Annotated in this window: 46 protein-coding genes (1 of these 46 cut by a window edge); 32 read left to right on the top strand and 14 right to left on the bottom strand. The window is 76.2% G+C overall.

Going from position 1 to position 57,671, the window contains the following annotated elements; translation table 11 throughout:
- The 3 genes from ACIF6L_RS15605 to ACIF6L_RS15595 form a co-directional block, all read left to right on the top strand.
- On the top strand, nt 1-917 hold the 3' portion of the coding sequence (locus tag ACIF6L_RS15605; RefSeq protein ID WP_396487411.1) for a glycosyl hydrolase family 8. 739 nt of this gene lie to the left of the window's left edge; the window shows 917 of its 1,656 coding nt (coding positions 740-1,656); the start codon falls outside the window, past its left edge; its stop codon occupies nt 915-917.
- Entirely contained in the window at nt 917-3,013 is a 2,097-nt protein-coding gene (locus ACIF6L_RS15600) for a PQQ-dependent sugar dehydrogenase (protein WP_396487409.1), read from the top strand. Before ACIF6L_RS15605 ends, ACIF6L_RS15600 begins: the two co-directional genes overlap by 1 nt.
- 650 nt (nt 3,014-3,663) lie before the next feature.
- The gene (locus ACIF6L_RS15595) at nt 3,664-4,233 is read left to right on the top strand and encodes a hypothetical protein (protein ID WP_396487407.1); all 570 of its coding nucleotides are present in this window, start codon (nt 3,664-3,666) and stop codon (nt 4,231-4,233) included.
- Nucleotides 4,234-4,376: 143 nt separating this feature from the next.
- On the opposite strand, the gene ACIF6L_RS15590 is transcribed toward ACIF6L_RS15595, so the two are convergent.
- Complete coding sequence (locus ACIF6L_RS15590; RefSeq protein WP_396487405.1) at nt 4,377-5,003, bottom strand: class I SAM-dependent methyltransferase; 627 nt, start codon at nt 5,001-5,003, stop codon at nt 4,377-4,379.
- 469 nt (nt 5,004-5,472) lie between these two features.
- Between ACIF6L_RS15590 and ACIF6L_RS15585 the strand changes: the two genes are divergently transcribed.
- The 4 genes from ACIF6L_RS15585 (at nt 5,473) to ACIF6L_RS15570 (ending at nt 12,062) form a co-directional block, all read left to right on the top strand.
- Nucleotides 5,473-6,702, top strand: a complete 1,230-nt coding sequence (locus ACIF6L_RS15585; RefSeq protein WP_396487403.1) for an AAA family ATPase — start codon at nt 5,473-5,475, stop codon at nt 6,700-6,702.
- Nucleotides 6,699-7,211 (top strand): hypothetical protein, encoded by a 513-nt coding sequence (locus ACIF6L_RS15580; RefSeq protein WP_396487401.1) that lies wholly within the window; start codon nt 6,699-6,701, stop codon nt 7,209-7,211. The genes ACIF6L_RS15585 and ACIF6L_RS15580 overlap by 4 nt, the downstream gene beginning before the upstream one ends.
- Before the next feature lie 214 nt (nt 7,212-7,425).
- Nucleotides 7,426-9,102, top strand: coding sequence for a hypothetical protein (locus ACIF6L_RS15575; RefSeq protein WP_396487399.1), 1,677 nt, complete (start codon nt 7,426-7,428; stop codon nt 9,100-9,102).
- Nucleotides 9,099-12,062, top strand: coding sequence for a bpX6 domain-containing protein (locus tag ACIF6L_RS15570; RefSeq protein WP_396487397.1), 2,964 nt, complete (start codon nt 9,099-9,101; stop codon nt 12,060-12,062). The genes ACIF6L_RS15575 and ACIF6L_RS15570 overlap by 4 nt, the downstream gene beginning before the upstream one ends.
- 209 nt (nt 12,063-12,271) lie before the next feature.
- Here ACIF6L_RS15570 and ACIF6L_RS15565 read toward each other — a convergent pair whose 3' ends face one another.
- A complete protein-coding gene (locus ACIF6L_RS15565) occupies nt 12,272-13,183 on the bottom strand; it encodes a hypothetical protein (protein ID WP_396487396.1) in 912 nt (303 codons plus the stop codon).
- Nucleotides 13,180-13,608, bottom strand: coding sequence for a hypothetical protein (locus ACIF6L_RS15560; RefSeq protein WP_396487395.1), 429 nt, complete (start codon nt 13,606-13,608; stop codon nt 13,180-13,182). The genes ACIF6L_RS15565 and ACIF6L_RS15560 overlap by 4 nt, the downstream gene beginning before the upstream one ends.
- 169 nt (nt 13,609-13,777) lie before the next feature.
- On the opposite strand from ACIF6L_RS15560, the gene ACIF6L_RS15555 reads away from it, so the two are divergent.
- From ACIF6L_RS15555 to pgm, 10 genes are all read left to right on the top strand, one after another.
- On the top strand, nt 13,778-17,320 hold the full coding sequence (locus ACIF6L_RS15555; protein WP_396487393.1) for a CHAT domain-containing protein: 3,543 nt from the start codon (nt 13,778-13,780) through the stop codon (nt 17,318-17,320).
- A gap of 58 nt (nt 17,321-17,378) precedes the next feature.
- Nucleotides 17,379-18,599, top strand: a complete 1,221-nt coding sequence (locus tag ACIF6L_RS15550; protein ID WP_396487391.1) for a tetratricopeptide repeat protein — start codon at nt 17,379-17,381, stop codon at nt 18,597-18,599.
- Between the two features lie 192 nt (nt 18,600-18,791).
- Nucleotides 18,792-19,850, top strand: coding sequence for a phosphatidylinositol-specific phospholipase C domain-containing protein (locus tag ACIF6L_RS15545; RefSeq protein WP_396487390.1), 1,059 nt, complete (start codon nt 18,792-18,794; stop codon nt 19,848-19,850).
- 86 nt (nt 19,851-19,936) lie between these two features.
- Nucleotides 19,937-20,356 carry a GNAT family N-acetyltransferase gene (locus tag ACIF6L_RS15540; RefSeq protein WP_359834781.1) on the top strand — a complete coding sequence of 140 codons (420 nt, stop codon included), beginning with the start codon at nt 19,937-19,939 and terminating at the stop codon, nt 20,354-20,356.
- A 141-nt stretch (nt 20,357-20,497) separates the two neighbouring features.
- The gene (locus ACIF6L_RS15535) at nt 20,498-21,568 is read left to right on the top strand and encodes a DUF4129 domain-containing protein (protein WP_396487387.1); all 1,071 of its coding nucleotides are present in this window, start codon (nt 20,498-20,500) and stop codon (nt 21,566-21,568) included.
- Complete coding sequence (locus ACIF6L_RS15530) at nt 21,565-22,182, top strand: hypothetical protein (RefSeq protein ID WP_396487385.1); 618 nt, start codon at nt 21,565-21,567, stop codon at nt 22,180-22,182. The genes ACIF6L_RS15535 and ACIF6L_RS15530 overlap by 4 nt, the downstream gene beginning before the upstream one ends.
- A 97-nt stretch (nt 22,183-22,279) precedes the next feature.
- On the top strand, nt 22,280-23,377 hold the full coding sequence (locus ACIF6L_RS15525) for an AAA family ATPase (protein ID WP_396487384.1): 1,098 nt from the start codon (nt 22,280-22,282) through the stop codon (nt 23,375-23,377).
- Nucleotides 23,374-24,960, top strand: a complete 1,587-nt coding sequence (locus tag ACIF6L_RS15520) for a DUF58 domain-containing protein (RefSeq protein WP_396487382.1) — start codon at nt 23,374-23,376, stop codon at nt 24,958-24,960. The genes ACIF6L_RS15525 and ACIF6L_RS15520 overlap by 4 nt, the downstream gene beginning before the upstream one ends.
- On the top strand, nt 24,957-25,634 hold the full coding sequence (locus tag ACIF6L_RS15515) for a hypothetical protein (RefSeq protein WP_396487380.1): 678 nt from the start codon (nt 24,957-24,959) through the stop codon (nt 25,632-25,634). The genes ACIF6L_RS15520 and ACIF6L_RS15515 overlap by 4 nt, the downstream gene beginning before the upstream one ends.
- A 408-nt stretch (nt 25,635-26,042) precedes the next feature.
- Nucleotides 26,043-27,692 carry a phosphoglucomutase (alpha-D-glucose-1,6-bisphosphate-dependent) gene (gene pgm, locus ACIF6L_RS15510; protein ID WP_396487378.1) on the top strand — a complete coding sequence of 550 codons (1,650 nt, stop codon included), beginning with the start codon at nt 26,043-26,045 and terminating at the stop codon, nt 27,690-27,692.
- Nucleotides 27,693-27,783: 91 nt separating this feature from the next.
- On the opposite strand, the gene ACIF6L_RS15505 is transcribed toward pgm, so the two are convergent.
- Nucleotides 27,784-28,629 carry a hypothetical protein gene (locus ACIF6L_RS15505; RefSeq protein ID WP_396487376.1) on the bottom strand — a complete coding sequence of 282 codons (846 nt, stop codon included), beginning with the start codon at nt 28,627-28,629 and terminating at the stop codon, nt 27,784-27,786.
- 341 nt (nt 28,630-28,970) lie between these two features.
- On the opposite strand from ACIF6L_RS15505, the gene ACIF6L_RS15500 reads away from it, so the two are divergent.
- Nucleotides 28,971-30,623, top strand: a complete 1,653-nt coding sequence (locus tag ACIF6L_RS15500; RefSeq protein WP_396487374.1) for a phospholipase — start codon at nt 28,971-28,973, stop codon at nt 30,621-30,623.
- Between the two features lie 85 nt (nt 30,624-30,708).
- Here the strand turns inward: ACIF6L_RS15500 and ACIF6L_RS15495 are convergent, their stop codons facing one another.
- Entirely contained in the window at nt 30,709-31,005 is a 297-nt protein-coding gene (locus ACIF6L_RS15495; protein ID WP_359804767.1) for a hypothetical protein, read from the bottom strand.
- 178 nt (nt 31,006-31,183) lie between these two features.
- Nucleotides 31,184-32,086, bottom strand: coding sequence for a LysR substrate-binding domain-containing protein (locus ACIF6L_RS15490; protein WP_396487372.1), 903 nt, complete (start codon nt 32,084-32,086; stop codon nt 31,184-31,186).
- A gap of 115 nt (nt 32,087-32,201) precedes the next feature.
- Between ACIF6L_RS15490 and ACIF6L_RS15485 the strand changes: the two genes are divergently transcribed.
- From ACIF6L_RS15485 to ACIF6L_RS15465, 5 genes are all read left to right on the top strand, one after another.
- Nucleotides 32,202-33,128 carry a pseudouridine-5'-phosphate glycosidase gene (locus tag ACIF6L_RS15485; protein WP_396487370.1) on the top strand — a complete coding sequence of 309 codons (927 nt, stop codon included), beginning with the start codon at nt 32,202-32,204 and terminating at the stop codon, nt 33,126-33,128.
- A 5-nt stretch (nt 33,129-33,133) separates the two neighbouring features.
- Nucleotides 33,134-34,021 carry a PfkB family carbohydrate kinase gene (locus ACIF6L_RS15480; RefSeq protein ID WP_359839509.1) on the top strand — a complete coding sequence of 296 codons (888 nt, stop codon included), beginning with the start codon at nt 33,134-33,136 and terminating at the stop codon, nt 34,019-34,021.
- Nucleotides 34,022-34,068: 47 nt separating this feature from the next.
- Nucleotides 34,069-34,371 (top strand): hypothetical protein, encoded by a 303-nt coding sequence (locus ACIF6L_RS15475; RefSeq protein WP_329491442.1) that lies wholly within the window; start codon nt 34,069-34,071, stop codon nt 34,369-34,371.
- A 150-nt stretch (nt 34,372-34,521) separates the two neighbouring features.
- Nucleotides 34,522-34,758: a hypothetical protein gene (locus ACIF6L_RS15470; protein ID WP_396487369.1), complete on the top strand. Its 237-nt coding sequence runs from the start codon at nt 34,522-34,524 to the stop codon at nt 34,756-34,758.
- A 155-nt stretch (nt 34,759-34,913) separates the two neighbouring features.
- Nucleotides 34,914-37,334, top strand: a complete 2,421-nt coding sequence (locus ACIF6L_RS15465) for a PKD domain-containing protein (protein WP_396487367.1) — start codon at nt 34,914-34,916, stop codon at nt 37,332-37,334.
- Nucleotides 37,335-37,412: 78 nt separating this feature from the next.
- Here the strand turns inward: ACIF6L_RS15465 and ACIF6L_RS15460 are convergent, their stop codons facing one another.
- Complete coding sequence (locus tag ACIF6L_RS15460; RefSeq protein WP_396487365.1) at nt 37,413-38,339, bottom strand: aldo/keto reductase; 927 nt, start codon at nt 38,337-38,339, stop codon at nt 37,413-37,415.
- 1 nt (nt 38,340) lies between these two features.
- Complete coding sequence (locus tag ACIF6L_RS15455) at nt 38,341-39,288, bottom strand: NAD-dependent epimerase/dehydratase family protein (protein ID WP_396487363.1); 948 nt, start codon at nt 39,286-39,288, stop codon at nt 38,341-38,343.
- A gap of 87 nt (nt 39,289-39,375) precedes the next feature.
- On the opposite strand from ACIF6L_RS15455, the gene ACIF6L_RS15450 reads away from it, so the two are divergent.
- Nucleotides 39,376-40,296 carry a LysR family transcriptional regulator gene (locus ACIF6L_RS15450; protein ID WP_396487361.1) on the top strand — a complete coding sequence of 307 codons (921 nt, stop codon included), beginning with the start codon at nt 39,376-39,378 and terminating at the stop codon, nt 40,294-40,296.
- 226 nt (nt 40,297-40,522) lie between these two features.
- A complete protein-coding gene (locus tag ACIF6L_RS15445; protein ID WP_329491448.1) occupies nt 40,523-40,915 on the top strand; it encodes a ribonuclease in 393 nt (130 codons plus the stop codon).
- Between the two features lie 389 nt (nt 40,916-41,304).
- Here the strand turns inward: ACIF6L_RS15445 and ACIF6L_RS15440 are convergent, their stop codons facing one another.
- The 3 genes from ACIF6L_RS15440 to ACIF6L_RS15430 are packed head-to-tail and all read right to left on the bottom strand — an operon-like array spanning nt 41,305 to nt 46,011.
- Nucleotides 41,305-43,374 (bottom strand): prolyl oligopeptidase family protein, encoded by a 2,070-nt coding sequence (locus tag ACIF6L_RS15440; RefSeq protein ID WP_396487359.1) that lies wholly within the window; start codon nt 43,372-43,374, stop codon nt 41,305-41,307.
- The gene (locus ACIF6L_RS15435) at nt 43,367-44,809 is read right to left on the bottom strand and encodes an MFS transporter (protein WP_396487357.1); all 1,443 of its coding nucleotides are present in this window, start codon (nt 44,807-44,809) and stop codon (nt 43,367-43,369) included. Before ACIF6L_RS15435 ends, ACIF6L_RS15440 begins: the two co-directional genes overlap by 8 nt.
- Nucleotides 44,810-44,826: 17 nt before the next feature.
- On the bottom strand, nt 44,827-46,011 hold the full coding sequence (locus ACIF6L_RS15430) for a radical SAM protein (protein ID WP_352290694.1): 1,185 nt from the start codon (nt 46,009-46,011) through the stop codon (nt 44,827-44,829).
- A 274-nt stretch (nt 46,012-46,285) separates the two neighbouring features.
- Here ACIF6L_RS15430 and ACIF6L_RS15425 point away from each other — a divergent pair, with 274 nt between their 5' ends.
- The 4 genes from ACIF6L_RS15425 to ACIF6L_RS15410 are packed head-to-tail and all read left to right on the top strand — an operon-like array spanning nt 46,286 to nt 51,267.
- Complete coding sequence (locus tag ACIF6L_RS15425; protein WP_359839513.1) at nt 46,286-46,474, top strand: hypothetical protein; 189 nt, start codon at nt 46,286-46,288, stop codon at nt 46,472-46,474.
- Nucleotides 46,475-46,490: 16 nt separating this feature from the next.
- Nucleotides 46,491-49,655, top strand: a complete 3,165-nt coding sequence (locus ACIF6L_RS15420; protein ID WP_396487354.1) for an adenylate/guanylate cyclase domain-containing protein — start codon at nt 46,491-46,493, stop codon at nt 49,653-49,655.
- Nucleotides 49,652-50,599 carry a S8 family peptidase gene (locus tag ACIF6L_RS15415; protein WP_396487352.1) on the top strand — a complete coding sequence of 316 codons (948 nt, stop codon included), beginning with the start codon at nt 49,652-49,654 and terminating at the stop codon, nt 50,597-50,599. The genes ACIF6L_RS15420 and ACIF6L_RS15415 overlap by 4 nt, the downstream gene beginning before the upstream one ends.
- A gap of 5 nt (nt 50,600-50,604) precedes the next feature.
- Complete coding sequence (locus ACIF6L_RS15410) at nt 50,605-51,267, top strand: GAF domain-containing protein (protein WP_380390319.1); 663 nt, start codon at nt 50,605-50,607, stop codon at nt 51,265-51,267.
- Between the two features lie 100 nt (nt 51,268-51,367).
- On the opposite strand, the gene ACIF6L_RS15405 is transcribed toward ACIF6L_RS15410, so the two are convergent.
- Complete coding sequence (locus ACIF6L_RS15405) at nt 51,368-53,185, bottom strand: BTAD domain-containing putative transcriptional regulator (RefSeq protein ID WP_396487350.1); 1,818 nt, start codon at nt 53,183-53,185, stop codon at nt 51,368-51,370.
- 275 nt (nt 53,186-53,460) lie between these two features.
- Here ACIF6L_RS15405 and ACIF6L_RS15400 point away from each other — a divergent pair, with 275 nt between their 5' ends.
- Nucleotides 53,461-53,652 (top strand): hypothetical protein, encoded by a 192-nt coding sequence (locus tag ACIF6L_RS15400; RefSeq protein ID WP_329491456.1) that lies wholly within the window; start codon nt 53,461-53,463, stop codon nt 53,650-53,652.
- Between the two features lie 140 nt (nt 53,653-53,792).
- Nucleotides 53,793-54,752: a JmjC domain-containing protein gene (locus ACIF6L_RS15395; RefSeq protein WP_396487348.1), complete on the top strand. Its 960-nt coding sequence runs from the start codon at nt 53,793-53,795 to the stop codon at nt 54,750-54,752.
- Nucleotides 54,753-54,893: 141 nt separating this feature from the next.
- On the opposite strand, the gene ACIF6L_RS15390 is transcribed toward ACIF6L_RS15395, so the two are convergent.
- Both ACIF6L_RS15390 and ACIF6L_RS15385 read right to left on the bottom strand, forming a co-directional pair.
- Nucleotides 54,894-55,448 carry a TetR/AcrR family transcriptional regulator gene (locus ACIF6L_RS15390; RefSeq protein WP_396487346.1) on the bottom strand — a complete coding sequence of 185 codons (555 nt, stop codon included), beginning with the start codon at nt 55,446-55,448 and terminating at the stop codon, nt 54,894-54,896.
- On the bottom strand, nt 55,445-55,807 hold the full coding sequence (locus ACIF6L_RS15385) for a DUF1304 domain-containing protein (protein WP_359839525.1): 363 nt from the start codon (nt 55,805-55,807) through the stop codon (nt 55,445-55,447). Before ACIF6L_RS15385 ends, ACIF6L_RS15390 begins: the two co-directional genes overlap by 4 nt.
- Before the next feature lie 220 nt (nt 55,808-56,027).
- Here ACIF6L_RS15385 and ACIF6L_RS15380 point away from each other — a divergent pair, with 220 nt between their 5' ends.
- Entirely contained in the window at nt 56,028-57,566 is a 1,539-nt protein-coding gene (locus ACIF6L_RS15380; RefSeq protein WP_396487344.1) for a glycoside hydrolase family 64 protein, read from the top strand.
- Nucleotides 57,567-57,671 lie beyond the last annotated feature (105 nt).

The raw sequence follows: 57,671 nt of genomic DNA, 5'->3' as shown, positions 1-57,671 counted from the left end.
CCGGTGCGGACGCCAACGCGCGGACGGTCTTCGACGGCATGGTGAAGTTCGTGCTCGCCCACCCGTCGGTGAACAACGCCAACCTCCTCGCCGCCGAGCAGGACTCCTCCTGCCGCAGCGTCAACGGCTCCGACTCGGCGACCGACGGGGACCTGGACGTCGCGTACGGGCTGCTGCTCGCCGACCGGCAGTGGGGCAGCGGCGGGACGTACGACTACAAGGGCCTGGCCGTCAAGCACATCAACGCGATCAAGGCCAGTGAGGTCAACCCCACGACCCACCTGACGCGGCTCGGCGACTGGTCCACCTCGGGCGACTCCACCTACTACATCACCCGCTCCTCGGACTGGATGATCGACCACTTCCGCGCCTTCCGGGCCGCGACCGGCGACACCACCTGGGACACCGTCCGCACCGCCCACCAGAACCTGATCACCAAGCAGCAGAGCGGCTACGCCCCGAACACCGGGCTGCTCGCCGACTTCGTGGTCAACACCAACGGCACCGCCAAGCCCGCCGCCGGCGAGGTGCTGGAGAGCCCCAACGACGGGGACTACAGCTGGAACGCCTGCCGCGACCCGTGGCGGATCGGCGCGGACGCCGTCACCAGCGGGGACGCCGCCTCGCTCGCCTCGGCGCGAAAGATCAACACCTGGATCAAGGGCAAGACGGGCGGCGACCCGGCGAACATCGCCACCGGCTACAAGCTGAACGGCACGGTCTTCGAGAACGGCCGTGACATGGCCTTCACCGCGCCGTTCGTGGTCACCGCGATGACCGACCCGGGCTCGCAGGCCTGGCTGGACGCGCTCTGGGCCAAGCTGGCCGGCACCGCGATCGACCCGGCCCTCTACTACGGCGGCAGCGTGCAGCTGCAGTCGATGATCGTCGCCTCCGGAAACTACTGGGTGCCGTGATGACCGACACCGGACACCCGCGCACGACAGCCGCGGCGCACCGGCGGACGGCGCTCGCCCGGGCCGGCGGAGCGGCGCTCGCCGCGGCCGCCCTGGTCCTCGGGGCCGTGGCGGCGCCGCCCGCGGCGACCGCCGCCACGGCGGCGAGCACCGACTACCAGGCCGAGGACGCCGTGCTCGCGCAGGCGAAGACGGCCACCAACCACACCGGGTACACCGGGACCGGCTTCGTCGACTACACCAACACCACCGGCTCCGCCGTCGAGTTCACGGTGAGCGCCACCGCGGCCGGGACCGCTTCGCTGGCCTTCCGGTACGCCAACGCCGGTACGGCGAACCGCCCGATGGACATCGCGGTCAACGGGAAGGTCGTCGCCGCCGGTGTGGCCTTCCCGCCCACCGCCGACTGGGACACCTGGGCGGAGAAGACCGTCGGCGTCGCCCTCGCCGCCGGCGCCAACCGGATCCGGGCCACCGCCACCACCGCCGACGGCGGCCCCAACCTCGACCGCCTCCGGGTGGGCGCGGCGGCCGACACCACCCCGCCGAGCCGTCCCGGTGCGCCGAGCTGCTCCGCCGTCGGGCCGAACGCTCTGACGCTGGGCTGGGGAGCCGCCGGCGACGACGTCGGCGTCGCCGCCTACGACATCTACGAGCACGGCAACAAACTCGCCGAGGCCCCGGGCACCGCGACCTCCCGGCAGCTCACCGGGCTGGCGCCGGCCACCACCTACAACCTCACCGTGATCGCCCGGGACGCCTCCGGCAACGCCTCGCCGGCCAGCGTCGCCGTAGACTGCACCACCACGGCGGGCACCGACCCGGCGCCCGGCCGGCCGGGCACCCCGACCGTCTCGGCCGTCACCCCCACCGGCGCCACTCTGACCTGGGGCGCCGCGACGGACGACAAGGGCGTGGTCGGGTACGAGATCCGCAGCGGCTCCGCCGTCGTGAAGAGCGTCACCGGCACCCCGCCGGCCACCTCGGCGGCGGTCACCGGGCTCGCCTGCGACGCGCCGTTCACGCTCTCGGTGGTCGCCCGGGACACCGCGGGCAACTACTCGGCGCCGTCCGACCCCGTCTCCTTCACCACCGGCGCCTGCCCGGCCGACGGCGGCGTCCCGGGCTCCCCGAGCGCCCTCTCCACGGGGTGGACGATTCCCTGGGGCATCGCCTGGCTGCCGGACGGCACCACCTCGCTGGTCACCGAGCGGGACAGCTTCAAGGTCTTCCGGCTCACCACGGGCGGCGCCAAGACGGCGGTCGGCACCGTGCCCAACGCCGTCACCACCGACGGGGAGGGCGGCCTGCTCGGCATCGCCGTCGACCCCGACTGGGCGGGCAACCACTACGTGTACCTCATGCACACCGCCGCCGAGGGCAACCGGATCGTGCGGATGACGTACAACGGCTCCACGTTGAGCGGCTACAAGGTGCTGCTCCAGGGCATCAAGAAGAACCGCTACCACAACGGCGGCCGGCTGGCCTTCGGCCCCGACGGGTACCTGTACGCGTCGACCGGTGACGCCCAGACGTCCTCGCTGGCCCAGGACAAGAACTCGCTCAACGGGAAGATCCTGCGGCTGACCACCGATGGCAAGCCGGCCCCCGGCAACCCGTTCGGCAACTACGTCTACAGCTACGGCCACCGCAACCCGCAGGGCCTGGCGTTCGACCGCGACGGACGGCTCTGGGAGGCGGAGTTCGGCGACTCGAAGCGGGACGAGCTCAACCTGGTCAAGCCCGGGGCCAACTACGGGTGGCCCACCTGCGAGGGCACCTGCGGGGTGGCCGGGATGACCGACCCCAAGGCGAGCTGGCCGGTCAACGAGGCCTCGCCGAGCGGGATCGCGATCGTGCGCAACGTGGTCTACATGGCGGCGCTGCGCGGTGAGCGGATGTGGCGCATCCCGATCGACGGGAACACCGAGAACGTCGGGACGCCGACCGCGTACTACGTCGGCGCCTACGGCCGGCTGCGGACGGTGTCCAAGGTACCCGGGGCCGACCGGATCTGGCTCACCACCACCAACGCCGACAACAACGGCGGGGCGGCCGACGGGGCCGACAAGGTCTTCACGATCTCGATCGGCTAGCGGCGCGGGGCGTCCGCAACGCGACGGCCCGGGCCGGAGACTCCTTCGGGCCCGGGCCGTCACGACGGGGCGGTCACGGCCTCCGCCCGCCGCCGACCAGCGGGCCGACCGCGACCGCCACCCTGATGGTCGTCCCGTATACGTCCATCGCGGTGCCCCGCTCGCGGCCGGGCGGGAACTCCTGGGGCGACCAGGGCCAGCGACACCGCGAACATCTTCGCGCCGTCGCCAGGGAGACGTGAGGGTCCACCACTTGCGCTGCATGGCTGCCGGTCTCCTTCGCCCTGCCCTCGTACTCCCGCCCGTGGGAGAGACGACGACAGGCCCTTCGCCCGCCGACCGGGTTCGGTCGGGACGGCACCGACCGTACGCACCGCAGGGGTTCGAAGCCGGGCAAGCGTGGCCGGGCGGGTGGGATACCGGACCTGTCCGGCGGAGACGGCGGCGCGCGGGCCGGACGGCGTGGAGGCCGGTCGACCGTGGGTGATCGGCGCTGGGCGGCCCGGTTGCTCTCCGTGGTCGCAAGGTCTCGATCTGCCAACGAAGTGTGCGGGATGTGCTTGTGGCGTGTGGTCGCCCTGATTGAATCCCGAACATCTTTTCATCGGATCGGAGCGTCTCCCCTCATGCCCTCACGCACGTCCGCACGAATGTCGTCCCGCACGACCGCACGCACGCGCGGCGGCCGTCGCGGTCTGGCCGCCGTGGCCGGACTCGTCCTCACCGTCGGTCTCGCGCTGACCGGGTGCGACCCGACGCCGGCCGACGGCGCCACGACCGCCGCCTCCCCGCCCGCCGTCACGGCCCCGGCCGCACCCGTCGCCACCGTCCCGCCGGCCACCCCCGCACCGGTGGTCACCGCGCCCGAGCCCGCGCCGGTGGTGACCCCGTCGGCGGTGACCACGCCGGTGCCGCCCGCGGAGCCCGCACCCGCGCCGACCACGGCCAGGCCCCAGTCGGCCGCGCCCAAGACGCAGCCGCCCGTCACCAAGGCCGCGCCGGAGCCCAAGGCGACCACCGCGAAGCCGCCGACGGACCCGGAGCCGACCGCGCAGCCCAAGGCGGCCGCCGGCGACTGCGAGATCCGCTCCAATGCCGGCAACTGCTACAAGGCGGGCCAGTTCTGCCGCGACGCCGACCTGGGCAAGAGCACCCACGAGGCCGGCGGCCGGGTGATCTACTGCCGCATGGTCAGCGGCAAGCCGCACTGGCAGGCCTGATCCGCCGGTCCGCACCGATGAGGCCCCCGCCCCGCCGGCTCCCTCATCGGTGCGGCGGTGCCTCGAACCCCGCGCGACCGACCTCCGCCGAACCGCTGCCGACGCCCCGCGTCAACGCCGCCGGCCGCGGTCCGACCGGACCGTCAACCCTGCGGGCGCCGTGCGCGGAACAGGACGTGGCCACTGTCGCCTTCGGGGACGAACTCCTCGTGTGACACCTCCAAGCCGGCACGCAGCAGCCAGGACCGGTTCGTCGCCGCGTCCGCGTGACTCCACCACATCGCGGCTCCGCCGCCGAGCCAGTTCTCGTCGGTCCCGGTCCAGGACTGATGCCCGGTGGTGGCCAGAAGCCAGCCGCCCGGCCGCAGCCACGAGGCGATCCGCTCCAGCAGAGCGGGCTGTTCCTCGACCGGTAGGTGGATCAGCGCGTAGAGGCAGATGACGGCGTCGAAGGTCTCCGAGGGGAACGCCAGGGTCATGGCGTCCGCTCGGATGAACTCGGCCCCCGGTACCAGCTCCCGAGCCCGCTGGACCTGGACACCGCTGATGTCGACACCCGTGACGTGGTGCCCTGCCGCGGCGAGCGACCGGGCCACGGGAACTCCGGTCCCGCACCCCACATCCAGTACCGCGCCCGCATCCGGAAGCCGACCGAGCAGATCCTCGATCCATGATCCGTACTTCGTCTCGCTGCCGAACGCGCGCTCGTACTGAACGGAGAGCAAGTCGTACCCGCGCCGGACCAAGTCCTTCGGATCTTCAGGGTTCACAAGGGTGCACGGTAACGGCCCCCGGCACGCGGAGCGACACCATTTCGGCTGCCTCCGGGCTGGAGCCGGAGGCCACCGCAGGCCCCGCAGAGACCAACCCCGAGGAGCACGACACGGGAGGAATATCGGCTCTCCGCCAACCTCGACCTCCCACCACCCGACGCCTTGAAGTGCCGAGGTCAGTGACGTCCTCCGGACACGCACTGGGGTAGTTCACTGACCCAATGAGTGCCCACCTCGTCGGGCGGTCGGGGCCTTACTCCCGGAAGAAGGCGACCGAGCGGATTCGCAGCCTGTCCGACACCTGTCCGACATGGGCCTGCCGTGAGGCTCGAGAGTGAAGGAGCGGCCGGCCCGCATCACTCCGACAGCGGTGAGCAGCGAACCCGGGGGGGTCTGGATGCCGCGGGCGGGTAGCCCGGAAACCGGTTGGTGGGCGTCGCGGAGCCGCCCGTAGACTCCGGTGCTCGTGACCGAGACCAGCGCCACCGCAACCGCCCATGCCGCCGACGCCGCCGACGCCGCCGACGCCGAGCTGATCGGGCACGCCGTGGCCGCCGCCGGGCAGGGCATGATCGACCGCGAGACCGTGGCCGAAGTGGTGGTCCTGTGCGCGGTGGCCGGCGAGCACCTGCTGGTCGTCGGCGCGCCGGGCACGGCCAAGTCCGAGGCGGTCCGCCGGATCGCGGGCCAGCTCGGCGGCCGCTACTTCGAGTACCTGCTCGGCCGGTTCACCGAGCCCAACGAGCTGTTCGGCCCGGTCGACCTGCGTCGACTGCGCGAGGGCCGGATCGAGTTCGAGACCGCCGGGATGCTTCCCGAGGCCGAGATCGCCTTCCTCGACGAGGTGTTCCTCGGCTCCACCGCCGTCCTCAACACCCTGCTCGGCCTGCTCAACGAGCGGGTCTTCCGGCGCGGCGGCACCGTGCTGCACAGCCCGCTGCGGGTCTGCGTGGGCGCGGCCAACCACCTGCCGGACGACCCGGCGCTCGCCGCCTTCGCGGACCGCTTCCTGGCCCGGGTCTTCGTCGAGCCGGTGGCGGACGCGCGGCTGGAGGAACTGCTGGAGACCGGCCGCCGGCCGGCGGCGTCCCCACTCCACCCGCGCGACCTCGCCGGTTCGGGCGATCCGATGGGCCCGACCGGCCTCGCGGCCGCGGCCGCGGCCGACCGGCTCGGCGCGCTCGACCGGCTGGCCGCCGCCGCCCGGGCCTGCGACCTCGACGAGGTCACCCCGCTGGTCGCCGCCGCGCTGCGCCGGCTGCGTGCCGCGGGCGTGCCGATCAGCGACCGGCGGGCGGTCCGGTCGCAGAAGCTCGTCGCCGCGGCCGCCGTGCTCGACGGCCGGACGGCGGCCTCGGCCCGCGACCTGTGGGTGCTGCCGCTGGTCGCCCCCACCGCCGACGCCCAGGCGCAGGCCCGCGACACCCTCGCCGACCTGGTCGAGAAGGCCGCCAACCGCAGCCTGGCGCACGCCGCCGAGGAGCTGTCGCGCAGCTCTGCGGCCCGGGCCGAGCGGCTCGTCCGCACCGGTACGCAGCTGCTGGCCGCGCACCGCACCCTCCCCGAGGGGCGGGACTCCCGGCTGCGGCTGGAGGCCGCGCTGCGGGAGATCGACGCCGGGTTCGACCCGGCCGACCTGTCCGGGGCCCTGGCCGGGATACGTGCCGAGCTGGTCGCGGCGGTCGCGCCCGCATGACCGGTACCGTCACCGCCCCGCCGTCCGGTTCGCTGCCCGGCTCGCCGTCCGTCCCGCCGTCCGTCGCGCTGCGCTGGGAGCGCCGCGAGCCGCCGTTGCCCGCCGCCGCCGTACTCGCCCTGGGCGATGCCGTGGCCGCCCTGGCCGTGGCCGCGCGCGAACGGCTCGCCGGCGGTGCCCGGCTCGGCGTGGTCGCCGGCGACGGCGCGCTGCTGGTGCTCGGCGCCGAGGCCGACCTGCCCTGGGCGGACGGCGCCCGCTACCTGGGCCTCGACGCCGGTGTCCTAATACCCACCACCGCGCGCCCCCGGCCCGCCGCGGCGCTCTGGCGCCGGGCCGTCGGTGCCGAGGGCGACCGGCTCTGCGTCCTGCTCCCCGGGCACGCCCTGGTCGCCGACCCGCCGCCCCCGACCACCGACCCCGCCGCACTGGACCCCTACACGGGCTCCACCGAGGACGCGTCCACCCCGGCGGCGCCGGATCCGGCCGCCGGGGGTGGCCCGCGATGACCGCCCGACCCACGGCCGTCCCGCCGGGCCACCCCGGGCCGGCCGCGAGAACCCGCCGTCCGGCCGCGCGAACCCGCCGTCGGCGTCCGGTCGCCGCCGCGCCAGGGTGCGGCTGCCTGTTCCCCGGTGTCGGGGCCGTGCCCGCTCCCGCGCCCACTCCCGCCGTCCGTCGCGCCCTGAGCGCCCCGGGCCCGTCCTGCGGGAGTGTCCTGCGATGACCGCCCGACTCCCCGCCGCGTTGGCCCCCTGGGCCGCCGGTCTGTCCGCGCTGACGCCGGAACTCGCCGTCGCGCTGGGCCCGTTGCTCCGCCGCCTGGATGCCCTGATCGGCGAGCGTGAGCCCGCCGTCGACGACCGCGGCACCCCGGACGGGCACGGCGGCCTCGCCCGGTCCGGTCGGCCCGACCAACTGCTGCCCTCCGAGTGGCTGCTGGCCGACGAAGCCCCCGACGAGTTCCTGCGCCGCCTGGCCGAGGGTGAACTCCTGCACCTGGCACCCGAGTTCCGTGCCCCGACGGTACGCGGCCGGATCGTCGCGCTGGCCGACACCGGCCCCGCCCAGGCGGGCGCCGGGCGGCTCGTCCAGCTCGCCGCCCTGCTGGTCCTGCACCGCCGGGCAGCCGCGCGCGGCACCGAACTGGTCGTCGGCATCCTGGGTGACCCGCCCGGCCAGTGGCTCACCGGGGACCTCCCGGAGCTGCTGCCGCGCTGGCTCGCCGCCCGCCGGCACACCGACCCGACGCCCGAGGACGTCCGGCGGGCCCGGCAGGGGCTGGACGACGCCGACCGGTCCTGGCTGCTCACCTCGCCCCGGCTGGCCGACCGGCTCGCCTCCCCGCAGCACGTGCTGGCGAGCGAGCCGAGCGGCTGGAGCGCCGACGGCGCCGTCCGCGTCACCGTGCGCCTCGCGCGGACGTCCGTCGAGCTGCCGCTGCCCCCGGCGCCGATCGCCGTCCGAGCGCTGCGCGGCGCCGAGTTCCGCCGGGCCGCGCCGGCGGTGGTCGCCGTTCCGGTCGGGGCGACCGGGCGGGCGCAGCCGGTCTTCACCACCGACGCCCGCACACTCCTGCTGAGGGGCCGGAACACCGCCACCCTGCTCGCGGCCAACCTGCCCGGTGCCGGGCCGGAGCACGACGGCGCGATCCGGACCCGCCGCCACCACCTGCACGGGCCGGTGGTCGCGGCGGGCCGCATCGGCCGGCGTCTGATCGCCCTCCACCTCAGGGGGGAGCGGCTCCTCCCGTACGTCAGTGGCCGCCCGCTCGGGGCGAGCGGCGAGTTCACCGTCGAGCTGGCCGCCCTCGGGCTCGACCGGGCCGTCCTGGAACCCGTGTGCACCGGCCCGCTCCGGCCGGTGCTGCGCGACGGCGACGACCTGCTCTGCCCGCTGGGCGGCCGGTGGTGGCGGATCGAGCGAGGCGGGGGCGCCCGGGACGACGGGCCGTTGGCCCCCGGCGCGGAGGAGCGCGGCTTCCAGCGGGTCCGCGAGCGGCGGCTGTTCCCGCACCCGCTGCTGCCCGAGGCGGAGCGGGCCCGGCACGTCGTGCACGGCGGCACCACCCAGGCCTGGTCCGAGGACGGCAGGAACTGGGTGGTGCAGCCCCGGCAGGGCGGCCGGGTACGGCTCTCGTTCCGGGAGCGGGCCGAGGTGGTCGGCCTGGTCCACCAGGGCGCGGTGCCGGCGCTGATCACCTGCACCCTCGACGGCCGGCAGGTGCGCAGCATCCGGCCGGACGGCACCCGCACGCTCGGCCGCTTCTCCGGCGGCGTCAGTCCGGCCGCCGTCCACCCGACCCTGCCCCTGCTCGCCGCCGAACCGCGCCCGGGCCGGATCGTCATCGGCGACGCCAACACCGGCCGCGTCCTCTACCACCTCGGGAGCGACCAGTGAGCGCCACCGCCGCCGCGTTCCGCGCCACCGTGGCCGCGGCCGGCTTCGTCCTGGACGTCCCGCTGATCGGCGCGGCCGAGGCCGCCGAGCGCGTCCTGGCCCACTGGGCGGACGGCGCCGAGCTGCGCGCGCTCCCGGACGGCCGCTGGCTGCTCGTCCTCGCCGAGCCGGTCGAGGCCCGGGCGGACCGCGCACCCGGACTGCCCGTGCGGCGCCTGCCCGGCGGCGGGCTGGCCGCCGTCGGCGCCGAGGGCGCCCCGGTGCCGACGGGCCGGCTCGTCCTCCCCGTGGCGGGGGCGGTGACGACGCTCCCGATCGCCGAACTGCCGCCGCTGGACCCCTCGGACTGGCTCGACCCGGCCGGACTCACCCTCCACCGGCTCGCGCCGGTCGGTGCGGTGGCCGAGCCCGCGCCCGTCGTCGAGGACCTGCCCCGGCCCGCCCGGCCCGACCTGCGGGCGGCGGCCGGCGTCGGGGCCCGCTCCGAGCGCGCCCGCCGTCTGACCGAGGCGGCTCCGCCCGGCGGCGGTCGGCGGGTCCGCCTCCCGGGCCTGTCCCGGGCCGCCCGGTGGTTCGGCCGGCTTCGGCTGCCCCGCTGGGGGGACGGGTCCGGCCCGGTGGCGTTCATGGCGGCGGCCGTCCTCATCGTCGTCGTCGCCGTGTTCCTGGTCGTCCGGTTCGCCCAGCTGATCGTGGACCGCGGCTTCCACCCCGGCGGGGTCCTGCTCGCGGTGGCCGTCACCGCCCTCCTCGTCCGGGGCAGTTGGGCCACCCGGGGCACGTCCGCCGGAACCGCCGGAACTGGCGGTTCCGCCGCGCGCCCGGCGGGCGGGCGGCCGGTCCGCGCCCGGCGGCCGCTGCTGCGGGGGCTGCTCGCCCGGCTCGTCGTGCGCAGCCCCGCCGGCCGGCTGGTCCACGGCCGCCACGCCCGCTACCTGCGGGAGCTGACCCGCGCCTTCGAGCAGCGCCGCTGGGACGACGCGCTGCGCGACGCGCTCCGGCTCGCCGGCGAATCCCGCCCGACCGAGCAGGGGTGGCTCTCGCTCGGCCTGCCCCGGCGCTTCGCGGGCGCGCTGCGGCCGACCCCGGTCACCGGCGGCCCGGCGGGCGTCTCGCCGATGTCCGGGCCGACCGTGCAGCAGCACCTGGCCGGTCTCTACCGGCAGGCCGCCACCGCGCTGGAGCGGGAGGGGCGGATCGACGAGGCGGCGTTCGTGCTCGCCGACCTGCTGGACGCCCCGGCCGAGGCCGTCGCCCTGCTGGACCGGCACGGCCGGACCGCTCAGGCCGCCGAACTCGCCGAGGGCCGTGGGCTGGCCGCCGATCTGGTGGTGCGGCTCTGGTGGCGGGCGGGTGAGCGCGCGCGGGCGGTCCGGACGGCGCACCGGCGGGCCGCCTTCGCCGACGCCGTCGAGCGGCTGAGCGCCGACGACCCGGGGGCCGGGCGTGAGCTGCGGGCCGCCTGGGTCGAGCACTGCCGCGCGGGCGGCGACCGACTGGACGCGGTCGAAGCCGCCTGGCCGGACGAGGAGTTGCGCCCCTCGGTGGCCGCCGACCTGCGGGACGCGGTCGCGCTCGGCGGCCCGGCGCGCGGCCGGGCACTCGCCCACCTGCTGGCCCTCGGCGCGGGGGAGGCGACCCGGGCGCTCGCGCTGGCCGTCCTGGAGGACGCCGGCGACGACACCGGCACCACCGATGACGCCGGCGCCACCGACGCCGGCCGCGGCCGGGCGACCGGCCGGTCCGCGCTGGCCGGTGCGCTGGCCGGGCTGCCGGGCGCGGACCCGGCGAACGACCGCGAACTCGCCACGGCGGCGCTCCGCGCCGTGGTCCGCGACGGCGGATTCGGCGGGGCCGGCGGCTCCGGCGCCCCGCTCGACCAGCGCACCGAGACCGCCCTGTTCGAGCAGCTGGCGAAGCGTGCCGACCCGCTGGTCGCGGCGGATCTGCCGCGACCGGGCCGGCGCGCCCGTCCCACGGCCGACGGCGGGCACGAGTGGGCCTTCGTGGACCGGCCCGGGACGCTCCCGGTCCTGGACGCGGCGCGGCTGGAGTCGGGCCTGCTGCTGGTGGCCTGCGGCCAGGCGGGGGTGCGACTGCTCGGGCCCGACGGCCGGGTGAAGGCCCGCTGGGACGTCCCGGCGGACGAACTCGTCCTGGCCGACCACGGCGGCACCGCCCTGCTGGTGGCCCGGTACGGGCAGGTCCGCGAGATCTCCCGGCTGGACCTCGGCACCCGCGCCGTCCGGTACTGGGGCACGCTGCGGGTGCGCGGGCTCGTGCCGTCCTTCGACGGCCGACAGCTGCTGACCCGGGACGAGGAGGGCATCGCCGTCCTCGACACCCTGGCCGCGCGCCCGACCGTGGTGTGGCGGGAGCTCGGTGGCGAGCAGCGGCCCGTCGGCCCGCTGGTGCGCACGCCCACGTCCTGCGCGTCCGTCGTCGCCTCCCGGCTGCCCGGGGGTGGCGTGCTGACGGAGCTGTGGCGCTGGGACCAGCCCGGCTGGGAGCTGCGCTCGCGCACCGCGCTGGACGCCGACCTCCTCGGCGAGGGCACGGCGCTGCTGGCGACCGGCCGGCTGCTGACCGGCCAACCCGATCCGGCCCGGGGCGGCACCACACTGCGCTGGTCGACCGACCGGGAGCCGGTGGAACGACTCGTCGACGGCGTGGCGCCGGCCGGGCCGGTCGTCGACGGCGAGCACTGGGCCCTGACGCTCGCCCCGGCCGCTGACGGCACCGTCCGCGTCCACACCGGCACCGCGAGCGAGGCGGAGCCGCCGCGGACCCTGCTGCTCCCGAACGCGACGGCGGCGGGGCAGCCGGGTGCCGGTCTGCCGGCGGTGGGCCTGCGCCACCACGGCGGGGCACTGACGTTCTGGCACCGCTCCGGCCGGGTGCTCGCCACCACCGCCGACGGCTCGGCCGTCCTCGCCAACCTGCGGGTCACCACCGGGTGACCGCTGCTCGGCCGCCGAGCGGCGCGCGGTGGACCCCCACCGGGCGGGGCGGGCCGCTGGGCCGTCCGCGGGGGGCGCCGCCACGGGGCTCGTCGCCCCGGCGGGGACGGCCTCCCGGCCGCCGACACCGGCGCCGGTGGAGCGCCGGTGGAGCGCCGCCGGAGCCCGGTGCCGGCTGCCGGGCGGCGGTGCGGGGCCTCGGCGGGCGGTCAGTCCACCTTGGCCAGGGCCCGGGAGAGCCGTTCGCCCGCCGCGCGGTCGAAGCCGTCGGGGCAGTCGATGCCCTGGGACTGTGCCAGTTCGCGGACGTGCAGGTCGGCGAGTGCCTCGGTGAGGTCGGCGAACGCCACCGCGGCGTCCCGCCCCCGGCGCAGGCCGAGGCCGACGGCGGCCGCGCCCGCCGGTGCGGCCGGCCACCACCAGAGGCCCAGCAGCAGGTACCCGATGCCCCAGGCGCAGAGCCGGGCGGCGGCGCCCAGCTGGAGGCGGGCGGTGTGCAGCTCCGCGCGGGTGCCGTCGGCGGCGAGCAGCCACAGATGGGGCCAGGCGGCCGCGAGGTCCAGGCGGTAGGCGCGCCAGAGGCGTTGGCCGGGGGCGGCCAGCCGGTCCCCGGTGCGGAACGGATGGCGCGGGCGGGCCGCCGCGACGCGGTTGCGTTCGGCGTAGCGGAGCTCCGCGGCGTCGGCCAGGTCGTCGGCGTCGGCCGCGCCGGCGATCCGGGCGCGGCCCGCCGCCAGCAGGGCCGACCGGTAGGCCTCGTCCGCCGTGCGCCAGCGGCGCAGCCGCCGGTCGGCGAGGCGACGCAGCAGCGGGCCGCGCGCCTCGGCGCACCAGAGCAGTTCCACCCCGGTGCCCAGCGCCTGGGCGGCCGCCCCGATCGCGGCCGCGCCGACCAGGACGGCCAGGGCGACGACGGCGATCACGGCGGCGCTGTGCGAGCCGGGCGCGGCGGCCAGGTCGTCGAGTCGTGAGCGGAGCCGGCCGAGGTCGCCCCAGTGGCGCTGGCCGAGGACGCCGGCGGTGGTCAGGGCGGCGAGGTAGAGCAGGCCGGGGAGGGCGAGCAGCGCGACCCAGCGTTCGGCGATTCGGCCGCCCAGCGCGCCGAGGAAGGCGCTGGTCACCGGAGTCCGACCGCCCGCAGCGGCTGTCCGAACACCCGGCACTGCGACGCCTGCGCGGCGTCCGGCACCTCCACCCGGCCGCAGTGGCCGTGCGGGCAGGCCAGGACGTGCAGCGGCGGGTGGCCCGGGCCGGAGACCGGCAGGGCGCGGTAGGCGGGGCCGGGGACGGGGGTCGTGCGGAAGGAGCCGAGCCCGGCGCTGTGCCCGGCCATCAGCAGCAGCTCCTCCAACTCGTCGAACACGTCGTCGAGTTCCGCCGCCGGCCGGCCGGCCCGCAGCTCAGCGGTGAGGTGTTCCACCAGGCGGTGCCCCGCCGGGCCGAGGTCGAGCGAGTCGGGTGCGGAGGTCAGCCGCCGGCAGAACTCCCCCAACCGCGCGTGCCCGGCCGTCGGACCGTCCGGCTCGCGGCTCGCCGTCTCGACCACCCGGCCCCCTTCATGGCGTCGTCCGCGGATCGTGGATCGTCGTCGCGGATCGTGGATCAGTATAACGACGGCCTCCTGACGGTACGTTCGCTAGGATATGGAGCGATTCCACCCGCCGAGGCGGGGAGTTGGAGCAGACCGGCCGATCGGCGCGACGGAGCGCCCGGGGGTGATCGTCTCGCAGGCGCGGCTTTCGGTGACGGGAGGCGGGGCGGATCCGGCCGCCGAACTCCTGCTGCACCACCTCAGAACGGGCGACCGGGCGGCGCTGGACCGGGCGGTCCGGACGACCCGGAAGTACCTGCGCACGGCGCCGCCGGGCGACCCGGGCCGGCCCGTCCGGGCGGGCAACCTCCTGGTGGCGCTCCTGGTGCGCTGGCAACTGCTCGGCGACCGGCGGGACCTGGACGCCCTGATCGAGCTCGGGGTCGAACGCGCGGCGGCCGAGCCGCCCGCGGCCCAGGACGTCCGGCTGCTCGCCCTCGGGTACCGGACCAGGTTCGACCTCGACCACCGGCCGGCGGATCTGGACGGCGCGGTGGCGATGTTCGCCCGCGCGGCCGGACTGCCGCAGCAGCCGCCCACCGTGGGGGAGGCGCTGGCCGGCCTCGGCGCGGCACTGTCCGAGCGCTACCGGGCCGCCGGCCGCGAGCAGGACCTGACCCGGGCCGAGAGTGCCTACCGGCGGGCGCTGGACGGCCTGCCGTCCGACCCCGACGACCTCGTCGCCCTGCTGCTCGGTCTCGCCGAGGTGCTGCACTCCGGCTACGAACTCACCGGCGACACCGAGGCGCTGGAGGAGGCGCTGGGGCTGTGGCGCGAGGTGCCGGCCGTGGTCCCGGCGGGCCACGAAGCCCGGCTGCCGGCGCTGCACAACCTGGCCCAGGGCCTGCGGACCTGGTACGCCCTCACCGGCGACCCGGGCGACCGCGAGGAGATGCTCCGGGTGAACCGGGCCTCGCTGGCCGCGACGCCGGCCGGGCAGCCGGGCCACGGCGGCTGCCTGGCCGGGCTCGGGGTGGCCCTGCGGCTGGCCGCCGAGGCCACCGGCGACTTGGCGGTGCTGCGGGAGTCCGTCGACCTGCTGCGCCGCGCCGCGGCCGTGCCGGAGCGCGACGCCACCCGGCGCCCGCACCGGCTGAACAGCCTCGGCAACGCGCTGCACCGGCTGGCGCAGTGGACCGGTGACGTGGAACTCCTCGACGAGGCCGTCGAGGTGCTGCGCGAGGCGCTGGCCGGGGAGCGGCCCGGCACGAAGACCTTCGGCGAGATCCTCGCCAACCTCGCCGTCACCCTGCGGGAGCGCGGGTTCCAGACCGACGACCCGCAGGCCTTCCGGGAGGCGGCCGAGCTGGCCCGCCGGGCCGTCGACGAGGGACCGGTCCGGCCCGCCGACCGGGTCGACCGGCTGGCCAACCTCGGTGTGGTGCTGCAGAGCCGGCACGGTGCGACCGGCGAGCCGGCGGTGGCCGACGAGGCGATCGCGACGGCCCGCGAGGCCCTCGCGCTGACCCGGTCCGGCAGCCCGGCCCTGGGCGACCGGCTGAACCACCTCGCCAACGCGCTGCGGGCCCGGTTCGACGCGACCGGCGACCTGGCGGACCTGGACGAGGCCGTCGCCCTGCTGGAACGCGCCGTCGAGGAGAGCCCGTACGGCGACCCCCGGCTCGCCCTGGTGCTCTCCAATCTCGGCAACGCCCGGCTCGACCAGTACCGCACGACCGGGGACGGGGCGGCGCTGGAAGCGGCGGTGAGCGACCTCGGCCGGGCCGTCTGGGCCGATGCCGAGGGCACCGCGGCGCACGGCGGCTACCTGCGGTACTACGCCGACACCCTGCTGATCCTCCACCACCGGGACGGCGACCCGGGCGTGCTGCGGGCCGCCGAGGACGCCTACCGGCGGGCCGCGCGGACCGAGGCGATGCCGGCCCACGGCCGGGTCCTGGCCGCCTGGGAGTGGGGCGCCGCGGCGGCGACCGGCGAACGGTGGGAGGAGGCCCTGCACGGCTACGAACTGGCCGTACGGCTGCTGCCGTTCGCCGCCTCGGGCCGGCTGGCCCGCGGTGACCAGGAGCGCAGCCTCTCCCGGGTGCACGGGCTGGCCGCCGAGGCCGCCGCCTGCGCCGTTCAGGCCGGGGACCTCGTCCTCGCCGTCCAGCTGCTGGAACAGGGCCGGGGCGTCCTGCTGGGCCGCACCATCGCCACCCGCGACGGCCTGGGCCGGCTGCGCCGCGCCCATCCCGCGGCCGCCGAGCGGTTCCGCGAGCTGATCGAGCGGATCGACGCCGCCGACGCCGACGCCCTCGACGCCCTGGACGCCCCCGACGCCCTGGACGCCCCCGACGCACGGGACGCCGCCGACCCGGCCGACGGGGCGCCGGGGCTGCCCGGCACCACCGGCAGCCACCTGCGGCACACCCTGGCGGCGCGGTTCGAGCAGCTGGTGACGGAGATCCGCGCCCTGCCGGGCTTCGCGGACTTCTTCTCCCCGCCCTCCCCGGACCTCCTGGCGGCGGTCTCCCGGCGCGGGCCGGTGGTGCTCGCCTACTGCAGCGGGTACCGCAGCGACGCACTGGTCCTGTGGTCGGGTCAGGTCCTGCTGGTCCCACTGCCCGGGGCCACTCCGGAGGCGGTGGACGAGCAGGTCCGCCGGCTGGAGGCGGCGCTGGCGGCGGCGGCCGACCCGGCGACCGACCGGGCGGCCCAGGTGGCGATCGGCGGGGTGCTCCGCTGGACCTGGGACCACGTCACCGGACCGGTGCTCGACCGGCTCGGCTTGTCCGGGGCGGCGGCGGACGGCCGGTGGCCCCGGGTCTGGTGGTCGCCGGGCGGCGCGCTCTCCGCCCTGCCGCTGCACGCGGCGGGCCACCACGGGGACGCGACGGGCCACGACGGCGGAGCGGGCCGGCCCGAGGCGGCGCCCGGCGGGAGGCCCCGCACCGTGCTCGACCGGGTGGTCTCCTCCTACACCCCGACCGTCCGCGCGCTCGCGTACGCCCGCACCCGGGAGACCGGACCGGAACCGAGCGGACCGGAACCGGCCGGACCGGGCCCGGCCGGACCGTCGGCGGGCGGGTCCGCGCCCGGCGGCCCCCCGGCCGCCGACGGCCTGCTCGCGGTGGCGCTGCCCGAGACCCCGGGTGCCCGCCCGCTCACCGGCGCCCGGCGCGAGGTCGAGCTGCTCCGCGGGCTGCTGCCCACCGAGCTGCTGATCGGCGAGGAGGCCACCCTGGCACGCGTCCTCGAAGCGCTGCCCCGCCACTCCCACGTGCACTTCGCCTGCCACGGCGTCAGCGAGCCGCGGGACCCGTCCAACGCCCGCCTCCTCGTCCACGACCACCGGACGGCGGCGCTGACGGTCCGCCGGATCGCCCGGCTGGACCTGCCCGCGGCCCGGCTCGCCGTCCTCTCGGCCTGCGAGACGGCCCGGGGCGCCGCGGACCTGGCCGACGAGGCGATCCACATCACCTCCGCCTTCCAGCTCGCCGGGTACGCCCATGCCGTCGGCACCCTCTGGCCGGTGCACGACCTGCTGGCGCTGCGGATGACCAGGCTGCTCTACCAGGGCCTGCGGGCCGGCCGGCCCGCCGGGGCGCCGGGGCTGGACACCGACCGTACGGCCGAGGCGCTCCACCACGCCGTCCGGCAGTGCCGGACGGCGTTCGCCACCAGTCCCGGCCTCTGGGCCGCCCATGTGCACGCCGGCGCCTGACCGGCCGGACCGCGACGACGAGACGACGAGACGACGAGACGACGAAGGAGGACCACCGATGAGCGGATGGTGGCGCAGGCGGGCCGAGCGTGCCGCGCGGGCCGACGGCACGGGCGGCCCCGCGCCGTCGGGACCGCCCGGCGAGGGCGCCGAGGACGGGCCGGCCGCCGCCGACGGGCTCCGGGAGCCGCGCTGGCAGCCGCCCGGGGCCACCATCACCGTCACCGAGGTGACGGAGGGCCGGCCGGAGCAGGAGATCGCCCGGGTCCGCGTCCAGCCGGTGGAGGTGGCCGAGTGGCGGGCGAACGCGGCCATCGAGAAGCTGGGCGCCGACCACCCCGAGACCCTGATCCTCCTGCGGGAGTACGCCCGGGTCCTGGCGCACACCCCGGGCGGCGACGACCGCGCGGTCGAGCTCTACGAGTACGTCGCGGGCACCCAGCGCGCGGTGCTCGGCGCCCGCCACGAGGAGACCCTGCGGACCGACGCGGAGCTGGCGGACCTGCTGCACCACCTCGGCCGGGTCCAGCAGGCCGAGTCGCTCTGGCAGGCGAACTTCCGCGCCAGGGCAAAGACACTCGGCCGGGACCACCCGGACACCCTGCACAGCGCCGACGGGCTGGCCGCCGCCCTGGAGTCCCTGCGCCGCTCCGCGGAGGCCGAACCGCTGCTGCGCGACACGCTGGACCGCCGGACCAGGCTGCTGGGCGCGGACCACCCCGAGGTGCTGTCCGCCGTCAACCGGCACGCGGCCGCCCTGATCAACAGCGGCCGCCACCGGGCGGCCGAGCGGTCCCTGCGGGCCCTGGTACCCCGGATCGAACAGCGCTACGGGCGTGACCACGAGCGCACCGTGGCGGCCCGCAGCAACCTCGCCGCCGCCCTGGTGCGGCTGGGCCGCCATGCCGAGGCGGAGCCGCAGCTGCGGGCGGTGGCGGCCTCCTGGGAGTCGCTCGCCGGGCCGAACGCCGACGACACCCTCTCCGCCCGCAACAACCTGGCCGCCGTTCTGCACGGCATGGCGCGCTACCAGGAGGCCGTCCCCCTCCTGCGGGACATCCTGGCCCGGCGGATCGCCCTGCACGGGGACGGTCACCCCGTCACGGTGAGCTCCCGGGAGAACCTGGCCAACGTCCTGATCGACGCCGGCCTCCTCGCCGAGGCGGCCGGCCTGCTGACGCGCTGCGCCGCCGACTACAGCCGGATCCACGGCCCGGGCCACCCCCGTGTGCAGGTCGTCCGGGAGCAGCTGGACTGGTTGCGCGAGAACCTGCGCTGACCGCTGACCGCTGACCGCTGACCGCTTCGCGCTGACCGCCGGTCACCGGTCACCGTCGGCGGCGCCGCGGGATCGTCCCGCCCCCGTCATGGTGTTGTTGTGTCCCCTTCACATGAGGGATGCTCAGCCACGGCATCCTTCCGAACGGCGGAAGCGACCGCCGACCGCGTTCTGACAAGGGGACAAGTCATCGTGACCGCACGCCGCGCCCTCGCCGGCACCATCGCCACCGGTCTGCTCGCCGCGGCCGCCGCCCTCCTCCCGGTGCAGTCGGCCGCCGCGAGCGGCCCCGGTGAGCTCCCGTTCGGCTCGGCCACCACCGTCGGGCTGCACAACACCTACGACCCGGCCGCGTTCGGCTACCTCGCCCAGGGCCTGGACACCGGCACCGGCATGATCGAGCTGGACGCCTGGACGGACACCGTGACCCAGGAGTGGAAGGTCAGCCACTCCAACCCGCTCGGCAACGCCAACAACTGCGTCAGCGCGAGCACGCCCGCCCAGCTCTACACCGGCGGTGCCAACAAGAACCTGGAGACCTGCCTGGACGACGTCCGGGTCTGGCTCGGCGCCCACCCCGGCGCCGGCCCGCTGGTGGTCAAGCTGGAGCTCAAGGCCGGGTTCGCCGCCAACCGCGGCATGGGCCCCGCCCAGCTCGACTCCCTGATCGCCGGTCACCTGGGCTCCGCCGTGCTGCGCCCGGCCGACCTGCTCGCCAGGCCGGGCGGCGGCTCGTACGCCACGGCGGACGACGCGGTCCGGGCCGGCAACTGGCCGACCAGGGCCTCGCTCGCCGGGCGGGTGCTGGTGTACGTGATCCCCGGATCGCTGGAGGAGGGCAACCCCTTCGACACCCTGCACACCGACGTCGAGTACGGGCGTCACCTGCGCGACCTGGCCGCGGCCGGGCGGATCGGCGACGCCCAGGTGTTCCCGGCCGTGCACGGCGCCGCGGCCGGCGATCCCCGCGCCAAGTACCCGGAGACGGCGATCCGCCCCTGGTTCGTGGTCTTCGACGGTGACGCCGCCGCCTACCTGGGCGGCATCGACACCGCCTGGTACGACAGCCGGCACTACCTGCTGACGATGACCGACGCGCAGAACGTCGCACCCGCGATCAGCGCCACCGACCCCACCGCCGACCAGGCCCGCGGCCGTACCGAGCAGCTCGCCCGGGCGCACGCGAGCATCGTCTCCAGCGACTGGCGCAAGCTCCCCGCCGTGCAGTCGCTCGCCCTGACGCGGGGCTGACGGCCCGTCCCGCCACCGCCGTCCCGCCCGCCGTCCCGACCCGCGCGTTCCGCCGGGAGGGGCGGCAGTGGCTTATCGTGTAATGCATGACTAGCGCGAGTGACCATTACGAGCTGCGCGCCGGTGTGCCGGACGTGGACACCTTCCGACGGCTGCGGACCGGCGCGGGGATGAGCGACCGGCCCGCCGCGGCGGTGGCGGCCGGGCTTCCCCACACCTGGCACGGGGTGACGGTGCACCTGGACGGCCGGGTGGTCGGGATGGGCCGGATCGTGGGCGACGGCGGGTCCGTCTTCCAGATCGCCGACGTCTGCGTCCTGCCCGAGCACCAGGGCCGCGGCCTCGGCGGGCGGATCATGGCCCTGCTGACCGCCGAACTGGAGAGCCGGGCCCCGGCGGGCGCCTACGTCTCGCTGATCGCCGACGGTGACGCCCACCGGCTCTACGCCCGGTACGGCTTCCGGGAGACCGCCCCGCACTCGGTGGGCATGCACCGCCTGGTCTGAGCCCGTTCCCGGGGTCGGCGGCCGCCCGGGTGCGGAGGCCTCGGTGGCCCGCGACGCGGGGTGACAATACGACAGTTGGTGTGCGACGCTGCATCCTCGCGCGGAGCCGACCGCGCTGCGGGGGAACCGGGGGACGGCCGCGTGGACGACGAACTGCACCCGAGCGGGCCCCGCCACGACGGGCGAAGCGGCCCGGACGACCGCGCGGGCGACACCGAGCGCGCGGGCGGGTCGGCCGGCCGGACCGTGGGCGTCCTGGTCGCCGTCGTGGGCCTGCTCCTCGCGGCCTCGGCCCTGCGGCCGGACGGCGGTCTGCTCGGTGCGCCCGCCGCCACGGTGCCGGTGGAGGCCCTCGGACTCGTCCTGCTGCTCGCGCTCGGCTGGCTGTTCGTCATCGGCCGCTTCGCGCTGCGCTTCCGCGCGGAGGTCCGCCACCTCGACGGGCCGACGCCGTGGGCGGAGCGCCTGCGGGAGGCCACCGCGGTCCTGCTGCCCGGGGCCGCCGCCGCGGTGCCGGTGCTGCTGTTCGTCTTCCACGGGCGGGCGGTCAAGGACTCGGTCGATCCGCCGTCGCTGCCGCCGGTGCCGGCCTTCACCCCGCCCCCGGCGTCGCCGCCGCCGGTCTGGCCCGACCCGGTGTCCGGCAAGAGCTGGCTCTCGACGGTGATCCCCGTGGTGTTCGGCGCGCTCGCCGTCGCCCTGGTGGTCGTCGTGGTGGTGGTCGCCGTCCTGCTGCTGCGGCGGCTGCGGATCGCCCGGCGGCCGCCGCCGGCGCGACTGCCCGCCGCGCCGGCCCGAGGTGAGGACGCCCTGGCCGCCGCGGTCGACACCGCCCGGCGCGCCCTCACCGGCGCCGACGCGCGGGCGGCGGTGATCGCCTGCTACGCCGCGATGGAGGCCTCGCTGGCGGCCTCCGGACTGTCCCGCCGGGCTCCCGAGAGCCCGACCGAACTGCTGGAGCGTGCGGTGACCGACGACCGCGTCGACCCCGTCCACGCGCGGGCGCTCACCGCGCTGTTCCGGGAGGCCCGGTACTCCACCCACCCGATGGACGAGACCCATGTGCGCCGGGCGCGGTCGGCCCTCGACGCGCTCGCCGAGCGACTGGCGGACCGGGCCGGGTCACCGCCGGAGCCCGCGACGGCGGGGGCAGCCGGGGCAGCCGGGTCGGCCGGGGCAGCCGGGTCGGCCGGTACCGGAGGCCACCGATGAGCGCCCGCCGGCACGGGCGACAGGCCGACCCTGCCGTCTCCTCCGCCGCCCCCGCCCCCGCAGCCGTGGACCCGAAGGGCCGGGCCGGTGGCGAGCTCGCCGCACCCGGCTCGGTCCGGCACAGCCTGATCGAGCTGACGGTGGCCGCCGTACTGGCCGAGGTCCTGTTCGCGCTGGTCGGCGGCGCGCCCGCGGCCGCCGCCGGAGCCGTCCTGCTGACCGCCACCGGACTGGTCGCCGGCCGGTACGTGGCCGGTGCGGGCTTCCTCGACATCGGCCTGCGCGACCGGCAGCGCGTGATGGACTCCCGGGAGCCGGGCCTCGGCGACTGGCGCTGGACCGTCCGTCAGGGCCTCGACCCGAACGGCGACGCCCGGCCGTTGCGCGGCCGGCTCCGGCGGCTCTTCGCGGCGCGCCTGTCCGAGACCCACGGCGTCTCGCTCGACACCGACCGCGCCCAGGCCGCCGAACTGATCGGTCCCCGGCTGTGGCCGTGGATCGACCCGGACGCCGCGGACCCGGACGCGGCCCTCCCGGGCCCCGTCCTGCTCGCCCTCGTCGACCGGCTCGAATCCCTCCAGCCGCCCGGCCCCAGGCCGTCGAAGTCCGGGTAGCCGGCGCCGTCCCCGAGGGACGCCCAGCACCCGCCGTTTCCCCGCACCCCCGCCGGACCCGGTAGTTGGCCGGCCGACGCCGCCCTTCAGGAGAGCCATGACCGCCGTTCCCCAGGCCCCCGTCCCGGACACCGAGCACGCCCCGGTGGCCGAGCAGTCCCCGGGGCGTCCGGCCGAGGCCCAGGTGCTGACGCCGCAGGAGGCCGGCCGCCGCGCCCGCGCGGTGGTCGAGGAGATCGAACGCGCCGTGGTCGGCAAGCCCGAGGCCCTCCGGCTGGTGATGCTGGGGGTGCTGGCCGGCGGCCACGTGCTGATCGAGGACCTGCCCGGGCTCGGCAAGACCCTGCTGGCCCGCTCGTTCGCCACCACCCTCGGCCTGGACTTCCGCCGGATCCAGTTCACCCCCGACCTGCTGCCCTCGGACGTCACCGGCGCGCCGTTCTACGACCGGCGCAGCGGCGAGATGGTCTTCCGCCCCGGGCCGCTCTTCACCCAGCTCCTGCTGGCCGACGAGATCAACCGCACCCCGCCGAAGACCCAGGCCGCGCTGCTGGAGGCGATGGCCGAGGGCCAGGTCTCCGTCGACGGCGCCACCCGCCGGCTGCCGCAGCCGTTCGTGGTGATCGCCACCGCCAACCCGATCGAGTACGAGGGCACCTACTCGCTGCCGGAGGCGCAGCTCGACCGCTTCCTGCTCCGGGTGCGGATGGGCTACCTCACCACCGGTCTGGAGGCCTCGATGCTCCGGGCCCGGCTGGACCGGGCGGTGCCCGAGCCGGTCCTGGAGACGGTCAGTAGTCCGGCCGAACTCCTCGCCATGCGGGCGGCGTTGGAGCGGGTCGAGGTCGACGACGACCTGGTCGACTATGTGATCGCGCTGGTCCACGCCACCCGCAACGACCCGCAGATCCAGGTCGGCGCCTCGCCCCGGGGCGGTCTCGCGCTGGTCCAGCTGGCCCGGGCCCGCGCGATGCTGGAGGGCCGCGACTACCTGACCCCGGAGGACGTCAAGGCGCTCGCCGTTCCGGCCCTGGCCCACCGCATCACCCTGACCCCGGAGTTGTGGGTGCGCCAGGTCGAGGCGGACGACGTGCTGGCGCGCCTGGTCGCCGCCGTCCCGGCGCCGCAGACCCTGCCGCGCGCGGCCGGCGGGCCGGGGAGCGGCCCGGTGGACGCCCCGGACGCCGCCCGGTGAACCCCGAGCCCTCCGCCGCCGACCGGCCCGGGCAGCAGGCCCGCCGGCTCGCCGCCCAGAGCGCGGGACCCGGCGGGCGCCCGGTACGGCGGCTCGCCGGCCCGGCCGCCGGCCCCGGTGCGCGCCCCGCCCGCGGCCGCCCGGCCCGGACCGTCCGGACCGGAGGGCCGACCGGTACGCGGTCCGGCCTGAGCGCCGGCCCGCGCACCGACCCGCGCACCGGCCCGGGCACCGCCCGGCGGACGGCCACCCGGGGCCCGGAGCAGGCCGCCGCGCGCCTGGTCGCCCGCAGCGCCCGGGCCACCGCGGCCGGCCTGCCGAGCACCCCGCCCTCCCCGCACTGGCGCCCCGGCGAGCGGACCCTGCGCCTGCTCACCGTCGCCACCGTCGCGGCCGTCGCCGCGCTGGCCACCGGCCACGCCTGGCTGCTCGCGCTGGCCGCGGGCCCGGCCGTCCTGCTCGCACTGGCAGCCCCGGGCACCGGCCGGCCGTCCCGGCTGGCCGCCGAGAACAGCGTCGAACCGAGCCGCTGCCTGGAGGGCGAGCCGATCACCGTACGGATCACCGTCCGCCACGACGGACGGATCGGCCGGCTCGACCCGGCCGTCGCCCTCGGCCCCGGCGTCGCCCTGACGGCGGTGACCGTCGGCGCCACCGAGGTCGACCTGGTGCTCCGGGCCGAACGCTGGGGCCGCTGGACCCTGGGCAGCGTCGACATCGACGTCTACGACGCCGGCGGTCTGGCCCGCCGGACGGTGCGCACCGACCTCGGCACGGTGGACGTCTTCCCGGTACCGAGCGCGGCCCGACTCACCCCGATCCCGGTACGGCTGCCCGAACGCCTCGGCGAGCACACCACCGCGCACGAGGGCACCGGCGTCGAGGTCGTCGGCGTGCGCCCGCACGTGCCCGGTGAGCGCCAGCGGCGCATCCACTGGCCGTCGACCACCCGCCGCGACGCCGTCCAGATCAACCAGTTCGCGGCGGAGCGGGCCGCCGACGCGGTCGTCCTGCTGGACACGCTGGCCGACTTCCTGGACGCGGCCACCGGCCGGTCCAGCCTCGACGAGACGCTGCGCGCGGCCGGCGGCCTGACCCGCGCCTACCTGCGCCGGCACGACCGGGTCGGCCTGATCGCGGTCGGCGGGAAGCTGCGCTGGCTCGCCGCGGGCAGCGGGGACCGGCACTTCTACCGGATGGTGGAGAGCGTGCTGGAGGTCCGCCAGGACCGGGGCCACCGCGGGCCCCTGGTGCCCCGGCTCCCGGCGGCGGCGCTGCCCGGCCACGCGCTGGTGTACGCCTTCACCTCGCTCGCCGACCAGCGCATCCTGGACGTGCTCGGCCAGGTCCGCGACCGCGGCAACCCGCTGGTCGTGGTGGAGGTCCCGGCCGGCGAACCGGCGGTGGAGCCCGGTGACGAGATCGGCGCGGTGGCCCTGCGGCTCTGGCACGCCGAACGCGAGGCGATGCGCTCGGCGCTGCGCGCCCGCGGCATCCCGGTGGCCCGCTACACCCCGGGCGAGGCGCTCGACCTGGCGCTCGCGCCACTGCTGCGCCGCCGGATCGGGGGAGGAGCCCGATGACCACCGTCGACGACACCCCGGCCGCTGCCCCGACCGCCGCCCCGACAACCGCCTCGGTCGCTGATTCGGTCGCTGCCGAGCCTGGGATCGCGCCCGCCGCCCGGTGGGTCGGGTGGGCCGAGCGGGCCGCACTGCGCTGCACGGGCGTCGCGCTGGCGCTCACCGCCGCCGGGGTCGGCGGCACCGTCGACGGCGCGGTGGACCGGTTCGGCCCGGTCGCCGCGGTCGTCGCCGCGGTCTTCGCCCTCTGGGCCGCCCCGCCGCTGGACGAGCCGCCGCGCCGCCCGCACAGCTGGCCCGGTCGGCTCGCCGCGTCGCGCAGCACCGTGCTGGCGGCCGGGAGCGTGCTGCTGGCCGCGCTGGGCGAGCCCCCGTTCGGCGGGATCGCGGCGGTGGCCGCGCTCCTGATCGGCTACCTGCTGCTGGTCGACGTCCTCGGCCCGCAGCGCGACCGCGTCCGGCCCGTGCACGCACTGGCCGCCCTCGCCGCGTCCGGCCTGGTCCTGTCCGTCGCCCTCGCGTCGACCGGCGCGGGGGAGTGGTCGCGCCCGATCGCCCTGGCCGGCCTGGCGGCCGCGGCCTGGGGCGTCACCCAGGCGCTCCGACCCCGGCCCGGCCCCCGACCCCGGCCCGGCCCCCGGGCACGGCCGGCGGAGCCGCACCCCGGCGACTGAGCGCCCGCGGGCCCGCGCCGGGTCGCCGGTCGCCCGGTGCCGGGGTGTTCCGCCGTCGCCGTGCGCGCCCCGGGACCGAGCCGGGTGGCCGTGTGCGGCGCTCCGGGCACCGGCCCGGGCCGGGCTGCGCCCCCCCCGCCTCGCCGGGCGCCGCTCGTGCGGGGTGCTCCGGTGCCCGGGGTCGCCGGTCGCCCGGTGCCGGGGTGTTCCGCCGTCGCCGTGCGCCCCCCGGTCGTGCGCCCCCCGCCCCGCCCCGCCGGGCGCCGCTCGTGCCGGATGGTCCGGTGCCCCGGGGGTCGCCCCGTGTGGGCCGAAGGTCGCGCGCTGGCTACGATCGGTGAGCACGGGGCAGAAGGATGCGCCGGGCCGCGCGGCCGGCGCACGGCGAGGAACACTGTGGGAGAGACGATGGCACACGCACGGGCCGGGCAGCAGGCGCAGCCGGACGACCTGGTGGACGTGGCACGGTTGGTGACGGCGTACTACACGCTGCACCCGGACCCGGAGGAGCCGGGCCAGCGGGTGGCGTTCGGCACCTCGGGGCACCGCGGCTCCTCGCTGGACGCCGCGTTCAACGAGGACCACATCGCCGCCACCACGCAGGCGATCTGCGAGTACCGGGTGGCCCAGGGGACCACCGGCCCGCTGTTCCTCGGCGCGGACACCCACGCCCTGTCCGAGCCGGCCCGGGCGACCGCCGTCGAGGTGCTGGCGGCCAACGGCGTCACCGTCCTGCTGGACAGCGCCGACGGCTACACCCCCACCCCGGCCGTCTCGCACGCGATCCTGGCCCACAACCGGCGCCACCCGCACGCACTGGCCGACGGCATCGTGGTGACGCCCTCCCACAACCCGCCGCGCGACGGCGGGTTCAAGTACAACCCGCCGAGCGGCGGTCCGGCCGGTTCGGAGGCCACCGGCTGGATCCAGGACCGCGCCAACGCCCTGATCCGGGACGGCCTGCGGGGCGTCAAGCGGGTGCCCTACGCCCGTGCCCTGGCCGCCGCGACCACCGGCCGCCACGACTACCTCACCGCCTACACCGAGGACCTGGTCTCGGTGCTGGACCTCGACGCGGTGCGGGCGGCGGGCCTGCGGATCGGCGCCGACCCGCTGGGCGGGGCGTCGGTCGCCTACTGGGGCCGGATCGCCGAGACGCACCGGCTGGACCTGACCGTCGTCAACCCGGTCACCGACCCGACCTGGCGGTTCATGACGCTGGACTGGGACGGCAAGATCCGGATGGACTGCTCCTCGCCGGCCGCGATGGCCTCGCTGATCGAGCGCCGGGACCGGTTCGCGATCGCCACCGGCAACGACGCGGACGCCGACCGCCACGGCATCGTGACGCCGGACGGCGGCCTGATGAACCCGAACCACTACCTGGCCGTCGCCGTCGACTACCTGTACCGCCACCGCGCCGACTGGCCGGTGGACGCGGCGGTGGGCAAGACGCTGGTGTCCTCCTCGATGCTGGACCGGGTCGCCGCCGACCTCAAGCGGGACCTCGTCGAGGTGCCGGTCGGCTTCAAGTGGTTCGTCGACGGGCTGCTGGAGGGCTCGATCGCGTTCGGCGGCGAGGAGTCGGCCGGGGCGTCGTTCCTGCGCCGCGACGGCGGGGTGTGGACCACCGACAAGGACGGCATCCTGCTGGCCCTGCTGGCCTCGGAGATCACCGCGGTGACCGGCCGCACGCCCAGCGAGTACTACCGCGACCTCACCGACCGTTTCGGCGCCCCCGCCTACGCCCGGGTGGACGCCCCGGCCGACCGCGAGCAGAAGGCGCTGCTGGCCCGGCTGTCGCCGGAGCAGGTCCGCGCCGGCGACCTGGCGGGCGAGGCGGTCACCGCCGTCCTCACCGAGGCGCCCGGCAACGGCGCCGCGATCGGCGGGATCAAGGTCTGCACCGAGAACGCCTGGTTCGCGGCCCGCCCCTCGGGCACCGAGGACGTCTACAAGATCTACGCCGAGTCCTTCCACGGCGCCGACCACCTCGCCCGGGTCCAGGCCGAGGCGCGCGAACTGGTCAACGAGGTCCTCGCGGGCCCGGCGGCCTGACCTCCCGCTCCGCACCTGCCGTTCCGCACCTGCCGCTTCGCGGCGCCGGGCCCCGGCCCGGCGCCGCGGGGAGCCGGCGGCCGTCCGGGGCTCAGGTCCCGGCGGTGGCGGGTTGCTCGGCGTCACCGAAGCGCGCCAGGGTCAGCGCGCCCAGGACCGCGGCGGCGAACCCGGCGACGGCGAGCGGCGTCGCGTCGTGACGGGTGTGGTCGCCGAGCAGCAGCACCCCGACGATCGCGGGGCCCAGGGTCTCGCCGAGCACCATCGCCGCCGTCGCGGCGGTGACCGACCCGCTCTGCATGGCCCAGGTGAGCGCGGTGAAGCCGCCCAGCCCGGCGACGGCGATCGCGTACGCCGAGGGTTCGCCGAACAGCTCCGGCAGCCGTGCCCCCGGCAGGACCCGGACCGCGACGCCCACCACCCCGAACTGCAGGCCGGCCACCAGGCCGAGCAGCGGGGCGCGCCGCGCCCCGGCCAGGTGGACCACCGCCCACCCCACGGCCGTCAGGGCGACCGAGACGAGCAGCACGCCCAGGCGCAGCGGCTGGTCGCCGGACCCGCGGCCGTCGTGTCCGGCGGTGAGCGCGAGGACGCAGAGCCCGGCACAGACCGAGGCCACCCCGATCCACTCGCTGCGCCGCAGCCGGATCCGCAGCACCCGGGACGCCCCCACGGCGGTGACGGCGAGGGCGGAGGCCAGGGCGGCCTCGACCTCGTAGAGCGGCAGCCGCTCCAGCGCGACCAGCTCGGCGGCGAACCCGAGCATGTCCATTCCGACACCCACCAGGAACGGCCACTGGCGGAACGCCCCGGCGAGCGCGGCGGCCTCGCCCGCGTGGTGGCCCACCGCGGCGCGGCGCGCGCCCACCGCCTGGAGGACGGTGGCCGAGCCGGTGAGGAGGGCGGCCAGGAGCGCCGCCAGCAGGCCGAGGAGCATGGGCCGACGCTACGGATCCGGGGCCGGGCGGGCGCCCGGCTCGCCGGTCGCGGGGTCCGGATCGCCGCCGCCGTCACCCGCCCGGACGTGCCCCGGTGTGACCGGGACGGACGGTCGGCCCGCCGCGTCCCGCGAGCGCGTCCCGCCGCGTGACACCGCTGATCGACGTACCGTCACACCGGCGCCTGACGATGTGTCGGCCGATCGGCGGGGGTCGACCGGCGGGTCTGTTTCCGGCCCGGTGACTGGTTGTCATGCGCAGATTCGACAGCAAGTTACTTTTCGGTAATCTCAGGGTGTCCCGCGGGTGAACCACCCGCCGCTCCCTGAAGGAACCTCACGTGCGCCTCCCCTGGTCCCGCCGGTCCGGCCGCCTCGTCCGCTCGGCCCTGGCCGTCGCCGCAGCCACCACCCTGTTCGCCGCCGTCCCGCCCCCGTCGGCCCTCGCGGCCCCCGCCGAGGGTGCCACCGCCGACGGGGGGACGGCCCACCTCGACGCCGTCGAGCGCGCGCTGCGCGAGGTGTCGCCCGGTCTGGAGGGCTCGGTCTGGGAGCGCACCGAGGGCAACGCGCTGGCCGGCGCCCCCGACGATCCGGCCGGCTGGCTGCTCCAGACGCCCGGCTGCTGGGGTGACGCCGGCTGCGCCGACCGCCGGGGCACCCGTGCGCTGCTGGCCAGGATGCAGGCGGACGTCGCCTCGGCCACCCGGACGGTCGACGTCTCCACCCTCGCGCCGTTCCCCAACGGCGGCTTCCAGGACGCGCTGGTGGCGGGGCTCAAGGCCTCGGTCGCGGCCGGCCACCGCCCCCAGGTGCGGATCCTGGTGGGCGCGGCACCGCTCTACAACGCCAACGTCCTCCCCTCCCGCTACCGCGACGAGCTGCTGGCCAGGCTCGGCCCCGCGGCCGGCTCGGTGACGCTGAACGTCGCCTCGATGACCACCTCCCGCACGGCGTTCTCCTGGAACCACTCCAAGCTGCTGGTGGTCGACGGCCGGAGCGTGATCGCCGGTGGCATCAACGGGTGGAAGGACGACTACCTGGACACCGCGCACCCCGTCTCGGACGTCGACCTCGCCCTGACCGGCCCGGCCGCCACCTCGGCCGCGCGCTACCTGGACACCCTGTGGGCGTGGACCTGCGGCCGCACCGGCCTGTTCGACAACGCGTGGTTCGCCTCCTCCGACGGCGGTGCCTGCCGGCCCTCGATGGAGCGGGACACCAACCCCGCCGCGCCCGCCACCGGCAGCGTTCCGGTGATCGCCGTCGGCGGCCTGGGTGTCGGCGTCAAGGCCGCGGACCCCGCCTCGGCCTACCGGCCCGCCCCGGTCGCCGGGGTCTCCGAGACCCAGTGCGGTCCGCTGGCCCTGCACGACAACACCAACGCCGACCGCGACTACGAGACGGTCAATCCCGAGGAGAACGCCCTGCGCGCGCTCGTCGGCAGTGCGAGCAGCCACATCGAGATCTCCCAGCAGGACATGAACGGCACCTGCCCGCCGCTGCCGCGCTACGACGCCCGGCTCTACGACCTGCTGGCCGCCAAGCTGGTGGCCGGGGTCAAGGTGCGGATCGTGGTCAGCGACCCGGCGAACCGGGGCACGGTCGGCAGCGGGGGCTACTCGCAGATCAAGTCGCTCTCCGAGGTCTCCGACGTGCTGCGGGCCCGGCTGACCCGGCTGACCGGCGACCCGGCGAAGGCGGGCGCCGCGCTCTGCGGCAACCTCCAGCTCGCGTCCTTCCGCGCCGCGCCGACCGCCACCTGGGCGGACGGGCACCCGTACGCGCTGCACCACAAGCTGGTCGCGGTCGACGGCTCGGCCTTCTACATCGGGTCGAAGAACCTCTACCCGGCCTGGCTGCAGGACTTCGGCTACGTGGTCGAGGACAAGGGTGCGGCGGCCCAGCTGGACCGCGACCTGCTGGCGCCGGAGTGGACGTACTCGCAGGCCGCCGCGACCGTCGACTGGACGACCGGGCTCTGCCGGGCTTGATCCTCGGGCCCCGGGACCACATCTGACGGTCGGTTCGCGCCCGCCCGCCCCCGCCCCGCCGGCGGGTGGCCCCGGCCCCGGGCGGTCAGCCGGCGTCCCGGTGCCCGGGCGCGCCCTCGGTCCACCGGTCCTGGACGGGCTCCCGACCGCGGCAGGGGAGGTGCCGGTTCAACGCGTCGCCGCAGTTGGCGGCCACCGCGCGGCGCAGCAGGGCGGTCAGCCGGGCGGTGACCGGGCGGACCAGCCCGAGCAAGAGGGCGATGGCCCGGCGGTCGAGGCGTTCGACGGCCGCGGCCAGGGCTCGGCCGCCGTGCACCAGAGCGGTACAGGTCAGGGCGGTGCGGTGGGCGGCATGGTGCGAGAGTCTGCGGAACCGGTTCACGTGGATGCAACATTCCGGCCACCCGGCCGGTTCTGGCCGGTTTCCCCTCCCTGGTGGCGAACGATTCGGCACGCGCCTCCCCCCGTACCCGGCCCGCCGTGGCGCACGCGGTGGCGCGTGCGCTGGCGCGACGGTGGCGCGAGCGGCGGCCGGCGGCTCGCATCCGCCGTCCTGGAGCTCAGCCGCCCTGGAGCGTGCCCGCCTCCTGGCGGATCAGCTCGCGCAGCGCCGCCAGCCGGGGCCGGCCGTCGTCGAGCCGCCACTGCATCTCCAGCGGCAGGGTGGCCCGGCCGGCGAGCGGGACGGTGACCACCTCCTCGGTGAGGTGACCGGTCATCGAGCGGGGGACGAGCGAGAACGCCCGGTTCTGGGAGAGCAGGTAGAGCCGTGAGCCGACGATGCGCGGCGGGCTCACCAGGACCGGCGGCTCCACGCCGTGCTCGGAGCAGAGTCCGAGGACGTGGTCGTAGTAGCGCGGGTGCTGCTCGCGGGGCCAGAGCAGCAGCGGGAGGTCCCGCAGCTCGGACAGCCGGACGGCGTCGCGCCCGGCCAGCGGGTGGTCGCGGCCCAGCGCGACCCGGACGGGCTCGTCGGCGAGGGTCTCCCGCCGGTAGCCGGGCATCTCGTCGAGGAAGCGGCCCAGGCCGATGTCGGCCAGCTCGGCGGCCAGCGTCGAGGAGACGCGGCCGGTGTCGACGGCGAGCTCCGCGGTGTCCAGCGCGGGCAGTTCGCGCTCGGCCCGGCTGACCACGGCGGGCAGCAGCCGGTTCATCACGCTGGGGGAGGCGACGATCCGGGCGGTGCCCGTCCGCGCCTCCTCGTGCAGCCGGACCCGGGCGAGCAGGGCGGCGGCCTGGCCGAGGAGCCGGGCGCTCTCGTCGGCCATCACCTCGCCCGCCGGGGTGAGGGCGACGGCCCGGCGGCTGCGGTCGAAGAGCTCGACGCCGACCGCCCGCTCCAGCCGGGCGACCTCCTGACTGACCGTCGGCTGCGAGATGTGCAGGCGCTCGGCGGCGCGGCCGAAGTGCAGACCGTCGGCGACCGCGAGGAAGACTTCGAGCTGACGCAAGGTGAATCCCATAGTCGAAACCCTATGGGAAGGCCCGGTACTCCTTCTGGATCCCGATGCGAACCGTCCCTAGGCTGACCGGAACTGCCACAGCGTGGTGGCATCCCAGAGAGAGTTCGTGCCTCCCATGAGCGGACTGCCCATCCGGATCTCCGACGACGTCGCCCGGGCCGTCGCCGACGGCGCGCCCGTCGTCGCCCTGGAGTCGACCATCTTCACGCACGGCCTTCCGCGGCCCCGCAACCTGGAGGTCGCGCTGGAGGCGGAGGAGCGGTTGCGAGCCGCCGGGGTCGTCCCGGCGACGATCGGCGTCTTCGCCGGGGTGCCCACCGTGGGACTCGGCCCGGACCAGATCAAGGAACTGTCCGAGTCGGACGACCTGGACAAGGCGAGCCTGCGCGACCTGCCGGTGGTCGCCGCGCTGGGCCGGCACGGCGGGACGACCGTCGCGGCCACCGCCTTCCTCGCCCACCGGGCGGGGATCCGGGTCTTCTCCACCGGCGGCCTGGGCGGCGTGCACTTCGGCGCGGCCGAGAGCTTCGACGAGTCCGCCGACCTCACCACGCTGGCCGCCACGCCCGTCACCGTGATCAGCGCGGGCGTGAAGTCGATCCTGGACATCCGGGCCACCCTGGAGCGCTTCGAGACGCTCAACATCCCCGTCATCGGCTACCGGACGCGCCGGTACCCCGGCTTCTACGTCACCGACTCCGGGCACGAGATCGCCTACCGGGTGGACTCCCCGGAGGAGGCCGCGCGGATCATCGCGGCCCGGGACGGGCTGGAGCTGCCCCAGGCCGTGCTGATCGCCAACCCGGTGGACCCGGCCGAGCAGTTGCCGCCCCAGGAGCTCGACGCGCTGCTGACCAGGGCCTGGGCCGAGGCCGAGCGCCGGGGCATCACCGGCAACGCCTCGACGCCGTTCCTGCTCGACTTCATCCAGCGCGACACGCAGGGCCGCAGCCTGGACGTCAACGTCGCGGTCTACCGGGGCAACGTCCTCCTCGGCGGCCGGATCGCCGCCGCGCTGGCGGCGCTGCGGGGCGGGGAGTAGCGCCGGTGATCGAGGTACTCGGGGTACTCGGCGACCTCGTCGAGGACGTCGTCGTCTGGGTCGACGGGCCGCTGCGGCACGGCACCGACTCCACGGCCAGGGTCTTCCGGCGGCGCGGCGGCAGCGCGGCGAACGTCGCGGGATTCGCCGCCGGGCAGTGGCCCGCACGGTTCCTCGGCTGCGTCGGCGACGACCCGGCGGGGGACGCTCTGGTCGCCGAACTGACGGGCCACGGCGTCGACGTACGGGTCGTCAGGCGGGGGCAGACGGGCAGCATCGTCGTCCTCGTCGACGACGCCGGGGAGCGGACGATGCTCCCCGACCGGGGCGCGGCCACCCTGCTGGACACCGTGCCGGACGAGTGGCTCGCCGGTCTGACCCACCTGCACGTGCCCGCCTACTCCTTCGACGGGGAGCCGGTCGGGAGCGCGGCGGCCGACGCCCTGCGGCGGGTGCGCCGGGCGGGCGGCACCACCTCGCTCGACGCCTCCTCGACCGGCATGCTCGCCGGCTTCGGCCGAGAGCGCTTCCTCGCCCTGGCCGCCGGGTTGACGCCCACCCTGCTGTTCGCCAACCAGGAGGAGGCCGCCTTCCTCGGGCTTCTGGTGGAGGGCCGGCCCGGCCCGGAGCGGGCCCGGCTGGCGGGCACCACGGTGGTCACCAAGGCCGGCGCGGCGGCGACCACCGTGGACGCGCCCGGGCGGGCCCCCTTCGCGGTGCCCGTCCCGCCGGTCGGCGAGGTCCGCGACCTCACCGGCGCCGGCGACGCGTTCGCCGCGGGCTTCCTGGCCGGCTTCCTGGCCGAGGTCGGCCTGCGCGAGGCCACCGCGCGCGGCCACCGCTGCGCCGCCAGGGTGCTGGCCTCGCCCGGGGCGTCCTTCGGCCCCCGCTGACCCGCCCGCCGCCGGTCGGCGGGGGCGGCCCGGATACCATTCCCCCCGTGTCGGTCAACATAGAACTCGCCCTCTTCGTCGACGGCCTCACCGGCCGGGAGCAGGCGTGGGAGGTGGTGCACGCCCTCGCCGCCGTGCTGCGGGACGAGCGGATCGACGACGAGGTGCGGATCGGCGTGGGCGAGCTGGACGGGGAGTTCATCGTCTCGGGCGAGAGCGAGTACCCGCTGGTCATCACCCGCTTCTACGCCTGGCGGCCGGCGTTCGAGCGCGCCGTCACCGAGGCCGTCGGGAAGGTCGCGCCGCACGCCCGCCCGGCCGTCGAGTGGGGCTACCCGGACGAGCGCTGAGCGGACGGGCACGGGCTGACACGCCCACGGACGGCGCAGAGTCCGGCGCCGCGCACGGCCGGTCCGATAGGGATGGCTCGTCCATCGCCGATCCGCGATGGCTCGTCCCCCGCCGATCCGAAAGGCCGACCCATGCTCCCGCTCAGCCCGATGCCGAAGCCGCTCCGCCACGCCGTCCGCGCGGCCGGTGCCGTCCTGCTGCTCGCCGCTCCGCTGCTGGCCGCCCACCCGGCGGCCGCCGAAGGCCCGAAGACGCCCCAGGAGGCCGCCGTCTGCCGCGGCGTGGTGGGCACCCTGGTCGGCGGATCCCTGCTGTTCGGCCCGGGCGGCGTCAACGCGGTCTGCGCCGTCCAGCCCGAGAAGAGCCCGGCCGCCGACCTTTCCTGACCCCGGCCCGGGGCCCGCCGCCGCAGCTCCGATACCGGGGTGCGGAGCTGCGGCGCCGTCGTGGATACTGATCGCCGCGCAGGAGGGACGCCCTGGGTCTCTCGGCGTCCTCTGGACCGGCGCACCACCAGAACGTCACCCCAGGGGGATCAACTTTGTCGTTCCACCGTCGCGTTGGCATAGCCATCGCCGTCGCCTGCTCGGCCGGCGCGGGAACCGCGCTGCCTTCGGTCGCGCAGGCCGAGACCGCCGTGCTCTACGTGGACAACAGCACCACCGCGCACTGCTCGGACGCCGGGGCCGGCACCCAGGCCCAGCCGTACTGCGGGATCCAGGCCGCCGCGGACGCGGCCCAGCCGGGGCAGACCGTCCAGATCGCCCCGAACCGCACCTACCAGGGCATGATCACGGTCAGGCGCTCGGGCCTGCCCGGCAAGCCGATCGTCTTCAAGGCCGACATTCCCTACAAGGTTCCGGCGACGGGCGTCGAGGTCGGTCAGCAGGACGGGCCGGACGCCCCCGGCTACGGCTTCCTGATCTCGGGCGTGCACGACGTCACCGTGACGGGCCTGCAGATCATGGCCCCGCAGGAGGGCGTGCTCGTCAAGGACTCCGAGCGGATCGTCCTGGACCGCACCATCGTGGGCGGGGGCAGCGGCGGCGCGGCCCAGCCGGGTCCGGCCGTCCGGATCACCGGCCACAGCGCCGGCGTCACGGTGAGCCGCAGCCAGATCGCCTCGGCCGGCCCGATCGGCGTGGCGGTCGAGGCCGGGGTGACGGGCACCGTCCTCACCACCAACCGGGTGACCGAGACCGAGGGCCGGGGCGTGCTGGTCACCGACGCCCCCGGCACCGTCGTGGTCGGCAACACCTTCGGGCGGAACTGCCTGAGCGACATCGAGTTCGCGGGCAACTCCTCCGGCGCGACCGTCGAGAACAACGTGCTGGCGAAGCGTCCGGCGGACTGGTGCGGCGGAGTACCGGTCTCCTCGGTCGCGCTGACGGTGTCGGCGGGCTCGACCCAGGGCACCAAGGTCGACTACAACAGCGTCCAGCCCGCGCCGGGCGCCGCCGCCTACGCGTGGGGCGGCACCTCCTACGCGACGCCGGAGGCCTTCCGCGCCACCGGCCAGGGCGCCCACGACAACGGGGCCGATCCGGCCTTCTCCCCGTGGGCCACGGACTACCGGCCGGTCGCGGTCGAGGGCCTGACGGACGCCGCCGACGCCTCGGCTCCCGGCACCCTGGACACCGACCTCTACGGAGACCCGCGCGCCGACCACCCGAAGATCGCCAACACCGGTACCGGCAACGGCTACCAGGACCGCGGCGCCGTGGAGCTGCAGGACACCATGTCCGTCATGGTGTCGGCGCTGCCCTACTCGACCACCGGGCACCCGCTGAACGCCCGGGCCACGGTCTGGTACACCCCCGGCTGGGCACCGGTCGGCGCCACCCTGGACTTCGGTGACGGCACCGCGCCGGTCCCGGTGACCTCGGGCAACATCACCATCGACCACGACTACCCGGCCGGCGGCAGCTACACCCTGACGCTCACCGCGACCAGCGAGACCGGCCTGGTCCGCACCTCCACCGGGACGGTGAAGCTGGCCCCGGTGGGCGAGCTCCGCCCGTCCTTCGGGGTGTACCAGCCCGATCGCACCGTCGCCCAGGTCACCGTCACGGACCGGACCGTCAGCCCCTGGCCGGTGGCCCGCTACGTCATCGACTTCGGTGACGGCACGGCCCCGGCCGTCAGCGAGGGACCGACCCCGCCGAGCGGTGTCACCCACGAGTACGGCGTGGCCGGCTCGTACACCGTCACCGAGACCGTCGTCGACGACCACGGCCGGACCGCGAGCACCGGGACCCAGCAGAACGTCGCCGGTCCGCAGGCCGGCGTGCCGTTCGCCGGCTACTTCGGCGGCCCCACCAGCCACGTCGGGCTCTTCGACAAGGGCCGTTGGGCGCTCTCCTACCAGAAGGCCTCCGGCCAGGCGAACCTGGTCTGGAGCCTCGGGGACCCGGGTGACCTTCCGGTGGTCGGCGCCTGGGACAACACCTGCCGGTGCCAGTCCGGCATCTACCGTCCGAGCACCGGCACCTTCGCCCTGCAGCACTCCGACAAGTCCGTCTCCACGGTCCAGTTCGGGGAGCCGGGCGACCTCCCGGTCGTCGGTGCCTGGGACCGCGACAACCACGACCAGCTGGCCATCTTCCGTCCGAGCACCAGCACCCTCGCGGTGCGGCACGACAACGGCAGCGTCTCCACCATGGGCTTCGGCGACCAGGGCGACCTTCCGGTGGTGGGTGACTGGGACGGCGTGCACCACGCCCAGTTCGGCGTCTTCCGCCCCGGGCGGAACGAGGGCGACCCGAACCTGTTCATCCTGCGGCACGACGACGGCAGCGTCTCCACCGCCGCCTACGGCGTCAAGGGTGACCTTCCGGTGGTCGGCGACTGGCTGGGCCGGGGCCGGACGACCTTCGGGATCTTCCGTCCGAGCAGCCACGTCTTCGCCCTGAGCAACGCCTACGGCGGGCAGGGCGACTCGGTGTTCACGATCTACGGCTGATCCGGGCAGTGCCGGCGGAGGGCCGGGGCGCGCAGCGACTGCGTGCCCCGGCTCTCCGCCGTTTCGACGGCCGGAGCCTCACCCGGTGGGCCCGGGCTGCGCCGGGCCGAACGGTGCGGCGAGTGAGCTGAGTTCGGAGAGCTCGGTGAGTTCGGCCGGGGTGAGGGTGAGGTCGGCGGCCGCGGCGGAGTCGCGGATGCTGGCGGACCGGCGGGCGCCCGGGATCGGGACGACGGCGGGGGACAGTGCGAGCAGCCAGGCCAGGCCGATCCGCTGGGGCGAGACGCCCCGCTCGGCGGCGATCCGGTGGAACGCGCCGGACGTGACGGCGACGTCGTCGGGGCCGTCGAGGACACTGCGCGACAGCCCGCCGAGCGGACTCCACGGCAGGAAGGCCAGCCCCAGGCGCTCGCAGAGCCGCAGCTCCGGCTCGGCGGAGCGGACGGCGGGGGAGAAGCGGTTCTGCACCGAGACCAGGTTGGCGCCCAGGATGTCCCGCGCGACCAGGATCTGCCCCTCGTCGACGTTGGAGATCCCCGCGGCCCGGATCTTCCCGGCATCCAGCAGCTCGCGCAGGGCGCCCACCGACTCGGCCCACGGCACCCGGGGGTCGGGCTTGTGCAGCTGGTAGAGGTCTATCGCCGCCACGCCCAGGCGCCGCAGCGAGCCCTCGCAGGCCTGCCGCAGCCGGTCCGGGCGGCCGTCGACCGTCCAGGAGCCGTCACCGGGCCGGCCGCGCCCGCCCTTGGTGGCGACCAGCACGGCGGCGCGGTCGGCGGCGGTCCGGCTCGCCAGCGCGCGGGCCACCAGCCGTTCGTTGTGGCCGAGTTCGCCGGCGTGCCAGTGGTAGGAGTCGGCGGTGTCGATCAGGGTGACCCCGGCGTCGAGCGCGCTGTGCAGGGTGGCCAGGGCGGAGGCCTCGTCCGGGCGGCCCTCGACGGAGAGCGGCATCGCGCCCAGCCCGATCGCGCCGACGGCCGCGGCGCCGATGGTGCGCTGTCGCACGTCACACCTCCCGCGGGGAGAGGGCGGCGGCCTCCGCCACGGCGCCCGGCAGCCAGTCGGCCAGCGGGGAGAACCGCAGGCCGAGCGCGACGGCGCGCCGGTCGTCCATCGGGTACCAGCGGTCGAAGGAGAACGGCGAGGCGTCCTCGCCGGCCGTCACCCGGTAGCGGGCGGTGGTCCCCAGCCGGTCGGCGATCAGCTCGCAGAGCCGGACCACGTCGAGCGCGTCCGGCGAGCACGCGTTCACCGGACCGGCGTCGCCGGAGGCCGCCGACCGCACCAGCGCGGCGGCGATCTCCTCGTGGTGGACGAAGGACGTGGGCCGCGGCCTCGCGTGCACCGCGACCGGCCGCCCGGCCGCGATCAGCTCCGTGTAGTGCGCCAGCCGGCCGGTGAAGTCCCGCGCCCCGCCGCCCAGGACGTGGGCGCTGCGCACGCTCGCCCAGGAGAACGGCGGATCCTGCGCGAGCACCGCCTCGGCCTGCCGCTTCCCCTCGGCGTACCCGGTCGCCTCGTCGGTGCGCCGGGCGAGCGCCGCCGGATCGTGCCACGGCAGCTCCGGCGGGACGGCCCGGAGCGGGTCGACGGCGGACTCGGGCACCGGAACACCCTCGGTGGTGCGCACCAGCGGCGAGGTGGCCGGGTCGTACACCTCCATCGTCGAGGTCATCACGTACCGGCCGGTGCGGCCGGCGAACACCCGGCGGGCGACGGCCGCCTGGACGGGGGTGTAGAGCACCTGGTCGATCACCGCGTCGAAGTCGCGGCCGCCGAGCGCGGCGGCCAGCCCGGTCTCGTCGGACCGGTCGGCGCGGACGTGCTCGACCCCGGGCGGCGGCGGGGTCGAGCCGCGGTTGACGAGGGTGACGCGGGTACCGGAGTCCCGCAGCAGGGTGACCAGGTGCAGGCCGAAGTACCGGCTTCCGCCGATGACGCAGACGTTTCGCATGCCCCCACTCTGCTGCCGTACCGTCATCAGCGGAACTACCGACCTGCTGAACGAGTCATCAGCAGAACTGTCGACCGAGGGAGCGCGATGATCGACGTACGGAGGCTCGGCGTGCTGCGGGCGGTCGCCGAGCACGGGAGCTTCAACCGGGCGGCCACCGCCCTGCGGCTCACGCCGTCCGCGGTGTCCCAGCAGGTCGCCGCGCTGGAGCGGGGCCTGGGCACGGCGGTCGTGGAGCGTTCCACCCGGGGTGTGCGGCTCACCGAGGCCGGACAGCTGCTGGTGGAGGCGGCCACCGCGGTCGCCGCCGAACTGCGCCACGCGCAGGAGCAGATCGGCCGGCTGGGCGCGGCCCGGCCCCGGCTCACCCTCGCCACCTTCACCAGCGGCGGGCGGCACCTCCTGCCGGCGGCGCTGACCCGGTTCACCGCCGACCACCCGGAGGTCGAACTGCGCATCCTGGAACGGGAGCCCGAGGACAGCCTGCCGATGGTGCGCGAGGGGGTGGCCGACCTCGCGCTCGCCTACCACTTCGACGGCCCCCTGCCGGTGCTCCCCGGAGACCGCTCCGGCCTCGACTGGACCCCGCTGATGGACGATCCGCTCTCGGTGGTGCTGCCCGACGGGCACCGGCTGGTCGGTCGCGAGGCCCTGGACCTCGCCGAACTCGCCGAGGAACGCTGGGTGCTGGGCTGCCTGAAGACCGAGACCTTCCTGCGCCGGTACGCGGCCGTGGCCGGCTTCGAACTGCGCGTGGCGGGTTCCACGACCGACTACTTCTTCGCCCGCACCCTGGTCGCGGCCGGGGTCGGCGTCTCGCTGGTCCCGTCCGTCGCGCTCGACCCGGTACTGCCCGGCACCCGGGTGGTGCCGGTGGTGGCGCCCCGCCCCGCCCGGCACTTCGGGATCGCCGTCGCCCGGGGCCGGCGCCCGTCGCCGTACGCCGAGTCGCTGGCCGCGCTGCTCCGGGAGGGGGCCGCAGCGGGCGGGCGCGGGGCCCGGGGCTGACCGACCGGATGGGGCTGACGGGGCTGGCCGGGGCCGACCGGGCCGACCGGGCCGTTCGGAGCTGTCCGGACGGCCCGGTCGCCCGTTCGGCGCGCGGGCGTTCGTGCGCCGGGTTTCCGGCCGCCCGAGTACGGTTCAAGTCGCCCGTCCGTCCGGCGACTTACCCGCAGGTGAAGAGTTGGATCAGGCCTTCCGGCGCCGCTCCGTGCCTGGTCACACTGTTGTCATGACCCGCACTCTACGCGCGTGGAAGACGCGCGCCGCCGCCGTCACCGTCGTCGCCCTGCTGACCCTCGCCCCCGCCGTGACCGCCACCGAGGCCCACGCCACCGTGAGCGGCTCGGTGTGCCTCTCCGCGCTGCCGGCCGAGGCCGACCACACCCTCGACCTCATCGCGAGCAACGGCCCGTTCCCGTACTCCCAGGACGGCGTCGTCTTCCAGAACCGCGAGCGCGTCCTGCCGAGCAGGTCCACCGGCTATTACCACGAGTACACCGTGGTGACCCCCGGCTCGCCCACCCGCGGCGCCCGCCGCATCGTCACCGGCCAGGCGTACCGGGAGGACTACTACACCGGCGACCACTACGCGACCTTCCGGCTGATCAAGTTCACCTGCTGACCTGCTGACCTGCTGACCTGCTGATCTGCTGACCTGCTCACCCTGCTGACCGGCCCCTGACCCCGCTCCGCCCGCCCTGCCCGGCCCCCGACGGACCCGTCGGGGGCCGGCCGGGTAGCTGCGCCCGGCCACCCGCCGCGCTCCGGCACACGCCGGCCGCCGGCCCGGTTGTCGGCGATGATCCGCCGGAACACCGCCCCGAGGGCGGGCTCGTCGAACTCCTCGCCCTCGCGGACGGCGACCGTACGCGCGGTCGTGTCGTCGTGGCCGCCGGTGGTGGTCCCGCGCGGATCGGTCCCGTAGCCGGCCGTGGCGAAGCTCCTGCTGCCGCGGACGGGCCCGTCGTCGCGGGAGCGACGCCCGGGGTGAGCCCCGCTGCGGCCCCCGGGTCAGAAGCCCGCCGGAAGGCCGAGGCGGTCGGCGAAGAAGGCGAGGAGGTCGGCGAAGAGCGCGGTGCGGCGGGAGGCGGCGCGGGCGCCGTGGCCCGCGCCGCGTTCCAGACGGAACAGGACCGGCTGCCCGCTGCCGGTCGCGGCCTGGAGGGCGGCCGTCATCTTGCGAGCGTGCAGCGGGTCCACCCGGCTGTCGCCGTCGAAGACGGCGAACAGGACGGCGGGGTAGCGGGTGTCGGCGCGGACGTGGTGGTACGGGGAGTAGGAGAGCAGCCGGGCGAGCTGCTCCGGATCGGCGGCCGTGCCGTACTCGCCCGTCCAGCTCGGCCCGAGGCCGGAGAGTTCGTAGCGCGCCATGTCGAGCAGGGGGGCCATGCAGACCACCGCCCCGAAGCTCGCGGGCCGCTGGGTCAGGGCGGCGCCCACCAGCAGGCCGCCGTTGGAGGCGCCCCAGATGCCGAGCTGTCCGGGGGTGGTCCAGCCGGTTGTCACCAGGTGGTCGGCGGCGGCGTGGAAGTCGTCGAAGGTGTTCTGCTTCCGGTCGAGCATCCCGTCGCGGTGCCACTGCTCGCCCTCCTCGCCCCCGCCGCGCACGTTGGCGACGGCGTAGACCCCGCCGGCCCGGACCCAGGCGAGGGCCTCCGGCGCGTACCCGGGCGTCAGCGACTGTCCGAAGCCGCCGTAGCCGGTGAGGATCGCCGGCCGGGGGCGGTCCGGGCCGCCGCGCCGGGCGAGCAGGAACATCCGGACGGTGGTGCCGTCCCGGGAGGTGAAGGCGAGTCGGCGGGTTTCGAGGCCGTCGGCCGGGTTGACGGCGGGCTCGGCCACGGCGGCCCCGGGGACGGGCCAGGGCGTCACCGCACCGGTGCGGGTGTCGTAGCAGAGCACGGCCGGGGGAGTGGCGAAGTCGGTGTGGACGAACCAGGCCCGGTGGGCGTCGGTGGCGGCGACCCGGACCTTGCCGACGGTGCCCAGCGGGGGGACGGGCACCGGGCCGAGCGGCCGGCCGTCGGCCAGGTCGTGCAGGGTGACCTCGCCGACGGCGTGCCGGGTGCGGACCACCAGGGCGAGCGGGCGGTCCGGATCGGGACCGTCGAGGATCGCGAAGTCCTCCAGGACGGCCTGCGGGTCCTCCGGGATCAGTTCGGTCCAGGTGTCCGGCGTGGGGGCGCCCGGGGTGGTGACCACGACCCGGCCCCGGGGCGCGTGCAGGTCGGTGGTGAGCCAGCAGCGGCCGTCCGGCGCGGTGCCGGGGCGCAGGTGCGGCTGGGACCGCGCGTCGAGGCCCTCCTGGAGCGGGCGCAGCCGGGGCCGGTCCGGCCGGTCCTCGGTCAGGTCGGCGATCCAGAGGTCCCGGCGGGGCACCGCGCCGGCGGCGGCGCCGACGACCAGCCAGCGGCCGTCCGCACTGATCCGCACGGTGTAGTGCTGGGTCTTCGCCCGGCCGGTGCCGAAGACCACCGCGTCCTGTTCGGGGTCGGCGCCGATCAGGTGCAGCTGGACCCGGCGGTGGTACTGGCCCTCGCCCGGGTGGAGCGCGGGGTGCAGCCGGCGGACGTAGTAGAAGCCGTCGGCGTCGGGCAGCCAGGCGACGGTGCTGCGGCGGACCCGGTCGATCGGGCCGTCCAGGACGCGGCCGGTGTCGACGTCCAGGACGAAGAGGGCGGCGTTCTCGGTGCCGCCGGACGCCACCTGGTAGGCGAGCCGGCGGCCCTCCCAGGACGGCTCCCACTCCTCCAGGGTGGTGCCGCCGGTCGGGTCGAGCAACGCCGGATCCACCAGGACCCGGACGGCGCCGGAGGGTTCGACGACGACCAGCTCGGGGTGTTCGGCGCCGGGGAGCGAGCGGATGAGGAACAGCCGCGCGCCGGCCGGGCGGGGGGCGGAGCGGGCACCGAGGCGTTCGGACAGCTCGGTGAGCCGGGCCTCGGCACTCGCGCGCGCCCGCCAGCCGTCGGCGGCGGCGCGGTAGCGGGCGTCCTGCTTCTCCGTCCATTCCTGGACGGCCGGGTCGTCGGCGTCCTCCAGCCAGCGGTACGGGTCGGGCGGCGGCGGGCCGTCAGTCATCCGAGCTCCTCCCGGGGTCGGTGCCGGCCGGGGCGGCGGTGGGTCCGGTGCCGGGCGCGGGGGCGCGGCCGGGGACGGGCGGGGCGGCGTGCGCGACGACGGCGGGTTCCGCCGGCTGCTCCGGGTCCGCCTCCGGGGCCGGAGCCGTCCGGGTGCCCGGGGCCGGTCCGGCCTGCGCGTCCAGGTCCGGGGTGGCCGGTGGCCCGGCCGCCGGCTGCGCGTCCCCGTCGGCCGCCGGCCCGGCGGCGAGCCGTTGGGTGGTCCGCAGCGGAATCCAGCCGCCCGCGGTGACCGCCGCCGTCAGCACCGCCATCACCGCCCAGGTGCCCGCCCCGCCGAGGCCCTGCAGCAGCGCGCCGGCCGCGACCGGGCCCAGCGCGGCCAGCCCGCTGAGCAGCAGGCCGGTGGCGGCGCTGACCCGGCCGATCAGGTGCCGGGGGGTCTGCCCGAACAGGGCGTGCCCGACCACCACGCCGGCGGCCGGCGAGAGCATCATCAGCAGCGTCAGCAGGGCGGCGACCACCCCGGGCGCGAAGGTCAGCGTGAACACCGCCAGCACCGCCGTCCAGCCCACCCCGATGCCGAGCAGGATGGTCGGCACGCTCAGCCGCTTGACGAACCACGGCGCCAGCAGGGAGCCGACGATCCCGCCGACGCCCGCGCAGGACAGCACGGGCCCGATCACCCAGCCGGAGGCCCCGTTCGCCCGCAGCTCCAGGATGACGATCACATCGATGGCGGCCGCGACCAGGTTGATGACGGCCGCGTAGACCAGGATGACGAACAGCTCGCGCCGGCGGACCAGCCAGCGGATGCCCGCCGTCAGCCCGCGGTCCTCGGCCCGTGGCTCCGCGGCCGTCGGGCGGACGGTGATCCGCCAGATCAGGGCGGCCGACACGGCGTAGGAGAGCGCGTCCACGGCGAACGGCAGCATCCGGTCGGCTGCGTAGAGGACGCCGCCCAGCGCCGGACCGGCCAGGCTGACGGCGGCTTGGAGGGCCTGGCCCATGCCCAGCGCGTCGGCGAGGTCCTCCTTGGCGACGACGTCCCGGGTGAGCACGGTGTTGGCGGGCCCGAACATCGCGGTGGCGACGCCCTCCACCGCGGCCACCAGCAGCAGTTGGGCGTAGGACGGGGAGCCCCAGAGGGCGACCAGCGGGATGGTGGCCACCGCCACCAGACGCACCAGGTCGGTCGTCAGCATGACCCGGCGCCGGTTCCACCGGTCCACCAGACCGCCCGCCGGGAGGCGGAAGCCGAGCCTGGTCACCAGGGCGACGGTGGCGACCGCCCCGGCCTGCGCCGCGTTGCCGCCCAGGCTCAGCACCAGCAGCGGGTAGGCGATCGTCGACATCGCCGAGCCCAGGTTCGACGTGAGGTCGGCGAGGAAGGACCGCCGGAAGTCGCGGTTGGTGCGCAGCACGCCAGCCAGCATGGCCGCCCCCTCCCCGGCTACAGCCGGCCGGTGGCGTGCAGGTGGTCGAGGATCCGCGCGTCGACGTTGTCCTGGAAGCGCGTCATGACCTCGGTGTCGGCCTGCTCGTACTCGTAGCCGCAGGTCACCCAGCGGTCGGCCACCGAGCCGGTCTCCAGGTAGCCGTGGTCGACGTGTCCGACCTCGAAGCCCGGCTTGCCGGCCGACTGCCAGCTGCTGAACAGCGTGCCGTCCGCGTTGATCACGGCGCCCTCGCGGCCGCCGGGCTCGGAGCAGATCTGGCAGGTGGTCCGCATGCTCGGCTTGGCGAAGCGGTAGCCGCGTTCGAGCGCCTCGACCGCCCACTCGACGAAGCGGTCCTCCACCTGCCGGGCCCGCGCGAGGTCGTTGCGGTACCCGATCCCGGAGTCGCCGACCCAGGCGTAGGTGAACGTGCACCGGCTCGGGTCGACCTTGCCGTCGAGCTGGCCGAAGAGCGCGCCGATCCGGTCCACGTTGTGGTGGGAGACGTTCACCCGGAAGTTCCAGGAGAGCCGGGTGGCCTCGGTGGCCGCCGCCACGTTGGCGACGATGGTGTCGAAGGTGCCCCCGCCGGCGTGCGTGACCCGGGTCGCGTCGTGGTCCTCCCGGCTGCCGTCGAAGGTGATCTGTACCGCGCGCAGCCCGGCGGCGCCGAGCTGGACGGCCCGCCGCCCGGTCAGCAGCACGCCGTTGGTGGTCATGGCGGCGGTGGCGAGCCCCAGGGGCGTGCAGCGCTCCAGCAACTCCACGCAGCCGCGCGGGTTGAGCAGCGGCTCGCCGCCGAACAGCAGCAGGTAGAGCCGGTCCAGGCCGGCCTGCGCCATCCGCTCGGCGGTGAAGTCCACGATCCGGTCGATGGTCCGGGTGTTCAGCCGGCGGAGGTTGATCCGGGGCGGGCGGTGGCCGCCCTTCGGGTCCTGGCCGGTGTTCTGGAAGCAGTAGCCGCAGCCGAGGTTGCAGGCCGTGCTGGTCAGTACCGTCAGCGCGAAGGACTTCGCGGTCCGCTCCCGGTACGCGCCCGCGTCGCGCAGGAACTCGTCGATGTCCGGCCGCACCCGGCCGTCGGCCGCGACGTGCTCCGGTTTGAGCAGGGTCCACGTCCGGTTGCCGATGAACCACCAGCCGCGGTCGCTCCTGATCAGGCGGGGCGCGTCCACCTCGTCCAGCCGGGTGCCGATCATTGCTCTCCCTGGGGTCGGCGGGAAACGGCCGCCGTCGGCGGGCCCTGACAGCGCGAGGCTAGGCAGCCGTGGTTTGCCGCCGGTATGCGACAGGTTGACGGGCAGCTTCCGGCCGGGCCGGACGGCCGGCGCGTCCACCGTCCGGCCCGGGTCGGGCGGCCGGGGCGCCGACGGGGGCATACCGGACGTAAACCGAACCCCAACTGGCCGCTCCTAGGCTCATGGCGACGACCAGAACGCCTGACCTCGACGTCATGGAAGAGGGCTGATCGACGTGCCCGAGCCGACCCCCGCCGACCTGCCCCCCGACCTGTCGGACGCCCTGCTCGACGACCTGTCGGACCTGCCCGACACCCTCCCGGGCGCCGCGCCGGCCGACGACGAACCGGAGGTCGTCCTGCACTCCGCGGACGGGGACGACGGCGAAGCCCCCTGGTGCATAGGCAACATGACGGCGTACTGACCGGAGGGCCCCACCGATGAGCTGCCCGTCCTGCGCCACGGAACTCCCCGCGGACGCGCGATTCTGCGCCCGGTGCGGCACCCCGGTCACCCCCCCGACCCCGGCGGCCGAGGAACGCCGGGTCGTCACCGTGCTGTTCTGCGACCTCGTCGGATCGACCGAGCTGTCCGGCAAGCTCGACGTCGAGGTGCTCCGGTCGATCCTGCTGCGCTACTACGAACTGATGGAACGTCAGATCGATTCCCGTGGTGGGATCGTGGAGAAGTTCATCGGCGACGCCGTGATGGCCGTCTTCGGCCTCACCGCGACGCAGGAGGACGACGCGCGCCGGGCGCTGGAGACGGCGGCGGACATGCTGACCGCCCTCGACGGCCTCAACACCCAGCTGGAGCGCGACCACCGGGTCCGGCTCGGGGTCAGGATCGGCGTGCACACCGGTGAGGTGGTCACCACGGCCGATCCGGCCAGGCGGCAGGCGCTGGTCTCCGGCGAGGTGGTCAACGTCGCCGCCCGGCTGGAGCAGGCCGCCGGCCCCGGCGAGATCCTGCTCAGCGCGCAGACCTGGCGGGCCTGCGGTTCCGGGCTGACCGTCGCCGAGGTCGGCCCGGTCGAGCTGAAGGGCGTGGCCGGGCCGATCGAGGCCGGCCGCCTGCTGGGCCTCTCCGAGCCCGAGCGCGCGCCCCGCTCCGACGTGCCCTTCGTCGGCCGCGAACGCTACCTCAGCGAACTCGACCTGGCCTGGCGACGGGTGGCCGAGGAGAGCGACGTCCACGTCCTCACCCTGCTCGGGGAGGCGGGCATCGGGAAGACCCGCCTGGTCGACGAATGGCTGCGCCGCTCGGCCCCCGCCGCGGAGGCGGTCGGCACCGGCCGCTGCCGGGCGGCCGGCACCGGCGGCTCGCTGCACGCGCTCGCCGAGTGCGTCGCCCCGCTGGCCGAGGAGGCCGGGCGGCACGCGCTCGACGGCTCGGCCACCGCCGCCGCGCTGGCCCTGCTGCGCACCGGGCTGCTGCTGGACGGCACCCCGGCCCCCTCCGAGGACGACACCTGCGCGGCGGTCGCCCACGTGCTCACGGTGCGCACCGGCGACCACCCGATGCTGCTCGTCGTCGACGACCTGCACTGGGCGGACCAGCCCTTCCTCGCCCTGCTCGACCGGCTGGTGGAGGACCTGCGCCGGCTGCCCATCCTGGTGCTCTGCCTGGCCCGCCCCGAGCTGATGGACTCCTGTCCCGGCTGGGGAACGGGCCGGGCGAACTCGACCACGGTGACCGTCACCGGCCTCTCCCCGGCGGACTCCGCCGTCCTCGCCGCCCACCTGGTCGATCTCGCCCTGCACAGCCCGGCGGCCACCGAGCAGATCGTGGCCCAGGCCGACGGCAACCCGCTCTACCTGGAACAGCTCGCCGCGACGGTCGAGGAGGCGGGCGGCACCGAGGGCCTGCCGCCCAACCTGCACGCGCTGCTCGCCGCCCGGATCGACCGGCTGGACGAGGCGGACCGGACCGTGCTGCGCCAGGCCTCGGTGGTGGGGCGCGAGTTCGACGCCGAGGACCTCGGCGCCCTGGCCGGCGAGCCCGGGCTGCCGGCCGTGAGCACGGCGGTGCTGCGCACCCTGACCCGGCGCGGCCTGGTGAAGCCGATGCGCCGGCCGTTCGGTGCCGGCGCCGCCTACTGCTTCGTCAACGGCGTGACCCAGCGGGTCGCCTACGAGGGGCTCACCAAGGTCCGGCGCGGCGAACTCCATGAGCGCTACGCCGAGTACCTGCTGCGCGCCGGGCGCCCGGACGCGCTGGTCGGCACCCATCTGGAGCAGGCCTACCGGTACCGCAGTGCGGTCGGCCGCCGCACCGAGCGCAATCCGCTGCTGCGCCGGCGGGCGCTGCGCCACCTGGCCCGGGCCGGCGTCGGCGCGCTCGGCCGGGTCGACCTGCCGTGGGCGCTCACCCTCCTCCAGCGGGCCGCCGACCTCGCCGACCCGGGCGACCAGGGCCGGCCCGAGGTGCTGCAACGGCTGGGCGAGGTGCTGCTGGCACTCGGCCGCTCCGACGAGGCGCGCGAGGTGCTGGTCCGCGCCGTGGCGGAGGCCGGCGAGCACGGCGCGGCGGGAACGGCCGCCCACGCCCGGCTGCACCTCGCCGCGTGCGAACACGACGACGCCGCGCTGGAACGGGCGGCCGTCGACGGCCTGACGGTCTTCCGGGCCTGCGGCGACGAACTCGGCATGGCCCGCAGCCGCCTGGTGCTCGCCGGGTCCTGCCAGCGGCGCGGGCAGCACGGCGAGGCGGTGGCGGCGCTCGGCCACGCCCTCACCCACTCGCTCGCCGCGGCGGCCGACCGGGAGCTCGCCAACACCCTGGGCGCGACCGGGCTCTCGCTCTGGCACGGCCCGGAGCCGGCGCCGTCCGCCGCCGCCCGGTGCGAGGACCTGCTGGCCACCCACGGCGCCGACCGGCTGGCCGTGCAGGTCACGCTCGGGTTCCCGCTCACCGTGCTGCACGCCCTCCAGGGCCGGTCCGACCGGGCCGCCGAGTGCCTGGCCGACGTCCGGCGCGCGATGGCGGCGCTCGCCTACGGCGAGGGCGCGGTGTTCGGGCCGCTGCTCGACGGCACGCTCGCCGCGCTGGCGGACCGGCCGGAGCAGGCGCAGGCGGCCCTGCGCGAGGCGCTGGACGCGGCCCGGGCCCTCAACGCGGGCGGCCTGGTCCGCACCACCGCGCTCGAACTGGCCCGCGCCCAGCTCGCGGCGGGCCAGTGGCGCCGGGCCGCCGAGCTGGTGGAGGACCTGACGGTCGCCGACGCGCACCCGGTGGTGCAGGCCAACCGGTACGGCGTCCAGGCCAGGATCCGGGCGCTCGGCGGCGAGCATCCGCAGGCCCTCGCGCTGGCCCGGCGGGCCGTGCTGCTCGCCCACCGCACCGACTCGCCCGCCGACCAGGCGACCGCCTGCCTCGACCTCGCGTACACCCGTGCCCTGGTCGGCCGGCCGAAGCAGGCCCGGGCGGCGCTGCTGGCCGCGCGGCGCCGCTTCGAGGCGAAGGGGCACCTGGTCGGCGCGGCCCGGACCGGGCTGCTGGCGGAGGAGCTCGGCCTGGCCCGGGAACCCGGCCGGGAGCAGGACCGCGGGCCGGGCGGGGCGGACGGGCCGGACGGGCCGGCGGGAGAGGGGAGTAGCCGATGACCGCCACCGGGACCGGTTCCGCCCCGGGTACCGCCGACCGGACCGCCGCCACCGGCCGGACCGGTACCGTCACCGGCCGGGCCGGTACCGTCACCGAACGGACCGGTAGCGCCGACCGGACCAACACCGCCACCCGGGCCACCGCGCTGACCTGGAACCTGCTCGACCGCCGCCCCGCCGACATCCCCGTCGCCACCTCCGAGACCGTGCCCGTCACGCCCGACTGGGCGTACGGCGGCGCGGACGGCAGCGGCGTCCGGGTCTGCGTCGTCGACAGCGGCGTCGAAGCGGGCCATCCGCTGGTCGGCGAGGTGGTCGCCTCGCACGCCGTGGTCGGGCGCGACGGCGGCCTGACGGTGGAACGGGTGGAGCCGATGGACACCTGCGGCCACGGCACGGCCTGCGCCAGCATCGTCCGGCGGGTGGCCCCCGGCTGCGAACTGCACAGCGTCCGGATCCTCGGCGAGAACGGCGGCGGGACGGGGGCCGCCCTGCTCGCCGGGCTGAGCTGGGCCATCGAGCAGCGCTTCGACGTGATCAACCTGAGCCTGTCGACCTCGCGCCCGCAGTTCAGCCAGGTGCTGCGGGAGATGGCCGACGACGCCTACTTCAACCGCTCGGTGATCGTCGCCTCGGCGCACAACTCCCGGATCGAGAGCTTTCCCTGGCGGTTCTCCTCGGTGATCTCGGTCGGCAGCCACGCCGAGGACGACTCGGACCTCGTGCTCTACAACCCGGACCCGCCGGTGGAGTTCTTCGCCCGGGGGCAGGCGGTGCAGGTCGCCGGGCCGAACGGCAGCACCACCCGCAACACCGGCAACAGCTTCGCGGCGCCGCACGTCACCGGACTGAGCGCGCTCATCCTCGGCAAGCACCCTCGTCTGACGAGCTTCGAGCTGAAGACGATCCTCTACCTGACGGCAGCCAACGTGCGGGGAGTGTGAGATCCATGGACCAGTCGGCGGACTCCACGGCGATGATCGCGGCGATCTCGGGCGCCCTGGCCGATCCCGGCCCGGACGACCGCGAACTGCTGTCCTCCATCGTGCGGGTGGCACGTTCGATCTTCGGCGCCGCCGCCAGCTCGATCTTCCTGTTCGACCGGGAGGAGGACCAGCTGGTCTTCGAGGCCGTCTCCGGGGAGGGCGAGGACTTCCTGGTCGGCACCAGGTTCCCGGCGCACCGGGGGATCGCCGGCTGGGTCGCCGACACCGGGGAGCCGGTGACGGTCGACGACCTGCGCGGCAGCGCGATCTTCGCCCAGGACCTCGCGGAGCGGACCCGCTACGTGCCGGACGCGATCATGGCGGCCCCGGTCGTCCACCGGGACGAGATCCTCGGCGTCATCCAGGTGCTCGACCCGCACCCGCAGTCCCGCTCCAGCCTGGCCGACCTGGACCTGCTGGTGGCCTTCGCCGGCCAGGCCGGGCTCGCCCTGCACGGCCTGGTCCGCAGCCGGGCGGCCCGCAGCGCGCTGGCCCTCGGCGGTGCGGAGTTCGAGCGGCTGGCCGGCATCGTCCAGGTCCTCGGCGCGCTGGCGCCCGAGCAGCGGGCCAGCGGGCTGCGGCTGGTCGAGTCCCTGCACGAGGTGCTCGCCGCGATGGCGCGCTGACCGGGCGGCGGGGTCGCGGGGCGGCGGGGCGGCGCGCTGACCGGGGGGCGAGGCCGTCCCGGTCATCGGCACCGGCCCGCCACCCGGTCTCGTCCAGGTGTCAGCAGCCGCCCGGCAGCGGACCCGGGCCGCGGTGCAGGGCGGCGGCGTACCGGTGGGCCAGCCTCGGCATGCGGTAGCGGACGGCGTGCGCCCGCACCTCGTCGTCCTCGGCCACCGTGACCAGATGGGCCTCGATGAGCTCCTCCACGATCCGCTCGGCCGGCTCCGCGAGGCCGCCCAGCGCCGCCAGCAGCACTGCCTGGTCGAAGGCCGGCCCCGGCAGGGCGCCGAGCGCGCCGAGCGCCGCCCGCTGCTGCGGATCCAGCCCCCGGTGGAACCGGCGGTAGCCGTCCTGGACGGAGCAGCCCCCGACCGAGAGCTCGTGGGGTCCGGCGGGCAGCCGGCCCAGCTGCTCCGCGTACTCGGACAGCGAGAGGTGCCGCAGCGTGGTGAGCTTGGCGGCCAGCGCGCGGACGACCAGCGGGGAGAGCCCGTACACCTCTTGAAGGCGGCGCAGCGTCCGGTCCGCGTCCACGAGCCGTCGCTCGCCGAGCACGCGCGCCAGGAGCTCGCGGGCCTCGCCGGGGGTGAACTCGTCGAGTTCGATGCGGTGGACGCACTCCAGGCCGCTGAGCCGGCGGGCCGAGGTGACCAGCGTGCGGGTCGGCCCGCGGCCCGGCAGCAGGCGGCGGACCTGGGACTCGCCGGTCGCGCCGTCGAGGACGAGGAGGACCTGCCGGTCGGCGATCCAGGACCGCCACAGGGCCAGCGCCGCGGTCTCCTCCCGGGGCGGGGTGAGGTCGAGGCCGGTGCTCCGCAGCAGCTCGGTCAGCACCTCGTGCCAGTCGCGCGGGGTTCCGTCGGGGTGTCCCAGCGGGACGAAGACCTGGCCGTCCGCGAAGCGGTCGGCGATCCGGTGGCCGACGTGGACGGCCAGCGCCGTGGTGCCGACCCCCGGCGGGCCCGACACCGCCGTGACGTCGGTACATCGGGCCCCGCCGGTGAGGGCCGCCACCGCCGCCTCGACCTCGTCCCGGCGGCCGACGAAGTCCGCCAGGTCGCGGGGGAGTTGGGAGGGCCTGGCGTGCTCGCGCGGCCGGTCGCGGCCCGGCCGGGCCGATCCCCCGCCGGCCAGGATCGCCCGGTAGGCCTGCTGCAGCACGGGGCTGGGGTCGAGGCCGAGCTCCCGGGCGATGTACTGCCGGTGCTGCTCGAAGCAGGCGAGCGCCTGCCGCCGCCCGCCGACCTGGTCGAGCGCCGTCATGTGCAGCACGATCAGCCGCTCGCGGAACGGATGCCGGGCGGTCAACTCGGCCAGCCGGTCCAGCAGTCCGAGCGCCCGGCCGGCCTCCACCTCCAGCTCGGCCCAGTCCTCGTACACCGCGAGGAAGCGGTCGGCGAGCCGCTCCGACTCGCGGGCCGCGAACGGGCTGCCGAGCAGGTCGACCAGGGGCCGGTCCTGCCAGAGCCGTACCGCCTCGCCGAACAGCGCCGATGCGCCGGCCGGGTGGCCCGCCCGCTGCGCCTGCCGCCCGGCCGCCGCGAGTTCGTCGAACCGCAGCAGGTCCGACTCCTCGGAGGTCACCGTCAGGGTGTAGCCGTACGGCACGTGGCCGATCCGGTCCCGCAGGACCTTGCGCAGGGCGGAGACGTACACCTGGAGGTTCTTGCGCGCCGTCCGGGGCTGGTCGCCGTCCCAGAGCGCGTCGATGAGCTGGTCGACCGACAGCACGGTGTTCGCCCGGCACAGCAGCGCGGCCAGGAGTAATCGCTGTTTGTACGGGCCGAGTTCGAGCAGGTCGTCGCCGGACCGGACCTGTAGCGGCCCGAGCATCGTGAAACGCAGCGTTCTTTCCGCACCGGTGTTCCCGGTCATATGGCCCCTCCCCCAGAGCGCGCCACGCGATGGGCACAGGTCGGGCCGGCCCGATCGGGGCCGGTCGCCCTCGTCTGTACTCCGACGGGTAGCTTCGCCGAGAAGAGGATGTCTGGCAAGGACGCGGTGAGCGATTGGTGAACAGCGGTGCCCGGGGGTCGAGAGGGACAGGACAAGCTGCCAGGAAGCCACGCACATACCGGAGTTCAACCGCCCGCTCCTAGCGTCGCACTGTGACGTCGGCCGACGTCCGAGCGCGAGCGAGAGGAGTTCCGATGTCCGACGAGGTGCAGGCACACAGCGTGGGCGGCGACGACGAGGACCTGGCGGGCTGCGGGATCCAGTTCAACGCCAGTGCCGTGGACGACGAGGTCCAGGCCCACAGCGTGGGCGAGGACGACGAGGACCTGGCGGGCTGCGGGATCCAGTTCAACGCCAGCGCCGCGGACGGCCCCGCCGGCGTCTAGCCCGACGCTTCGTCATCGGCCGACTCGCCGCCGGGCCGGACCACCCCGGCGGGACGAGGCCGGGCCGGTCTGTGCGGGTGCAACCGCGCAGGCCGGCCGTCGCCTTCCCGCCCGGCACCCGACCACCCTGTGAGGCCTCCGTGGACAGTCTGCTCCGGCTCGTGGACGACCTGCCGACGCTCGAAACCGCTTGGGAGCGCGAGCCGTTCGTCAGCACCGGGCTGGGCGACCTCGGTGACGTGTTCTCCCTGGAGACCGCCGAGCGGCTGATCCACAGCAGCCTGCCGATGAGCGCGGTACGGCTCTTCCGTGACGGCAAGCTGGTGCCACCGGAGCTCGTCCTGCGCAACCGGGGGAGCAACCCGCGGAGCCGCGAGAAGCTCGCCGACGGCACCAAGGTCGCCGAGCAGGTGGCCGGCGGCGCGACCCTGACCCTGGAGGAGCTCCAGAACCACAGCCCGGAGGTGGCGCGCTTCGCCGCCGAGGTGGCCCGCGAGACCGGCTACGAGGCCGACTGCACCGCCTTCCTGACGCCGCCTCGGGCCCGGGGCGCGGCGCCGCACTTCGACCTGGTGGGCATCTTCCTTCGGCAGCTCCACGGCTCCAAGCGCTGGCGGGTGAGCGCCCCCGTGCGGCGGCTGCCGAGCCGGGCCCGCCCGGTGGCCCCGTCCGAGGTCGGCGAACCGGTGCTCGACGTCGTCCTCAAGGAGGGCGAGTGCCTCTACCTGCCGCGCGGCTTCGTGCACGTCGGCGACACCACGGACGAGCCGTCGCTGCACCTGTCGATCGGCCTGCGCGGCGTCACCTGGGAGCGGGTCCTGCGCAGCCTGCTGGCCGGGGCGGGGGAGCGGTTCGAGCCGCTGCGCGAGGTGCTGCCGCCGGCCTTCTCGGACCTCGACCGGGAGGCCCTGTACCGCGAGCGCGTCGAGCTGCTGGCGAAGCACCTGGCGGACGCCGACTGGTCCCGGATCTCGCTGGACGGCCTGCGAGCCGAGCAGCCCCCGGCCGCGCCCGCCCCGGGCAGTCTGGCGGCCTCGCTACGCCGGCCGGCCGCCGCGGAGCCGGCGCCCGAGGCCGCCGAGCCCCCGCCGGCCGCCTGACCGGCGCCCGCATCGCCCGCCGACCGCCTGGCCGGCGCCCGGATTGCCCGCCGACCTCGGTCCGCCGCCACGGAGCCGGCGCCCGAGGCCGCCGAGCCCCCGCCGGCCGCCTGACCGGCACCCGCACTGCACGCCGGCCGGTCAGCCGAACGGGGTGCGGTGCAGCGAGATCAGCAGGCGCCAGCTGTGCGCGGCGAGTTCGTCGGCGGTGGCGGGCACCAGGGCGTGCAGCCAGTCCGCGAGCAGCGCCGTGAAGGTCGCCGCGACGGCGGTGGCGACCAGCCCGGCGTACGGCGCGCCGGCCAGCTCCCGCTCGGTGCGGCTGCGCTCCCGGAGTTCGCGGTGGAGCAGCTCGCCCAGCGGTCCGGCGCCGCCGGGCAGCAGCAGCGAGCGGTAGACCGCCGCGTGCCGCTCGACCTCCGTGAGGAACGCGCCGAGGGCGGGCGGCGGTGCGGCCGGGTCCGGGATGCCGCGCCAGGCGTGCAGGGCGTCCACGGCGTCCCGGACGACCTCCGCGCAGGCGTCCACCGCGAGCGCCCGCAGGTCCTCGTAGTGGAGGTAGAAGGTCGCCCGGCCGACGCCCGCGCGCCGGACCACGGCGGCCACGCCGACCTCGGCCAGCGGGCGCTCGGCGCACTCGGCGAGCAGGGCCTCGCGCAGCCGGGCGCGGGTGCGGTCGGCCCGTGCGTCGGTCATCCGGCGACCAGCACCGCGGCCAGCGCGAGGGCGCCGGGCAGGGCCTGGGCGAACAGGATCCGGCGGTTGGCGGTCGCCGCCCCGTACAGGCCCGCGACCACCACGCAGGACAGGAAGAAGACCTGGACGCGGAAGCCGGTCGGGTCCGCCGCGATCAGGCCCCAGACCAGGCCGGCGGCCAGGAAGCCGTTGTAGAGGCCCTGGTTGGCGGCCAGCGGCGCGGTGGCCCGGGCCATCTCCGGGTCGAAGCCGGAGAGCTTCCGCCCGGGAGCCCGCTCCCAGAGGAACATCTCCAGCACCAGGATGTATCCGTGCAGTGCGGCCACCAGGCCCACCAGTGTGCTCGCGACGATGCCCATGACGGGGCCCCTTTCTGGACTGTTGTCCAGCAATCATAGACACATGTCCAGGAATTCGCCGCAGGCCTTCCTTTCACAAAGTGAAGTCACAAGGCCCACAAGGAAGTTCCACCGCTTCGTCTCTTGACCGCCGTCCGGCGGGGCGAGACAGTGTGTCGACGCTTGAGAGCGCTCTCACGCGGTTCCGCCGCCTTGCCACCGCCGAGGGAAAGGCATCCCCATGACGGCCACCCCACCCCTGCCCGGCCCCGCCCGCGGAGCCGCGCCCCGCCATCGAGCGCCCCGCCACCGCGGCGCCGTCGCGGCCCTCACCGTGCTCGCCCTGCTGCTCGCCGGTCTGTGGACGGCGGCCGGCGCGCGGGCGGCCACCGACTACACCCAGTCGGCGGCCACGGTCGCCCCCGGCTCGGTCCTCTTCGCCTTCACCCCGGCCACGCCCGCCGCCCTGGTCGACGTCCACTACCGGCCCACCGCCGACGGCCAGCAGAACGTCCGGATGGCGGCGGGCGCGAGCCGGTGGGAGACGACCGCCACCGGCCTGGCGGCCGGGACCGTCCTGGAGTACTGGTTCACCTACGAGAAGGCCGGACCGCTCTACGACACCCCGCACTTCACGGTGACCGTCGGCGCGGGCGGCTCGACCGGCGGCGGGGCGACGGGCAGCTTCCCGCTCACCTTCGTGAACAACACCCGGGGAGCCTTCAGCGACGCCCAGGTCTACGTGACCGTGCTCGGCATGGTCACCCCCGGCCAGTGGTCCTACCTGCGGCCCGACGGCACGACGGCGCACATCGACCACCGCGCCGCGCAGGCCCCGGGGCACCTGACCAAGAACGGCGTCGACTACCCGAACATGTCCTTCACGCTCGACCGGGCCGCCACCGTCCCCTCCCCGGCCGCCATCCGCGGCGGCCGCGTCTACATCTCGCTCGGCTCGCCGCTGTACATCCCCGTCTCGCCCGACGACCAGGGCTGGGGCGGGCCGGACCCGCGCAACCCCGCCGACCCGAACAACGACGTCTACTACGACTGGTACGAGTACACCTACGTCCCCGGCGAGGTCCCGTTCGGCGGCAACACCACCCAGGTGGACGGGTTCGGCTTCCCGATGACCGCCCGGCTGCGGCAGACCGCCAGCGGCTACGACTCCACCGAGGGCATCACCCGCACCCGCGCCGAGGTGATGGCCGGCTACGCGGCGGCCGTCGGGCCCGCCTTCCGCGCGCTGCAGGGCACCTACCGCATCACCGCCCCGCGGTCGTCCGCCCTGTTCCAGGCGGGCGGCGCACAGCAGGGCTACCTCCAGCCGGCCATCGACCGGTTCTGGTCGGCCTTCAGCGCACGGCAGTTCACCCTCACCCGGCTCGGCGAGACGTTCACCGGGCGGGTCACCGGCGACACCCTGACCTTCACCAAGAACGGGGCCGGACCGTTCCACCTGGCCAAGCCCGCCTCGCCGGACGTGATGGCCTGCGCGGGCCCGCTCGCCGCGGGCGACGACACCGAGAAGCAGCTCGGCGCGGAGCTGTGCGCGGCCCTCCAGCGCGGCGTGGCGCTCACTCCGGCCGACTGGTACCGGCCCGCGGCCTACTACCGCGGCGCCGACGCCGCGAACGACTACGCGGGGTACCTGCACGGCATCAGCCTCGGCGGCCGCTCCTACGCCTTCCCCTACGACGACATCAACGACCAGTCGTCCGTCCAGATCCTCGGCAACGCGGCTCCGCCCACCGGGCTGACCCTCGGTATCGGCTGGTAGTCCGGGCCGGCGGGCGGGGGCGCGCGGCCCCCCCCCCGCGCGCCCCCCCCCCCCGCACCCCCCCCCCCCGCCCCCCCCCCGGGGGCCCCCCCCTGAGCGGGACCG

Origin of the sequence: Kitasatospora sp. NPDC086009, from assembly GCF_044540385.1 — a bacterium.
GTDB lineage: Bacteria > Actinomycetota > Actinomycetes > Streptomycetales > Streptomycetaceae > Kitasatospora.
Note: the sequence above shows the minus strand (reverse complement) of the source record. Positions and strands in the feature narration are given on the sequence as shown.

Excerpts from the sequence above, each read along its gene's own strand:
- ACIF6L_RS15595 (WP_396487407.1), top strand. The coding sequence starts at position 3,664 with ATGTCGTCCCGCACGACCGCACGCACGCGCGGCGGCCGTCGCGGTCTG.
- ACIF6L_RS15600 (WP_396487409.1), top strand. The coding sequence starts at position 917 with ATGACCGACACCGGACACCCGCGCACGACAGCCGCGGCGCACCGGCGG.
- ACIF6L_RS15530 (WP_396487385.1), top strand. The coding sequence starts at position 21,565 with ATGAGCGCCCGCCGGCACGGGCGACAGGCCGACCCTGCCGTCTCCTCC.
- ACIF6L_RS15405 (WP_396487350.1), bottom strand. The coding sequence starts at position 53,185 with ATGACCGGGAACACCGGTGCGGAAAGAACGCTGCGTTTCACGATGCTC.
- ACIF6L_RS15505 (WP_396487376.1), bottom strand. The coding sequence starts at position 28,629 with ATGCTCCTCGGCCTGCTGGCGGCGCTCCTGGCCGCCCTCCTCACCGGC.
- ACIF6L_RS15450 (WP_396487361.1), top strand. The coding sequence starts at position 39,376 with ATGATCGACGTACGGAGGCTCGGCGTGCTGCGGGCGGTCGCCGAGCAC.
- ACIF6L_RS15490 (WP_396487372.1), bottom strand. The coding sequence starts at position 32,086 with ATGGGATTCACCTTGCGTCAGCTCGAAGTCTTCCTCGCGGTCGCCGAC.
- ACIF6L_RS15485 (WP_396487370.1), top strand. The coding sequence starts at position 32,202 with ATGAGCGGACTGCCCATCCGGATCTCCGACGACGTCGCCCGGGCCGTC.
- ACIF6L_RS15430 (WP_352290694.1), bottom strand. The coding sequence starts at position 46,011 with ATGATCGGCACCCGGCTGGACGAGGTGGACGCGCCCCGCCTGATCAGG.
- ACIF6L_RS15455 (WP_396487363.1), bottom strand. The coding sequence starts at position 39,288 with ATGCGAAACGTCTGCGTCATCGGCGGAAGCCGGTACTTCGGCCTGCAC.
- ACIF6L_RS15435 (WP_396487357.1), bottom strand. The coding sequence starts at position 44,809 with ATGCTGGCTGGCGTGCTGCGCACCAACCGCGACTTCCGGCGGTCCTTC.
- ACIF6L_RS15540 (WP_359834781.1), top strand. The coding sequence starts at position 19,937 with ATGACTAGCGCGAGTGACCATTACGAGCTGCGCGCCGGTGTGCCGGAC.
- ACIF6L_RS15390 (WP_396487346.1), bottom strand. The coding sequence starts at position 55,448 with ATGACCGACGCACGGGCCGACCGCACCCGCGCCCGGCTGCGCGAGGCC.
- ACIF6L_RS15550 (WP_396487391.1), top strand. The coding sequence starts at position 17,379 with ATGAGCGGATGGTGGCGCAGGCGGGCCGAGCGTGCCGCGCGGGCCGAC.
- ACIF6L_RS15420 (WP_396487354.1), top strand. The coding sequence starts at position 46,491 with ATGAGCTGCCCGTCCTGCGCCACGGAACTCCCCGCGGACGCGCGATTC.
- ACIF6L_RS15580 (WP_396487401.1), top strand. The coding sequence starts at position 6,699 with ATGACCGGTACCGTCACCGCCCCGCCGTCCGGTTCGCTGCCCGGCTCG.
- ACIF6L_RS15410 (WP_380390319.1), top strand. The coding sequence starts at position 50,605 with ATGGACCAGTCGGCGGACTCCACGGCGATGATCGCGGCGATCTCGGGC.
- pgm (WP_396487378.1), top strand. The coding sequence starts at position 26,043 with ATGGCACACGCACGGGCCGGGCAGCAGGCGCAGCCGGACGACCTGGTG.
- ACIF6L_RS15440 (WP_396487359.1), bottom strand. The coding sequence starts at position 43,374 with ATGACTGACGGCCCGCCGCCGCCCGACCCGTACCGCTGGCTGGAGGAC.
- ACIF6L_RS15380 (WP_396487344.1), top strand. The coding sequence starts at position 56,028 with ATGACGGCCACCCCACCCCTGCCCGGCCCCGCCCGCGGAGCCGCGCCC.
- ACIF6L_RS15385 (WP_359839525.1), bottom strand. The coding sequence starts at position 55,807 with ATGGGCATCGTCGCGAGCACACTGGTGGGCCTGGTGGCCGCACTGCAC.
- ACIF6L_RS15470 (WP_396487369.1), top strand. The coding sequence starts at position 34,522 with ATGCCGAAGCCGCTCCGCCACGCCGTCCGCGCGGCCGGTGCCGTCCTG.
- ACIF6L_RS15525 (WP_396487384.1), top strand. The coding sequence starts at position 22,280 with ATGACCGCCGTTCCCCAGGCCCCCGTCCCGGACACCGAGCACGCCCCG.
- ACIF6L_RS15415 (WP_396487352.1), top strand. The coding sequence starts at position 49,652 with ATGACCGCCACCGGGACCGGTTCCGCCCCGGGTACCGCCGACCGGACC.
- ACIF6L_RS15515 (WP_396487380.1), top strand. The coding sequence starts at position 24,957 with ATGACCACCGTCGACGACACCCCGGCCGCTGCCCCGACCGCCGCCCCG.
- ACIF6L_RS15575 (WP_396487399.1), top strand. The coding sequence starts at position 7,426 with ATGACCGCCCGACTCCCCGCCGCGTTGGCCCCCTGGGCCGCCGGTCTG.
- ACIF6L_RS15445 (WP_329491448.1), top strand. The coding sequence starts at position 40,523 with ATGACCCGCACTCTACGCGCGTGGAAGACGCGCGCCGCCGCCGTCACC.
- ACIF6L_RS15400 (WP_329491456.1), top strand. The coding sequence starts at position 53,461 with ATGTCCGACGAGGTGCAGGCACACAGCGTGGGCGGCGACGACGAGGAC.